Source organism: Pseudomonas sp. NPDC089406 (assembly GCF_044900265.1).
Lineage (GTDB): Bacteria > Pseudomonadota > Gammaproteobacteria > Pseudomonadales > Pseudomonadaceae > Aquipseudomonas > Aquipseudomonas fakonensis.
Genome location: NZ_JBJDNC010000004.1, coordinates 1 through 57,213, shown reverse-complemented (window position 1 = coordinate 57,213; position 57,213 = coordinate 1). Strand labels below are relative to the sequence as shown.

The 57,213-nt window shown below is 61.3% G+C and carries 48 protein-coding genes, 2 tRNA genes and 1 pseudogene (1 of these 51 only partly in view); 26 read left to right on the top strand and 25 right to left on the bottom strand.

Translation table 11 applies throughout. The features are described 5' to 3' along the window. The 7 genes from ACI2KK_RS04055 to ACI2KK_RS04025 all read right to left on the bottom strand — a co-directional run. Positions 1 to 1,471 carry the 5' portion of an ABC transporter ATP-binding protein/permease gene (locus tag ACI2KK_RS04055; protein ID WP_404667964.1) on the bottom strand. Its footprint begins 203 nt before the window's first position, so 1,471 of the gene's 1,674 nt are visible here — the first part of the coding sequence; it begins with the start codon at positions 1,469 to 1,471; its stop codon lies beyond the left edge, outside the window. Continuing rightward, positions 1,468 to 4,254, bottom strand: coding sequence for a M16 family metallopeptidase (locus ACI2KK_RS04050; RefSeq protein ID WP_404667963.1), 2,787 nt, complete (start codon positions 4,252 to 4,254; stop codon positions 1,468 to 1,470). Before ACI2KK_RS04050 ends, ACI2KK_RS04055 begins: the two co-directional genes overlap by 4 nt. Before the next feature lie 31 nt (positions 4,255 to 4,285). Further along, positions 4,286 to 7,123 (bottom strand): TonB-dependent receptor plug domain-containing protein, encoded by a 2,838-nt coding sequence (locus tag ACI2KK_RS04045; protein ID WP_404667962.1) that lies wholly within the window; start codon positions 7,121 to 7,123, stop codon positions 4,286 to 4,288. 282 nt (positions 7,124 to 7,405) lie between these two features. Next, positions 7,406 to 8,365 carry a FecR family protein gene (locus tag ACI2KK_RS04040; RefSeq protein WP_404667961.1) on the bottom strand — a complete coding sequence of 320 codons (960 nt, stop codon included), beginning with the start codon at positions 8,363 to 8,365 and terminating at the stop codon, positions 7,406 to 7,408. An 88-nt stretch (positions 8,366 to 8,453) separates the two neighbouring features. Further along, entirely contained in the window at positions 8,454 to 8,954 is a 501-nt protein-coding gene (locus ACI2KK_RS04035; protein ID WP_404668080.1) for a sigma-70 family RNA polymerase sigma factor, read from the bottom strand. A 386-nt stretch (positions 8,955 to 9,340) separates the two neighbouring features. Beyond that, positions 9,341 to 10,447: a GlxA family transcriptional regulator gene (locus ACI2KK_RS04030; RefSeq protein WP_404667960.1), complete on the bottom strand. Its 1,107-nt coding sequence runs from the start codon at positions 10,445 to 10,447 to the stop codon at positions 9,341 to 9,343. Positions 10,448 to 10,839: 392 nt separating this feature from the next. Continuing rightward, a complete protein-coding gene (locus tag ACI2KK_RS04025; protein WP_404667959.1) occupies positions 10,840 to 12,216 on the bottom strand; it encodes an L-serine ammonia-lyase in 1,377 nt (458 codons plus the stop codon). Between the two features lie 442 nt (positions 12,217 to 12,658). Between ACI2KK_RS04025 and ACI2KK_RS04020 the strand changes: the two genes are divergently transcribed. The 3 genes from ACI2KK_RS04020 (at position 12,659) to choV (ending at position 15,720) form a co-directional block, all read left to right on the top strand. Then, entirely contained in the window at positions 12,659 to 13,606 is a 948-nt protein-coding gene (locus tag ACI2KK_RS04020) for a choline ABC transporter substrate-binding protein (RefSeq protein ID WP_369989213.1), read from the top strand. Positions 13,607 to 13,696: 90 nt separating this feature from the next. Then, positions 13,697 to 14,545, top strand: coding sequence for a choline ABC transporter permease subunit (choW, locus tag ACI2KK_RS04015; protein WP_217843499.1), 849 nt, complete (start codon positions 13,697 to 13,699; stop codon positions 14,543 to 14,545). After that, a complete protein-coding gene (gene choV, locus ACI2KK_RS04010; protein WP_404667958.1) occupies positions 14,542 to 15,720 on the top strand; it encodes a choline ABC transporter ATP-binding protein in 1,179 nt (392 codons plus the stop codon). Before choW ends, choV begins: the two co-directional genes overlap by 4 nt. 139 nt (positions 15,721 to 15,859) lie before the next feature. On the opposite strand, the gene hisF is transcribed toward choV, so the two are convergent. From hisF to ACI2KK_RS03980, 6 genes are all read right to left on the bottom strand, one after another. Then, on the bottom strand, positions 15,860 to 16,630 hold the full coding sequence (gene hisF / locus ACI2KK_RS04005; RefSeq protein ID WP_008091498.1) for an imidazole glycerol phosphate synthase subunit HisF: 771 nt from the start codon (positions 16,628 to 16,630) through the stop codon (positions 15,860 to 15,862). A 9-nt stretch (positions 16,631 to 16,639) separates the two neighbouring features. Continuing rightward, positions 16,640 to 17,377, bottom strand: coding sequence for a 1-(5-phosphoribosyl)-5-[(5-phosphoribosylamino)methylideneamino]imidazole-4-carboxamide isomerase (gene hisA, locus ACI2KK_RS04000; protein WP_060494680.1), 738 nt, complete (start codon positions 17,375 to 17,377; stop codon positions 16,640 to 16,642). A 27-nt stretch (positions 17,378 to 17,404) separates the two neighbouring features. Beyond that, positions 17,405 to 17,665, bottom strand: a complete 261-nt coding sequence (locus tag ACI2KK_RS03995) for a DUF2164 domain-containing protein (protein WP_404667957.1) — start codon at positions 17,663 to 17,665, stop codon at positions 17,405 to 17,407. After that, on the bottom strand, positions 17,666 to 18,304 hold the full coding sequence (gene hisH / locus ACI2KK_RS03990; RefSeq protein ID WP_217886691.1) for an imidazole glycerol phosphate synthase subunit HisH: 639 nt from the start codon (positions 18,302 to 18,304) through the stop codon (positions 17,666 to 17,668). Further along, positions 18,305 to 18,898: an imidazoleglycerol-phosphate dehydratase HisB gene (hisB, locus tag ACI2KK_RS03985; protein ID WP_217841379.1), complete on the bottom strand. Its 594-nt coding sequence runs from the start codon at positions 18,896 to 18,898 to the stop codon at positions 18,305 to 18,307. A gap of 271 nt (positions 18,899 to 19,169) precedes the next feature. Then, positions 19,170 to 20,828, bottom strand: a complete 1,659-nt coding sequence (locus tag ACI2KK_RS03980) for an OFA family MFS transporter (RefSeq protein ID WP_404667956.1) — start codon at positions 20,826 to 20,828, stop codon at positions 19,170 to 19,172. A 740-nt stretch (positions 20,829 to 21,568) separates the two neighbouring features. Here ACI2KK_RS03980 and ACI2KK_RS03975 point away from each other — a divergent pair. The 5 genes from ACI2KK_RS03975 to ACI2KK_RS03955 all read left to right on the top strand — a co-directional run bounded on the left by ACI2KK_RS03975 (position 21,569) and on the right by ACI2KK_RS03955 (position 27,145). Beyond that, positions 21,569 to 23,821: an AsmA family protein gene (locus ACI2KK_RS03975; protein ID WP_404667955.1), complete on the top strand. Its 2,253-nt coding sequence runs from the start codon at positions 21,569 to 21,571 to the stop codon at positions 23,819 to 23,821. Then, positions 23,818 to 24,885 carry an A/G-specific adenine glycosylase gene (mutY, locus tag ACI2KK_RS03970; protein ID WP_404667954.1) on the top strand — a complete coding sequence of 356 codons (1,068 nt, stop codon included), beginning with the start codon at positions 23,818 to 23,820 and terminating at the stop codon, positions 24,883 to 24,885. Before ACI2KK_RS03975 ends, mutY begins: the two co-directional genes overlap by 4 nt. After that, positions 24,882 to 25,154 carry an oxidative damage protection protein gene (locus tag ACI2KK_RS03965; protein ID WP_217841375.1) on the top strand — a complete coding sequence of 91 codons (273 nt, stop codon included), beginning with the start codon at positions 24,882 to 24,884 and terminating at the stop codon, positions 25,152 to 25,154. Before mutY ends, ACI2KK_RS03965 begins: the two co-directional genes overlap by 4 nt. A gap of 91 nt (positions 25,155 to 25,245) precedes the next feature. Further along, a tRNA-Phe gene (locus ACI2KK_RS03960) sits at positions 25,246 to 25,321 on the top strand. 108 nt (positions 25,322 to 25,429) lie between these two features. Continuing rightward, positions 25,430 to 27,145, top strand: coding sequence for a DUF6538 domain-containing protein (locus tag ACI2KK_RS03955; protein ID WP_404667953.1), 1,716 nt, complete (start codon positions 25,430 to 25,432; stop codon positions 27,143 to 27,145). Positions 27,146 to 27,371: 226 nt separating this feature from the next. On the opposite strand, the gene ACI2KK_RS03950 is transcribed toward ACI2KK_RS03955, so the two are convergent. The 8 genes and pseudogenes from ACI2KK_RS03950 to ACI2KK_RS03915 form a co-directional block, all read right to left on the bottom strand. Further along, the gene (locus tag ACI2KK_RS03950; protein ID WP_404667952.1) at positions 27,372 to 27,881 is read right to left on the bottom strand and encodes a helix-turn-helix domain-containing protein; all 510 of its coding nucleotides are present in this window, start codon (positions 27,879 to 27,881) and stop codon (positions 27,372 to 27,374) included. Between the two features lie 350 nt (positions 27,882 to 28,231). After that, the gene (locus ACI2KK_RS03945; protein ID WP_404667951.1) at positions 28,232 to 29,155 is read right to left on the bottom strand and encodes a ParB/RepB/Spo0J family partition protein; all 924 of its coding nucleotides are present in this window, start codon (positions 29,153 to 29,155) and stop codon (positions 28,232 to 28,234) included. 83 nt (positions 29,156 to 29,238) lie between these two features. Continuing rightward, positions 29,239 to 29,484: a hypothetical protein gene (locus ACI2KK_RS03940; protein WP_404667950.1), complete on the bottom strand. Its 246-nt coding sequence runs from the start codon at positions 29,482 to 29,484 to the stop codon at positions 29,239 to 29,241. 279 nt (positions 29,485 to 29,763) lie between these two features. Continuing rightward, positions 29,764 to 30,049 (bottom strand): annotated as a pseudogene (locus ACI2KK_RS03935) (recombinase family protein); the annotation flags it as partial. Between the two features lie 67 nt (positions 30,050 to 30,116). Next, positions 30,117 to 30,326: a hypothetical protein gene (locus ACI2KK_RS03930; protein ID WP_404667949.1), complete on the bottom strand. Its 210-nt coding sequence runs from the start codon at positions 30,324 to 30,326 to the stop codon at positions 30,117 to 30,119. 99 nt (positions 30,327 to 30,425) lie between these two features. Beyond that, on the bottom strand, positions 30,426 to 30,974 hold the full coding sequence (locus tag ACI2KK_RS03925; protein WP_404667948.1) for a recombinase family protein: 549 nt from the start codon (positions 30,972 to 30,974) through the stop codon (positions 30,426 to 30,428). 1,162 nt (positions 30,975 to 32,136) lie between these two features. After that, positions 32,137 to 32,442 (bottom strand): addiction module antidote protein, encoded by a 306-nt coding sequence (locus ACI2KK_RS03920; RefSeq protein ID WP_217886694.1) that lies wholly within the window; start codon positions 32,440 to 32,442, stop codon positions 32,137 to 32,139. A 9-nt stretch (positions 32,443 to 32,451) separates the two neighbouring features. Continuing rightward, positions 32,452 to 32,742, bottom strand: a complete 291-nt coding sequence (locus ACI2KK_RS03915; protein ID WP_404667947.1) for a type II toxin-antitoxin system RelE/ParE family toxin — start codon at positions 32,740 to 32,742, stop codon at positions 32,452 to 32,454. 162 nt (positions 32,743 to 32,904) lie between these two features. Between ACI2KK_RS03915 and ppk2 the strand changes: the two genes are divergently transcribed. Together ppk2 and ACI2KK_RS03905 are read left to right on the top strand one after the other, a co-directional pair. Continuing rightward, the gene (gene ppk2, locus ACI2KK_RS03910; RefSeq protein WP_404667946.1) at positions 32,905 to 33,900 is read left to right on the top strand and encodes a polyphosphate kinase 2; all 996 of its coding nucleotides are present in this window, start codon (positions 32,905 to 32,907) and stop codon (positions 33,898 to 33,900) included. A 188-nt stretch (positions 33,901 to 34,088) separates the two neighbouring features. Then, entirely contained in the window at positions 34,089 to 34,532 is a 444-nt protein-coding gene (locus ACI2KK_RS03905) for a hypothetical protein (RefSeq protein WP_217841374.1), read from the top strand. 181 nt (positions 34,533 to 34,713) lie between these two features. Here ACI2KK_RS03905 and gabP read toward each other — a convergent pair whose 3' ends face one another. Next, positions 34,714 to 36,099 (bottom strand): GABA permease, encoded by a 1,386-nt coding sequence (gene gabP / locus ACI2KK_RS03900; RefSeq protein ID WP_404667945.1) that lies wholly within the window; start codon positions 36,097 to 36,099, stop codon positions 34,714 to 34,716. A 632-nt stretch (positions 36,100 to 36,731) separates the two neighbouring features. Here gabP and ACI2KK_RS03895 point away from each other — a divergent pair. The 5 genes from ACI2KK_RS03895 (at position 36,732) to ACI2KK_RS03875 (ending at position 41,024) form a co-directional block, all read left to right on the top strand. Further along, entirely contained in the window at positions 36,732 to 37,505 is a 774-nt protein-coding gene (locus ACI2KK_RS03895) for an ABC transporter ATP-binding protein (RefSeq protein ID WP_404667944.1), read from the top strand. Between the two features lie 11 nt (positions 37,506 to 37,516). Then, positions 37,517 to 38,269, top strand: coding sequence for an ABC transporter substrate-binding protein (locus tag ACI2KK_RS03890; protein ID WP_217886699.1), 753 nt, complete (start codon positions 37,517 to 37,519; stop codon positions 38,267 to 38,269). A gap of 55 nt (positions 38,270 to 38,324) precedes the next feature. Continuing rightward, positions 38,325 to 39,017: an ABC transporter permease gene (locus tag ACI2KK_RS03885; RefSeq protein ID WP_404667943.1), complete on the top strand. Its 693-nt coding sequence runs from the start codon at positions 38,325 to 38,327 to the stop codon at positions 39,015 to 39,017. Then, positions 39,018 to 39,707, top strand: a complete 690-nt coding sequence (locus tag ACI2KK_RS03880) for an ABC transporter permease (RefSeq protein ID WP_404667942.1) — start codon at positions 39,018 to 39,020, stop codon at positions 39,705 to 39,707. Positions 39,708 to 39,809: 102 nt separating this feature from the next. Beyond that, positions 39,810 to 41,024, top strand: a complete 1,215-nt coding sequence (locus tag ACI2KK_RS03875) for a methyltransferase (RefSeq protein WP_404667941.1) — start codon at positions 39,810 to 39,812, stop codon at positions 41,022 to 41,024. Between the two features lie 736 nt (positions 41,025 to 41,760). On the opposite strand, the gene mdtI is transcribed toward ACI2KK_RS03875, so the two are convergent. Both mdtI and ACI2KK_RS03865 read right to left on the bottom strand, forming a co-directional pair. Continuing rightward, positions 41,761 to 42,078, bottom strand: a complete 318-nt coding sequence (gene mdtI, locus ACI2KK_RS03870; protein ID WP_404667940.1) for a multidrug/spermidine efflux SMR transporter subunit MdtI — start codon at positions 42,076 to 42,078, stop codon at positions 41,761 to 41,763. Continuing rightward, positions 42,072 to 42,431: an SMR family transporter gene (locus ACI2KK_RS03865; protein ID WP_404667939.1), complete on the bottom strand. Its 360-nt coding sequence runs from the start codon at positions 42,429 to 42,431 to the stop codon at positions 42,072 to 42,074. The genes mdtI and ACI2KK_RS03865 overlap by 7 nt, the downstream gene beginning before the upstream one ends. A gap of 555 nt (positions 42,432 to 42,986) precedes the next feature. On the opposite strand from ACI2KK_RS03865, the gene ACI2KK_RS03860 reads away from it, so the two are divergent. From ACI2KK_RS03860 to ACI2KK_RS03825, 8 genes are all read left to right on the top strand, one after another. After that, positions 42,987 to 43,238: a hypothetical protein gene (locus ACI2KK_RS03860; RefSeq protein WP_404667938.1), complete on the top strand. Its 252-nt coding sequence runs from the start codon at positions 42,987 to 42,989 to the stop codon at positions 43,236 to 43,238. Positions 43,239 to 43,336: 98 nt separating this feature from the next. Next, a tRNA-Thr gene (locus ACI2KK_RS03855) sits at positions 43,337 to 43,412 on the top strand. 163 nt (positions 43,413 to 43,575) lie between these two features. Continuing rightward, a complete protein-coding gene (locus ACI2KK_RS03850; protein ID WP_404667937.1) occupies positions 43,576 to 44,895 on the top strand; it encodes a tyrosine-type recombinase/integrase in 1,320 nt (439 codons plus the stop codon). A gap of 932 nt (positions 44,896 to 45,827) precedes the next feature. Then, complete coding sequence (locus tag ACI2KK_RS03845) at positions 45,828 to 46,811, top strand: integrase domain-containing protein (protein ID WP_404667936.1); 984 nt, start codon at positions 45,828 to 45,830, stop codon at positions 46,809 to 46,811. Continuing rightward, on the top strand, positions 46,804 to 47,109 hold the full coding sequence (locus tag ACI2KK_RS03840; protein ID WP_404667935.1) for a hypothetical protein: 306 nt from the start codon (positions 46,804 to 46,806) through the stop codon (positions 47,107 to 47,109). Before ACI2KK_RS03845 ends, ACI2KK_RS03840 begins: the two co-directional genes overlap by 8 nt. A gap of 206 nt (positions 47,110 to 47,315) precedes the next feature. Continuing rightward, entirely contained in the window at positions 47,316 to 48,518 is a 1,203-nt protein-coding gene (locus tag ACI2KK_RS03835; protein ID WP_404667934.1) for an ABC-three component system protein, read from the top strand. After that, complete coding sequence (locus ACI2KK_RS03830; RefSeq protein ID WP_404667933.1) at positions 48,515 to 48,988, top strand: hypothetical protein; 474 nt, start codon at positions 48,515 to 48,517, stop codon at positions 48,986 to 48,988. The genes ACI2KK_RS03835 and ACI2KK_RS03830 overlap by 4 nt, the downstream gene beginning before the upstream one ends. 2 nt (positions 48,989 to 48,990) lie before the next feature. Next, positions 48,991 to 50,919 (top strand): AAA family ATPase, encoded by a 1,929-nt coding sequence (locus ACI2KK_RS03825; protein ID WP_404668079.1) that lies wholly within the window; start codon positions 48,991 to 48,993, stop codon positions 50,917 to 50,919. Positions 50,920 to 51,000: 81 nt separating this feature from the next. Here the strand turns inward: ACI2KK_RS03825 and ACI2KK_RS03820 are convergent, their stop codons facing one another. Next, positions 51,001 to 54,015: a reverse transcriptase domain-containing protein gene (locus ACI2KK_RS03820; protein ID WP_404667932.1), complete on the bottom strand. Its 3,015-nt coding sequence runs from the start codon at positions 54,013 to 54,015 to the stop codon at positions 51,001 to 51,003. 773 nt (positions 54,016 to 54,788) lie between these two features. On the opposite strand from ACI2KK_RS03820, the gene nirK reads away from it, so the two are divergent. The 3 genes from nirK (at position 54,789) to ACI2KK_RS03805 (ending at position 57,086) form a co-directional block, all read left to right on the top strand. After that, positions 54,789 to 55,931, top strand: a complete 1,143-nt coding sequence (gene nirK, locus ACI2KK_RS03815; protein WP_404667931.1) for a copper-containing nitrite reductase — start codon at positions 54,789 to 54,791, stop codon at positions 55,929 to 55,931. Between the two features lie 78 nt (positions 55,932 to 56,009). Then, positions 56,010 to 56,225, top strand: a complete 216-nt coding sequence (locus ACI2KK_RS03810; RefSeq protein WP_217841358.1) for a DUF3079 domain-containing protein — start codon at positions 56,010 to 56,012, stop codon at positions 56,223 to 56,225. Between the two features lie 57 nt (positions 56,226 to 56,282). After that, positions 56,283 to 57,086, top strand: a complete 804-nt coding sequence (locus ACI2KK_RS03805; protein WP_404667930.1) for a Suppressor of fused protein (SUFU) — start codon at positions 56,283 to 56,285, stop codon at positions 57,084 to 57,086. Positions 57,087 to 57,213 lie beyond the last annotated feature (127 nt).

The window sequence follows — 57,213 nt, the reverse complement described above, 5'->3', positions numbered from 1 at the left end:
CCCGCGCCAGGCTCAAGCGCTGCTGCTCGCCACCTGACAACACCCGCTCCCACTCCGCCTGCCTGTCCAGCTGGCCAATCAGCTCGCCCAGGCCCACCTGGCCCAGCACGTCGACCAATTGCACATCATCCATCGACGCGACCTGTGGATAAGCCAGCAACTCGCGCAGGCTCATGTGCGCCAGGTAAGGCTTTTGCGGCAGCAGCAGGCTGCGCCCGCCGGGCAGTTGCCAGTCGCCCAGGCAATACGGCCACAGGCCCTGCAAGGTGCGCAGCAGGGTCGACTTGCCCAGCCCGCTGCGCCCGGCCAGGCGCAACCACTGGCCAGGCTGCGCCTGCAGGTGCACATCGCCCAGCAACACGCTGCCATCGGGCCGGCACAGGGTCAGGCCCTGCGCGCACAGGCATTCGCCGCGGGGCGCCTGGCTTGCACTGCGCCGGCTGGCCGCGATGGCCTGCTCGAACTGGTCAAGCCGCTCCAGTGCCGCGCTCCAGCGCACCAGCTTGTTGTACAGCTTGATGAACCAGCTCAGCGAGTCGTGCACGGCATTGAAGGCGCTGCGGATCTGCATCAGCCCACCGAGGGTGATGGCCTTGGCCATGAACGCCGGCAGCGCGGCAAACACCGGGATGATCAGGCTCAGGCGCTGGTAGGCGACGGTGAACAACCCAAGGTCGCGCTCGCGGCCCATCAGCTGGCGCCAGTTCTGAGCAATCGCGGCGAAGCGCTGCGCCAGTTGCTGGCGCTCCACGGCCTCGCCACGGTACAGGGCGATCTGCTCGGCGTGGTCGCGCTTGCGCAGCAGGCTTGCGCGAAAATCCGCTTCGCGGTGTTCGCGCTCGTAGTTCAGGCGGTGCAGCGGCTTGCCGATCAGGTGGGTCAGCACGCTGCCAAACAGGGTGTAGGCCAGCACGATCCACACCAGGTAGCCGTGCACGGTGTAGCTGTTACCGAGCAGCTCGAAGGTCTGCACCCCGGACAGGTTCCACAGGATCACCACGAAGGCGCCGACCTGGGCCAGGTTGATCACAAGCGAGGCCACCAGCTCGATGGACAGATCGACCATGATGTCGACGTCCTGGGCAATCCGCTGGTCGGGGTTGTCCGGCTCGCCGTTGAGCCCCAGGCGGTAGAACGCCTGGTCGGCCAGCCAGGCGTCGGCCAGGCGCCCGGTCATCGCCTGGCGCCAGCGCAGCACCAGGCCTTTGCGGATGTAGTCGAGGAACACGATGATCAGCACGTAGGCCGCCAGGTACAGCGTGTACTCCCCCACCAGCCCGTACAGCGCGTGGGTATCGAACGCGGTGAGGGTGTCGTAGAAGGTCTTGCTCCAGCTGTTGATCAGCACGTTGATCTGCACCACCAGCAGGCCCAGGCCGATCACCGTAGCCAGCATCAGCCAGGCCCGCCACTGGCTGCGGTCACGCCAGAACGGCAGGCACAGGCGATAGAAGATGCGCAGCGTGTTCAACGGGCTTGCTCCAAGGCGCTGGCCGACGGCAACAGGCGCAGTTGCACCTGGTTGGCGCGGGGGAACAGTTGCCTGGCCTGCTGCTGCAGTTCGGCCAGGGTCAGCGCTTCGGGCAGTTGCGCCTGGGTGTGCAGGTAGCGCGGGTCTTGCCAGCGGCGCTCGCTGAGCACCAGGCGCTTGAACTGGGTCTGGGCGTCATCGCGGCGCTTGCCTTCCTGGCGCAGCAGCTCGCGGCGCTCGTGCTGCACCCATTGCTCATCGACGTTCAGGCTGGCCAGGGTGCGCTGGGCCATGGCCCAGAGCTCATCCACCCGGGCCGGGTCGCAGGTGAAGCTCAGGCTGCTTTCGACACGCTGGGTGTCCGGGTTCAGCTCGCTGTCAAAGCGCAGGCGGTACACCCCCGAAGCCTCGCCACGCAGCTGAGCCTTCAGGCGCTGGTTGGCCAGGTCGCGCAGCACTGCCACACGCACGGCGGCTTCCGGGCTCCAGGGCTGGTCGTGGTAGCTGCTGGCTTGCAGCACCGCGCGCGGTTCCAGGGCGATGGCCAGGTCTTCACGGCGCTGGCCGGGTTGCTGCAATGCAGCTTGGCTGGCCAGCGGCGCAGCGCGCCGCGGGATGGTCGCCAGCAGGCTGCGCACCAGGGGTTCGAGCTGTTCGGCGGGCAAATCGCCCATCAGGTAGTAGGTCACCGGCGCGCCGACCAGTTGCTGCCAGTCAGCATTCAGTTGCTCGGCGGTCAGGGCTTGCAGCGCCTCGGCGCTTGGCGCCTGCCAGTGGTCGGCGCCGAACTTGAGCTGGCGCTGCACGGCGTCCTGGCGGCTGCGCACATCGTCCGGGCGGCTGCGCAGGCGTTGCAACAGTTCGTCGCGGGACTCGGCGAACAGCGCAGGGTCGATGCTCGCCACCTGGCTGACGCGGTAGCTTTGCAGCAGGGCCTGCAACTGCTCGGGCGGCGCGCCCAGGCTCAGTTGCAGGCGCTGGGGCTGGTGCTCGAGGCTGAGGTTGGCGCGCTTGGCCTGGCGCCAGTTGGCCAGGGCCTGCGGGGCCATGCCCGGGGTGCCGCTGCGCGCAGCCAGTTGCGCGGCCATCTGCACGCGCCACACCGGCGCGCCCTCCAGGCGATAACCGGCGGACGACTCGGCTTGCAGCTGCAGCATGCCTTCGGGGCCTGGGCGCTTGAGCCAGACCAGGCGGTCGCCGTTGCTCAACTGCCAGTGCTCGACCTGCTGCTCGGGGAACGCCTTGCGCTCGACGATGAGCGCCGAGGCCGGCGCCTCGGGCATTTGCACCTTGGTGACGGGCGCTGCGGGCGGCGCCTTGCGCACCGGGGCATCGAGCTTGCGGGCCGCCAGCGCGGCCTGCTGCGCCTGCACCTCGGCCACCGTCGGCAGGGTCAGCGCCGAGGTGCCCGGGGCGCTGACTTGCAGCACCCGGTCGGGGCTGTTCAGCCACAGCTGCAGGCGGTCATTGAGGTCGTTCAACCTCACAGTACGCAGCACTGTCTGGTAACGCCGGCCGACAGCGGCGCGCTCGTTTACCGGGCGGTCCTGCACGGCGGCGTTGTTCAGTTGCTCGACCCATTGCTCGAAGGTGCGCGGCGTCTGGTTTTTAACCGTTTTGGTGGCCAGCTTGGCGATGACGGTACGTTCGCGCTTGATGTCGGCCATGGCGAAGCCATGCTGGCGCAGGCGCTCGATTTCGCTCAGCAGCCCCTGCAGGGCCTGCGGGTGAGCCTGGCCGTCGACGCCGGCGGCAATGCCCAGCACCGTGGAGTGCTCGCCGATCAGGGTCTTCTGCGCGGTCAGGCTGCGCACCCCGGCAGGTAAGGGCTGACGGCGCAGGGTGTCGAGCAGCGCGCTCAGGGTCATGCGGTCGATCAGTTTTTCGCGCAGCGCCGCGTAGGAGGTGCCACGTCTGTCCGGTTCGTGCAGGCGCAGCAACAGCGCCACCTGGTTGCTGCCCGATTGCGGGTCTTGCAGGCGGAAGATCTTCAGTTTGTCGTCCAGTGGCAGTTCGCGTTGCTCGCGGCTGGGCACTTCACCGGCCTTGGCCTGGCCGAAGGCCTGTTCGATCTGCGCCTTGAGCTGCTGCGGGTCGAAGTCGCCCACCGCCGAGATCACCATGTTGTTGGGCAGGTACCAGCGCGACTGGTAAGCCTTGAGGCTTTCCAGGCTGGCCGAGCGGATGGCCGCCTCGTTGCCGATGGTGCGGTGCCCGGGGTAGGCAGAGCCGGCCCGCTGCGAGGCGGTGCGCTGCTCGTTCATGCGCTGGGCCACGCCCAGGCCGCCGCGCCACTCTTCGATGACGATGGGGCGCTCGCGTTCGAGGTCGTCGGCGCTGTAGTCGCGGGCGAAGGCCAGGTCGGCCAACGCCTGCAAGGCTTGCGGCGCCTGGCGCACGCCGGCCGGCGGGCCGATCAGGTACTGGGTGCGCTCGTAGTTGGTCACCGCGTTGAAGTTGCGCCCCTGTACCCAGCCCAGCGCGGTCATGCGCTCGCGCAGCTTCTGCTGGCCACCGGCGCGGCTGTGGAAGGTCAGGTGCTCGACCATGTGCGCCACGCCGACCTGGTCGTCGGCTTCGTCCACGGAGCCGGCCTTGACCGTCAGGCGCAGGTCCAGGCGCCCGGGCTGCGAGGTTTCGCGCACCAGGCGGTAGGCCAGGCCGTTGGCCAACTGGCCGTGGACCACCTGGGGGTCCCAGGGCAATGCGGTGTCGGCTTCGGGGATCGAGGCGCAGGCGCCGAGCAGCAGCGGGCCGAGCAGCCCCGCAATGAGTTTTTTCATCAGGGTATCCACGGTTCTTGTAGGGGGCGGGTCAGAAGCGGTAGCCGACTTCGAGCCAGTACTGGCGGCCGACTTCGTAGCTGATCACGCTGACGGAGCTGCGGCTGGCGATCTTGTTGACCTGGTCGGTGACGTTGGTCACATCGACGTTGACGAAGAACGCCTGGTCCTTGCCGGTGGGAATGTCCCAGGCAAAGCGCATGTCCCAGGTCGGTGCACCTGGGGTGGCGACGGTTTCGTAGCGGCTGTAGGTCTTGCCGTCGACTTCGGCGTCGGGCGTAACCCGCACCACCTGGTCGTAAGGGCCGCGGTAGCGGAAGAAGTTGCTGACCTCAAGGTTCCACTGCGGGATGTCGGTGATGGTCACCAGGCGCGCTGTCCACGGCCGGTTGAAGTCGCTGGGCGGCAGCGCTTCGTAGGGCACCAGCTTGCCGTCGTAGACCACGTCTTCGTTGTCCATCTCCTCGCGGTCAACACCCGAGTCGTAGGTTTCGCCGTGGGCGCCCTTGCTCTGCGACCAGTTCAGGGCCAACTGCACACTGGTGCTGGTGCCTTTGAAGCGCAGGGGTTGCAGCGGCATCACGGTCAGGCTGAGGTTTTCGGTCTCGCTGGTACCGGCATTGAGGTAGACGTAATAGTCCTTGCTGTAACCGGCGGGGATCTGGGTCTGGTCCAGGTTGTAGTAGGGCCGGGTGCGGTAGATCTGGTCGTGGCCCTTGCGGTTGATGTACTTGAGCTGGAACTCGGCGCCGAGCATCCGCTGGTTGAGGCCGAGCATCAGCTCGTCGTCATAGGGGATATTCATGCTGGTGAACTTGCTCAGGTTCAGGTTGCTGCTGGCCAGCGCCCAGTCGTTGGCCTGGTTGGTGCGGGTGTAGCGCGAGGTGAAGGCCTGGCGGCCATCGGCCAGGCGGTACTTGAACAGGTTGCGGCCGTAGTAGCGGTTGGCGCCGAAGACCAGCACCGAGCTGCGGTCACCAAAGAAGTCGTAGTCACCGGCAAAGCGCGGCGCCAGGGATTTCTTCTCCATGTAGTCGTCGGCGTCCAGGCGCAGGCCCGGGCGCAGGGTGAGGTTGCCGTAGTTGATCTGGTCATCGACGAACAACGCGTACTTCTTCTGCTGCATGTCCACCTTGCCGGCGCCATACACCATCATCGCCGTGCCGTACTGGCGGTTCTGGCCGTTGATCAGCGTGCCGAGCGAACAGTACGGGTCGCTGCCGCAGGTGGCGCCGTTGTCGCGCCTGAAGGTAGTCACCGCCCGCGCATCGTCCTCGCGCTCCCAGGTGGCGCGCTGGTAGCCCAGTTCCAAGCCGGTGGTCACGGTGTGCAGGGTGGAGCCCAGGTTGAAGGTTTGCCACTCGGCCTTGAGCTTGTAGTCGATGCTGCGCTGGGTCTGGGCCAGGCTGCCGAACGAGCCCTCGGCACTGCGTGCGGTGGCACGGTCGGGGTTGCCCCAGTTCTTCACATCCGACCAGTACCAGTTGATCAACGTGTCGGTTTCGGCATCGCGCGAGGCATACAGGTCACTGACCGCCAGTTGCTGGGTCCAGCGTGCCTGGTCGCCTTCGTAGGTGGCCTTGAGCGAGGTCTGCCAGCCGCCGTTGGTGTTGGTGTACTCCGAGTCGCGGTAGTCCTCGCGAAAATACACGTTCTCCTGGGGGGCGTAGACGATCGAGGTGTCCAGGGTCAGGCGCTCGTTGACGTTCCAGTAGGTCTTGAGCAGAAAGTTGTCGAGGGCGCGGGTCTGCACCTGCTCGTTGTCGTTGTTCGGGCTGTTGTAGCCGTTGGCGTAGGTGCGCAGCGGCAGGTACGAGCGCTTCTGCGAGAAGTTCAGCAGCGCACCGAAGTCGTCGGTGAGGTGGCCCTCGAGGGTGCCTCGCAGGGTGGTCTTCTTGAACTCGGGCTGGTTCTTCTCGCTGGCGGAGTTCTCGAAGCTTTCCTTGTCGTCGCCGCTGATGTGGTAGCGGGTCCATTCCGAGCGGCTCATGGCGTAGGAGATCCTGCCGTGCATGTCGCGGGTCGGGCGGCGGGTGACAGCATCGACCACCCCGCCGTTGAAGCTGCCGTATTCCACCGGCACGTTGCTGTCGTAGACCTTGATCTCTTCGAGCAGGCCGGCGTCCAGGGCGATGCCGTGGGAGCGGCTGGGGGCTGAGTCGAACTGGCGGGTCTCGTTGTAGCCGTGGGCGCCTGGGTCCAGGTCGTTGTTGATCGAAATGCCGTCGATCATGAAGTTGTTCTGGTAGAACTTGGCGCCGTTGATGCTGATGTCGGCCGGGTCGATCTCACCTGGGGTGTTGGAGCTTTTTTGCTCGGTGCTGAACTGCACGTTGGGGTGCATCTGCAACAGGGTGGTGATGTCACCGTTGGCGCCAGGGAAGGCCTGGACGGCCTTGCGGTCGAACACCGTGGCGCCCATGAAGCTGTTTTCCTGGGTGTCGCCGAGAATCAGCGTGTTGTGCAACTCGACCGCGCCGCTGTCGGTTTGCAGCAGGCGAAAGGTCAGGGCGCCGTATTCGTAGTCCCAGGTAATGCCGCTGCCCAGCAGCAACTGCGCCAGTGCCGCCTCGCTGCTGAGCTGGCCGCTGACGGCGGTGGACTGCTGGCCGTCGAGCAGGTCAGGGTCGACCGTGACCTGCAGGCCGCTTTGCTGGCCGAAGGTGATCAGGGCAATGGCCAGTTTCTGGGCCGGAATGTCGAACACATGGGTTTGCGCCAGCACGGCGCGGGCGCTCTGTTCGTCGCCAAGCGCCGGCAGTACCGCGCCTGCACAGCACAGCCCGAGCAGGGCAGCACCGGCCGCATGCTTCAGTTGCCACGACAAACCCCGCGCGCTGCATGGCTTGCGGCTTATTGCTTGAGTCATCCCAGATCCCCGCCCCGGGCAATTGCCGGGCTGCAAAATTGAATACGAATCGCTATCAGTTGTTGCGCGCGGGGGAGAAGACGGGGCAGTTCAGCGATTTTTCAGAAATTTGTTAAAAAAGTTTTGTGGGTAGTTTGCGCGGGGGCTGGGCGCGGCCCTGTAGGAGCCGGCTTGCCGGCGATGAGGCCAGCAGCACCAATACAAGGCCGGTAGGTGTTTCGCCTGTACCGGCCCTATCGCCGGCAAGCCGGCTCCTACAGGTTGAAGTCGGCAATGCCGTTATCAGGGCTTGCTCAGTACCAGCAGCCACGGGCCATAGCTGCGCACTTCGCCGCCATGGGGGCGGATCACTGCGCGCAAGGCGGCCTCGGGTTTGTGCAGGTCGTAGACGCCAGTCACCCGCTTGGCGCCCAGCGCATCGTCGCGCAGCAGCACCGTGCCCGGCAGATAGCGCGCCAGCTCCTGCACAAGCTCGGCCACCGGCTGGTCGTCAGCAATCAGCTGGCCCTGGCGCCAGGCGGCGGCCTGCGAAGGCACGAACGCGCTGAGCTGGGCCTGGCCGTCGCGGTAGCGCAGGCGCTGCCCGGCAGTCAGCGCGGCGGCCAGCAGCTTGGCCGAGTCCTCGACCCGCACCGAGCCATGCTGCACGTCCACCCCTACCCTGCCCGGGCGCAGCTGCACGTTGAAGGCGGTACCGGTGACGGTCACCTGCACGCCCTCGGCGCGTACATGGAAGGGCTTGCTCTTGTCGGGCTTCACTTCGAAGAACGCCTGCCCGGTGAGCAGGCGCACATCGCGCTGGTTCCCGGCGTAGTCCACGGCAATGGCGGTGTCGCTGTCCAGTTGCACTACGCTGCCGTCGGCCAGGGTGACGTCGCGGGTCTCGCCTTGGGCAGTACGGTAGTCGGCCTGCAGGCGCAGGCTCAGCGACGGCGCCACCGCCAGCATCAGGCAGGCGGCCACGGCGGCGCCCAGCCACCAGCGGCGCGGTACCTTGCGCCGCACCGGCAGTTGCACCACCTCGGCGCTGGCCGGCCACTGCTCGCTTGTGGTCGGCGCCAGCTGCCCGCTCAGGCGCCACAGGCGCTCGGCCTTGCGGTAGGCCTCGGCATTGCCGGCATCGCTGGCCAGCCACTGCTCGAACTGCTCGCGCAGGGGCATGTCGCTGGGGGCCTGCTGCAGGCGCAGGAGCCAGTCCAGCGCCTGCTCGCGGCGGCTGGCGGTGAGGTCTGCTGACGTCATGTCCGGCAAGTCTCCTGGGGGCTCGGGGGCGCGAAGGGTCGCACAGAGTCGGCCCGTTGAGCAAAAGACGCGGCAGCCTGCGGTTTTTTCACAGCTCGTCCTCCAGCCGTGCCAGGCAGTGGGCCAGGGCATCGCGCACCAGCTGGTGCACCAGGCTCACCGACACCTCCAGGTGGTTGGCCACCTGCTGCAGGGTATGGCCGCCCAGGCGGTGCATCTCGAAGGCCGTGCGGGTGCGCAGGGGCAGCTCCTCAAGGGCGCGGCTGATGGCGGCCAGTTCGCTTTGCTGGCTGACGGCCTGCTCGGGGGAAGCGGTGCTGGCAGGCAGTTCGGCGAGCAGCTCATCGCCACCTGGCTGGGCTTTTTCAGTGGCGGTGCGGCGGGTCTGGTCGAGGGCCAGGTTGCGCACGATGCGGTACAGGTAGCTGGCGGGGTGGCGGATATCGGCCTCGTCCGCCTGCCGGCTGAAGCGCAGCCAGGCTTCCTGGACCACATCCTCGGCGCGGGCGCGGCAGCCGACGATCGGCGCGGCATAGTCCACCAGTGCCGGGCGGTGGGCCAGGTAGAGCTGCAGTTTTTCGTCCGCCACGGGGTGGTATGCCAAGGTGTTTCGGGGGCGGCGATGTTACCTGTTGTCGAGAATCATTATCAATAGTGGGCGAAGGGAATTAGAGGTTGGGGCGGGATGTTGTGGGAGCGGGCTTGCCGGAATGGCGGACCACCGCGAAGCAGGCGACGCGGTGGCTGGCACCGGCTACGCCGGTGTTCGCGGCTAAAGCCGCTCCCACAGGTACGGCGCTTGGTTCAGGCTTCGCGCGATCCTGTAGGAGCCGGCTTGCCGGCGATCACCGGCACAGCCGGTGCCAGCATTCGCCTGTGCCGGTCCTATCGCCGGCAAGCCGGCTCCTACAGGGATCGCGACAGCTTTAAGAAATTGAGCAAGACAGTTGCTCCCACACTCCGACCCCAGAGCCGTTAAAGCCTCACGCTGGCAAAGGTCGACTCGTTGCGTGCCTGGCTGAGGGCTGCCATCGGCCCGCTGTGAGGCGACAGGGCCATGGCCTGCGGGATCGGCATCATCGCCACTTGTTGCGTGGTGTTGGAGCCCACGCGCTCATCGCGCGGCGGGATGCCGAAGTACTCGCGGTAGCACTTGGAAAAATGCGGCGTGGACACGAAGCCGCACACCGAGGCCACCTCGATGATCGACATCGGCGTCTGCTTGAGCAACTGGCGGGCACGGATCAGGCGCAGCTTGAGGTAGTAGCGCGACGGCGAGCAGTGCAGGTACTTCTGGAACAATCGCTCGAGCTGGCGACGCGACACCGACACGTACACCGCCAGTTCGTCGAGGTCGATCGGCTCTTCCAGATTCGCCTCCATCAGCGCGACGATTTCCTGAAGCTTCGGCTGGTTGGTACCGAGCATGTGCTTGAGCGGCACGCGCTGGTGGTCCTGCTCGTTGCGGATGCGCTCGTAGACGAACATCTCGGAGATTGCCGCCGACAGCTCGCGGCCGTGATCGCGGCTGATCAGGTGCAGCATCATGTCCAGCGGCGCGGTGCCGCCGGAGCTGGTGAAGCGGTTGCGGTCGAGGGTGAACAGGCGGGTGCTCATGTTCACCCGCGGGTAGGCCTCCTGCATGGCGGCCAGGCATTCCCAGTGCACGCTGCAATCGAAGCCGTCGAGCAGGCCGGCGCAAGCCAGTGCCCAGCTGCCGGTGCACACTGCGCCCAGGCGGCGCGACTGGCGGGCCTGGGCCTGCAGCCAGGTGACGTGCTCGCGGGTGACGGTGCGCTGAATGCCCACGCCGCCGCAGACGATCACGGTGTCCATCGGCGGGGCGCTGTGCATGGCGGCGTCGGGGGTGATCTGCAGGCCGTCGCTGGCCCACACCTGGCCACCGTCAACGGTCAGCGTGTGCCAGCGGTACAGCTCGCGGCCGGACAGCTGGTTGGCCATGCGCAGCGGCTCGACCGCCGAGGCCAATGAAATGAGGGTGAAGTTGTCCAGCAGGAGAAAGCCGATGGACTGGGGTGCTGTGCGGTTCTGGGTTGGGGTCCCGGAGGTGTACGACGTCATCGCGATTTCTCCTCACACAAATGCAGGGTGTGCCTCAGGCGGGCACTGGTTTCTTGTTATCACCCCGGTTCGTATGCAGGGGCTTTGCCAATCTCAACGCAAACGCCGTGCCTGAAATTGAACGGCTATCCAAAAAAACCCAAAAACGACGTCATCTGGTTGCCGTGCAGGGCTTTTTTCTTGCGTTGTGGTTCATGCGCAAAGCGCCGGGCCAGCGCCTTTGCGTGTCACTGCTGAGCAGTTCGGTAGCACAAGTGGGAAGGTTGCCCAGAAGCGACAGACTTGAGTGTCACCGACAACGACCCCACTGGTAACGACAGCCGACGGCCGGTCGTGAGCGGCGGCTGCGCCATAACATGGCGCAACCGCCAGGGGCGGGCCAAAACGGCGCATCAGCACTCGATGGCGCTGACCGCAAGGCCCCCGCGCGAGGTTTCCTTGTACTTGTCGTGCATGTCGGCGCCGGTGTCACGCATGGTGCGGATCACCTGATCGAGGGAGATGAAGTGCTCGCCGTCACCACGCAGGGCCATCTGCACGGCGTTGATCGCTTTTACCGCAGCAATGGCGTTGCGTTCGATGCAGGGCACCTGCACCAGGCCACCGACCGGGTCGCAGGTCAGCCCCAGGTTGTGCTCAAGGGCAATTTCGGCGGCGTTTTCCAGTTGCGGCGGGGTGGCGCCGAGCACTTCGGCCAGGCCCGCAGCGGCCATGGCGCAAGCCGAGCCCACCTCGCCCTGGCAGCCCACTTCGGCGCCAGAGATGGAGGCGTTCTTCTTGCACAGAATGCCCACCGCAGCGGCGCCGAGGAAGAAATCCACCACGTTGCTTTCGTCCACCACATCCGAGAAGCGCATGTAGTAGTGCAGTACCGCCGGGATGATGCCCGCCGCGCCATTGGTAGGCGCGGTGACCATGCGCCCGCCGGCGGCGTTCTCTTCGTTGACCGCCAGGGCGAACAGGTTGACCCACTCCATGGCGCTCATGGTCGAGCCGATCACGTTGGGCTTGCCGATTTCCTGCAGGCTGCGGTGCAGCTTGGCGGCGCGGCGGCGCACATTGAGCCCGCCGGGCAGCGTGCCTTCGTACTTCAGGCCGTTGTTCACGCATTCCTGCATGGCGTGCCAGAGCTTGAGCAGGCCGGCGCGGATTTCGTCCTCGCTGCGCCAGACCTTCTCGTTGGCCATCATCAATTGCGACACACGCAGGTCGTTTTGCTTGCACAGGCGCAGCAGTTCGGCGGCGCTGTTGAAGTCGTACGGCAGCACGGTCTGGTCAGCGTCCAGCACACCGCTGGCGGCCTGCGCGGCGTCGACCACAAAGCCGCCACCGACGGAGTAGTAGGTGTCGCGGTGCAGCTCGCCAGAGGCGCCTTCGGCCACCAGGGTCATGGCGTTGGGGTGGTAGGGCAGGTTCTCGTCCAGCAGCAGCATGTCGCGGGCCCAGACGAATTCGATGGGCCGGCGGTTATCCAGGTGCAGCAGGTTGGTTTCGCGCAAATCGGCGATGCGCGGGGTGATCTGCGTGGGGTCGATGGAGTCGGGCCATTCGCCCATCAGGCCCATGATGGTGGCGTTGTCGGTGCCATGGCCGACGCCGGTGGCCGACAGCGAGCCGTACAGGCGCACCTCGATGCGCCTTACCTGTTCCAGTTCGCCGCGTTCGCGCAGCCCCTGGACGAACAGCGCGGCGGCGCGCATGGGGCCGACGGTGTGCGAGCTGGAAGGCCCGACACCGATCTTGAACAGGTCAAACACGCTGATGGCCATTGTCGCAACACCTCTTGATGGGCTGTCTGGGCACGCCAAACGACGCCTTGCACAACTGCTAGGCTGAAACGTCGAGCCGCCTTGGAATGCTCGCATCATCGGGCTTTTGCCCACCCCCCCGCCGTCTGCAACCGACGTACTTTTGTCCGGCAGCGCCGCCGTGATCCGGTGCCTTGTGCGCCGCTTTCCAGCGGCCGGGCGACGCAAAAACCGGGGTGTGGGGGTGGAAAAACCCGATTGCGACATCGCCCGTACTGGATGCGACCCGTCCTGTACTGGATACGACCCCACCAGTAGGCGATTGCCGAACGCTGGAGGATTATCGAAAGCGACTCGTATTGCACGGCCTCGCATCCTGCCCTCTGCAGGCCTGGCTGATCGGCGCGCTAAAAAGCACCGGCAGCCCCCGCGAACCCGAAGATAAAATCACAGGAGTCCACCTATGAAAGCTTCACCCTCGCTGTTGCTGGCCGCGATGCTCTGCGCACCGTTGCTGGCCCAGGCCGCCGAACCCGAGCAGTGCCAGACGGTACGTTTCTCGGACGTTGGCTGGACCGACATCACCGTGACCACCGCCACCACCAGCGTGGTACTCGAGGCGCTGGGCTACAAGACCCACACCACCATGATCTCGGTGCCGGTGACTTACAAATCGCTGGCCTCGGGCAAGGACCTGGATGTGTTCCTCGGCAACTGGATGCCGACCATGGAAAACGACATCAAGCAGTACCGCGATGCCGGCACCGTGGAGACCGTGCGCGCCAACCTGGAGAACGCCAAGTACACCCTGGCGGTGCCCCAGGCGCTGTACGACAAGGGCCTGAAAGACTTTGCCGACATCCCCAAGTTCAAGAAGGAACTGGACGGCAAGATCTACGGCATCGAGCCGGGTAACGACGGCAACCGCACCATCCAGAGCATGATCGACAAGAACGCCTTTGGCCTCAAGGACGCCGGTTTCAAGATCGTGCAGTCCAGCGAGGCGGGCATGCTGTCGCAGGTGGACCGGGCGCAGAAGCGCGGCGAGGCGGTGGTGTTCCTGGGCTGGGAGCCGCACCCGATGAACACCCGCTTCAAGATGCAGTACCTGACCGGGGGCGACGAGTTCTTCGGCCCCGAGTTCGGCAAGGCAACCGTATTGACCAACACCCGCAAGGGCTATGTGCAGGAATGCAGCAACGTTGGCCAACTGCTGAAGAACCTGTCGTTCGAGCTCAAGGATGAAAGCACGATGATGGGCTATGTCCTGGACGACAAGATGAAGCCTGAGGCCGCCGCGAAAAAATGGCTCAAGGACAACCCTGGCAAGCTGGACACCTGGCTGGCCGGCGTCACCACCGTGGATGGCAAACCCGGCCTTGAGGCGGCCAAGGCCAAACTCGCTCAATAACAACGAAATTCGCAGTAGCAACAAGCACTACCTCGGGGCGGGACCGTGCCGCCCCGGACTGATTTCAATCTTTGCAGGTGGAAGCTCGCTATCATGCTTATCGATCAGAAAATACCCCTGGGGCAGTACATCGCCTCATTCGTCGAATGGTTGACCCAGAATGGCGCCAATTACTTCGACGCTATCGCTCAAGGCCTGGAATTCATGATCCATGGCGTCACCAGTGCCTTGACCTGGTTCAACCCTTTCGTGCTCATCGCCCTGTTCGCCGCGCTCGCGCACCTGATTCAGCGCAAGTGGGCACTGACCGTATTCGTCGCCCTGTCGTTCCTGCTCATCCTCAACCTGGGCTACTGGCAGGAAACCATGGAAACCCTGGCGCAGGTCAGCTTCGCCACGGTGGTGTGCGTGGCCTTCGGCGTACCGCTGGGCATCCTCGCCGCACACAAGCCGATGTTCTACACCGCCATGCGCCCGGTGCTGGACCTGATGCAGACCGTGCCCACCTTCGTCTACCTGATCCCCACCCTGACCCTGTTCGGCCTGGGCGTGGTGCCGGGGCTGATCTCCACCGTGGTGTTCGCCATCGCCGCGCCGATCCGCCTTACTTACCTGGGTATCTGCGACGTGCCGCAAGAACTGATGGACGCCGGCAAGGCCTTCGGCTGCTCGCGCCGCCAGCTGCTGACGCGCATCGAACTGCCCCACGCCATGCCGAGCATCGCCGCCGGCGTGACCCAATGCATCATGCTGTCGCTGTCGATGGTGGTGATCGCCGCCCTGGTGGGCGCCGACGGCTTGGGCAAACCTGTGGTCAACGCACTGAACACCGCCGATATCTCGCTCGGCTTCGAAGCGGGCCTGGCCATCGTGTTGCTGGCAATCATGCTCGACCGTATCTGCAAGCAACCGGAGCTGCCAGCAAGGGGTGAGGCATGAGCATCATTCGTTTCGAAGACGTCGACGTAATCTTTTCGAGCAAGCCGCGCGAGGCGCTGGCGCTGCTCGACAAGGGCCACACCCGCGAGCAGATCCTCAAGCAGACCGGCCTGGTGGTGGGGGTCGAAAAGGCCAACCTGGACATCAACAAGGGCGAAATCTGCGTGCTGATGGGCTTGTCCGGCTCGGGCAAGTCGAGCCTGCTGCGCTGCATCAACGGCCTGAACACGGTCAGCCGCGGCAAGTTGTTCGTCGAGCACGAAAACAAGCACATCGACATTGCCCACTGCACCCCGGCGGAGCTCAAGATGATGCGCACCAAGCGCATCGCCATGGTGTTCCAGAAGTTCGCCCTGATGCCTTGGCTTACGGTGCGCGAGAACATCAGCTTTGGCCTGGAGATGCAGGGCCGCCCTGAAAAGGAACGGCGCAAGCTGGTGGACGAAAAACTCGAGCTGGTGGGCCTGACCCAGTGGCGCAATAAAAAGCCGGATGAGCTGTCTGGCGGCATGCAGCAGCGCGTGGGCCTGGCCCGGGCGCTGGCGATGGACGCCGACATTCTGCTGATGGACGAACCCTTCTCGGCCCTCGACCCGCTGATCCGCCAGGGCCTGCAGGACGAGCTGCTGGATTTGCAGGCCAAGCTGAGCAAGACCATCGTGTTCGTCAGCCACGACCTGGACGAGGCCCTGAAGCTGGGCAGCCGCATCGCAATCATGAAGGACGGGCGGATCATCCAGTACAGCAAGCCTGAAGAGATCGTGCTGAACCCGGCCGACGAGTACGTGCGTACCTTCGTCGCCCACACCAACCCGCTGAACGTGCTGTGCGGGCGCAGCCTGATGCGCAGCCTGGACAACTGCAAGCGGGTCAACGGCTCGGTGTGCCTGGACCCGGGCGGCGACTCGTGGCTGGACCTTGGCGAAGGCAACTCGATCAAGCGCGCACGCCAGGGGCAGAACGGCCTGGACATGCAGAACTGGGCACCGGGGCAGGCGGTGGAAGGCCTGGGGCGCAAGCCGACGCTGGTGCACGCCGACATCGGCATGCGCGAGGCGCTGCAGATTCGTTACCAGACTGGCAACAAGCTGGTGCTGCAGGATAACGACAAGGTGGTGGGGATTCTGGGGGATACCGAGCTTTACCACGCGCTGCTCGGCAAGAATCACGGGTGAGGCCTTTGGGGCCGCTTTGCGGCCCTTTCGCGACACAAGGCCGCTCCTACAGGGGAACGCGTACCATTCGGCAAACGCATATCCCTGTAGGAGCGGCCTTGTGTCGCGAAAAGGAGGGCGAAGCCCTCCCGGCGATCTGTCAGCGCACGACGATCCCGCGCGAAGCCATATAGGCCTTGGCCTCCGGCACCGTGTACTCACCGAAGTGGAAGATGCTCGCCGCCAGCACCGCGCTGGCGTGCCCTTCCAGAATGCCGTCAGCCAGGTGCTGCAGGTTGCCCACGCCACCGGAGGCAATCACCGGAATACCCAGCGCATCGCTGATGGCGCGGGTAACACCCAGGTCGAAGCCGTTCTTCATGCCGTCCTGGTCCATGCTGGTCAGCAAAATCTCGCCAGCACCCAGGCCTTCCATCTTCTTCGCCCACTCCACCGCATCCAGCCCGGTGGGCTTGCGCCCGCCGTGGGTGAAGATCTCCCAGCGCGGGGTCTCGCCCGGGCCAGACACCTTCTTGGCGTCGATGGCGACGACGATGCATTGCGAGCCGAAACGGTCCGCCGCTTCGCCGACGAATTCCGGGTTGAACACCGCGGCGGTGTTGATCGACACCTTGTCGGCACCGGCGTTGAGCAGGTTGCGGATGTCCTGCACGGTACGCACGCCACCGCCCACGGTCAGCGGGATGAACACCTGGCTGGCCATGCGCTCGACGGTATGCAGGGTGGTGTCACGGCCATCGACGCTGGCGGTGATGTCGAGGAAGGTGATTTCGTCGGCGCCCTGCTCGTTGTAGCGACGGGCGATTTCCACCGGGTCGCCGGCATCGCGGATGTTCTCGAACTTGACGCCCTTGACCACCCGGCCGTTGTCCACGTCCAGGCAAGGGATGATGCGCTTGGCCAGTGCCATGGTCGTTCCTCAGCCTTGGTAGTTGTCGCAGAAGGCCTGGGCCTCGGCGACGTCGAGGGTGCCTTCGTAGATGGCGCGGCCGGTGATGGCGCCGACAATGCCGGGGGCCTTGGCGTCCAGCAGGGCCTTGATGTCACCCAGGTTGTGGATGCCGCCCGAGGCGATCACCGGAATGCGCGTGGCTTCGGCCAGGGCCTTGGTGAAGGGCACGTTGCAGCCCTGCATCATGCCGTCCTTGGCGATGTCGGTGTAGACGATCGCCGAGACGCCATCGGCCTCGAAACGCTTGGCCAGGTCAATGACCTGCACCGAGCTGACTTCGGCCCAGCCGTCGGTGGCGACGAAGCCGTCCTTGGCATCCAGGCCAACGATGACCTTGCCCGGGAAGGCCTTGCAGGCCTCGGCGACGAACTCTGGCTGCTTGACTGCCTTGGTGCCGATGATCACGTAGCTGACGCCGGCCTTGACGTAGTGCTCGATGGTTTCCAGCGAGCGGATGCCGCCGCCGATCTGGATCGGCAGGGTCGGATAGCGCTTGGCGATGGCGGTGACCACTTCACCGTTGACCGGCTGGCCTTCGAAGGCGCCGTTGAGGTCGACCAGGTGCAGGCGGCGGCAGCCACCCTCGACCCACTTGGCGGCCATGCTCACCGGGTCGTCGGAGAATACCGTGGAGTCTTCCATGCGGCCTTGGCGCAGACGCACGCAGGCACCGTCTTTCAGATCGATAGCGGGGATAATCAGCATGTTGGGGACCTGTCCAATTCGTTGAGTTCAGGGCTTCTCGAGCGCCCACAGGTCGCTTTCGATGCTCTCGAACCGCTCCTTGAGGTGCAGCTGAACATCGGCAATCGCCCTGTTGTAGTAATGGGGTGCAATTTCCTTGCTGAACAGCTCGAGGACCTCGGCCACCTCGAACGACCCCAGCTGCAGCTCGAAGCGGTCTTCCAGAAAGCGCTTCAAGGTGTCGAGCGCCTCGCGCTCCTGCTCCGGGGCCAGGGTGATGACGGGGGCCTTGGTCTTCGCTTTGCTCATTTACCAGCGCCCGTCCCAGGCGACGAAGTTCTGCAGCAGCTGCAGGCCGTGGGTGTGGCTCTTCTCCGGGTGGAACTGCACGGCAAAGCGCGAGCCGTCGGCCAGCGCTGCGGCGAAATCGTTGCCGTAGTGGCCGCGGCCGACTACCTGCCCAGGCTTGCCGGCATTGATGTAGTAGCTGTGCACGAAGTAGAAGCGTGCGCGGTCGGGGATGTCGTGCCACAGCGGGTGGTCGATGGTCTGGCTCACTTCGTTCCAGCCCATGTGCGGCACCTTCAGGTGCTCGCCGTCTTCTTGCAGGCCTTTGCCGAAGAAGCGCACCTGGCCCGGGAACAGGCCGATGCAGTCGACACCGTCGTTTTCTTCGCTATGGTCGAGCAGCGCCTGCATACCCACGCAGATGCCGAGGAACGGGCGGTCCTGGCTGACTTCGCGCACCAGGCTGTCGAAGCCCAGGCGGCGGATTTCGGCCATGCAGTCGCGGATCGCGCCAACGCCCGGGAACACCACGCGGTCGGCTTCACGAATGACCGCGGCGTCGCTGGTGACCACGACCTTGCCGGCACCCACGTGCTCGAGGGCCTTGGCCACCGAGTGCAGGTTGCCCATGCCATAGTCGATTACGGCTACGGTCTGCATTTACAGGCACCCTTTGGTGGACGGCATCTGCCCGGCCATGCGCGCGTCCTGCTCGACCGCCATGCGCAGGGCACGGCCGAAGGCCTTGAACACGGTCTCGATCTGGTGGTGGGTGTTGTGGCCACGCAGGTTGTCGATGTGCAGGGTCACCAGGGCGTGGTTGACGAAGCCCTGGAAGAACTCCTGGAACAGGTCGACATCGAAGCCGCCAACGCTGGCGCGGGTGTAGGGCACGTGCATCTGCAGGCCCGGGCGGCCGGAGAAGTCGATGACCACGCGCGACAGGGCTTCATCCAGCGGCACGTAGGAGTGGCCGTAGCGGAAGATGCCTTTCTTGTCGCCGACAGCCTTGGCGAAGGCCTGGCCGAGGGTGATGCCGACGTCTTCGACAGTATGGTGATCGTCGATATGCAGGTCGCCCTTGCACTCGATATCCAGGTCGATCAGCCCATGGCGAGCGATCTGGTCCAGCATGTGTTCGAGGAAAGGTACGCCGATATCGAATCGGGCCTTGCCACTGCCATCGAGGTTGATCGAGCACTTGACCTGGGTTTCCAGGGTATTGCGCTCGACGGAAGCCTTACGTTCGACCATCACCAGCTCCGCTAAATCATTGGGCGAAAAGGGCGTCATTATAGGCCCAGAACGCGCCGGCTTGAAACGCGGATGACATATGGCAGGGGGAGCAATTGCGGGGGGCGCAGAGGCCTACAGGTCTATACAAGTGTTGGTCGGGGCTGCTTTGCAGCCCATCGCGACACAAGGCCGCTCCTACAGGGGCCGCGCAACCTTTGAGTTAGCACGGCCCCTGTAGGAGCGGCCTTGTGTCGCGAATGGGGCGCAAAGCGCCCCCAATGCAGCTACATCAATGGAACAACACTGCAGTCTTTTGCAGGGTGATCCACACACCCCAGGCCAGCGGAATCACCACCACGGCCCAGGCCAGCAGCACCAGCGGCAGGCTGCCCGACGAAGCTTTCCACTCCAGCGAGCGCGCGCTGTCGGCGCCCTTGTCGTGGCTCAGGGCGCGCTCTGCGGCAAGCTCGGCGTCGGTCATGAAGTACTTGTCGGCCACCGGGCGCACCAGCAGGTTGCAGATGAAGCCCAGCACCAGCAGGCCAGCCAGGATGTACAGGGTCATGTCGTAGGCCGCAGCCCGCTCCACGCCTGCGGCCAGCTGCGCTTCACGCAGGTAGGTGATCAGCACCGGGCCGAGCACGCCGGCAGCGGCCCAGGCGGTCAGCAGGCGACCGTGGATGGCGCCGACCATCTGCGTGCCGAACAGGTCGGCCAGGTACGCAGGCACGGTGGAGAAACCGCCGCCGTACATCGACAGGATGATGCAGAACGCCGCCACGAACAGCGCCACGTTGCCCAGGTGGCCCATGTTCGGCACCAGGCTGTAGAGGCCAACGCCCAGGGCGAAGAAGGCGAAGTAGGTATTCTTGCGGCCGATGTAGTCGGAGAACGACGCCCAGAAGAAGCGCCCACCGATGTTGAACAGGCTCAACAGGCCGGTGAAGCCGGCGGCAATGGCGGCGATCTGCGCCAGTTGCGCAGGGTTCAGTTCGCTGAAGGTCAGCTCGTTGCCCAGCAGCTTGCCGGCGAACACTTCCTGCAGCAGCGGCGAGGCCATGCCGAGGATGCCGATACCGGCCGACACGTTCAGGCACAGCACCAGCCACACCAGGGCGAACTGCGGGGTCTTCCAGGCCACGCTGACGTGCACGTGGCGGTCGGTGACCATGGCGTTGGCTTTTTTCGCCGGCGGCGTCCAGCCTTCAGGCTTCCAGCCGGTTGGCGGCACGCGGTAAGCCAGGGCGCCGGCGGTCATGAACACGAAGTAGATCGCGGCCATGGCGACAAAGCTCTGCCACACGCCCACCTCGGTGCTGCTGCCGAAATGGCCCATCAGTGCAGTGGCCAGAGGAGCGCCCACCATGGCACCTCCACCGAAGCCCATGATTGCCATGCCGGTCGCCATGCCGCGCTTGTCCGGGAACCACTTGATCAGGGTCGACACCGGCGAGATGTAGCCCAGGCCCAGGCCGATACCACCGATCACACCCGACCCCAGCCACATCAGCCACAGCTGGTGGGTTTTCACGCCGATCGCCGAGATCAGCAGGCCGCCGCACCAGCACAGCGCCGATACCAGGCCAGCCTTGCGCGGGCCGGCGTGCTCCAGCCAGCCGCCGAGTACCGCGGCCGAGCAGCCGAGGAACACGAAGAACAGGGTGTAGATCCAGCTGAGCATGGAGATTGGCCAGTCGCACTCGGCACTGAACAGGCGGGCGACGAAGCCCATGTCGGCGGCGCAGGCGACCGGGGCGGTGACGCCCAGGGCCTGGGACAGCGGCAACCAGAACACCGAGAAGCCGTAGGCCATGCCGATGCACAGGTGAATGGCCAGGGCTGCCGGCGGTACCAGCCAGCGGTTGAAGCCCGGGCGGGCGATGATGCGCTCCTTCGACAGGAAACCGGGCGCGCTCTGCGCCGCCCCTGTCGTGATACTGCTGTTCATGGGTTTTCCTCTTGTAGGTGGGCTTTGCTCGCAGTTTCAATGCCCGGCTCTGTGTGGCTGCACGCAAGGCGGCCCGGCCGTTATCGGCACCAGACCGCGACAATGGGTCGCGGTTGGCTGCAAAAGCGGCGCAAGATTAACAGCTGCAGATGACATGAAGGCAATCTGATATCCCTATTTTTTCGACAACTGAGTCAAAAATTCTTGTACCCAGGTGTTGTGGTGCGGGGTTTTGCGCTTGGGAGCAAAGGCCGTGTGCGGCCTGCACCGGCCCTATCGCCGGCAAGCCAGCTCCTATGGAACAAATCACAACTCGTTGATTTAACAAAGATCCTGTGGGAGCGGCTTCAGCCGCGAACACCGGCGAAGCCGGTGCCATCTAGCGCGGCGCCTGCTTCGCGGCTAAAGCCGCTCCCACAGGGATTGCATAAGCTTCAGGCCAGTGCCGTACCTGTAGGAGCCGGCTTGCCGGCGATGAGGCCGGCTCAGGCAGCACAAGACAGTTGCTCCCACAGGTACAGCGCCAGATTCAGGCTCTGTGCAATCCGGTGGGAAGCGGTGCATCTGCGAGACTAGTTCTCTGCGCGACAGCGCAGCCCGGAGGGTTGGGTGATCTCCCGCAGGGGGGGAATAAATGAACTGCCCCCACACAAACTGTCGAAACGTCGGATACGCAGAGCCATACCGCACGGCGCTATACTCGCCGCTGAATTTCAAAATCGGACTACAAGGACTCGCCCATGAAAGCGTTCGGCAAAATCCTGGGGCTGGGGCTTCTCGGGTTGTTGCTGATCATCGTGGCGCTGGGCTTCGCCCTGACGCACCTCTTCGATCCCAACGACTACAAAGACGAAATCCGCCAGCTGGCCCGCGACAAGGCCCATGTGGAACTGACCCTCAACGGCGACATCGGCTGGAGCCTGTTCCCGTGGCTGGGCCTGGAGCTGCACGAGGCGAGCATCGCCACGCTGAACAACCCCAAGGTGCCGTTCGCCGACCTGCAGATGCTTGGCCTGTCGGTGCGCGTGCTGCCGCTGCTGCGCCGCGAAGTGCAGATGAGCGACGTGCGGGTCGAGGGCCTGAACCTCACCCTCACCCGTGACGCCAACGGCCACGGCAACTGGGAAGACATCGGCAAGCCGCTGCCCGACACCAACGTGGCCAGCGCCCCGGCCGGCGGCGCCAGCGCGCCCGCCGATGCACCGGCCAGCAAGCCCGAAGGCAGCAGCGAACGCGCGGTCAAACTCGATATCGACAGCCTGACCGTGAACAACGCGCGAATCCTGTACACCGACGAAAAGGCCGGGCAGACCTACAGCGCCGAGAGCATCCAGCTGAGCACCGGCGCCGTGCACGAAGGCGTGAACATTCCGCTCAAGGCCAGCGCCTTCCTGGCGGCCAGCCAGCCGAACATCAAGGCCCGCACCGAGCTTGCCGGCGAATTGCGCTTTGACCGCAAGCTCAAGCGCTACAACCTTGAAGACCTGCGCCTGTCGGGTGAAACCTCGGGCGAGCCGCTGGCCGGCAAGACCCTGACCTTCGCCGCCCAGGGCCAGTTGCTGGTCGACCTGGCCGCCAACGTGGCGTCGTGGAGCGGGCTGAAAGTCTCGGCCAACCAGCTGCGCGCCCTCGGCGAGCTGAACCTGCGCGACCTGGACAAAGCCCCGCAGCTCAGCGGCGCGCTGTCCATCGCCCAGTTCGACCTGCGCACCTTCCTCGACGGCATCGGCCAGCCGCTGCCGGCCACCGCCGACCCGGCCGCGTTCAACAAGCTCGAGCTGGTCACCCGCCTGGAAGGCACGCAAAACAGCCTGGCCCTGGAAGACCTGGCGGTGAAGCTGGACGACAGCACCTTCAGTGGCCGTGTCGCGGTGGAAGACTTCGCCAAGCAAGCCCTGCGCGTGCGCCTCAAAGGCGACACCTTCAACGCCGACCGCTACCTGCCGGCCAAAAGCGAAGAAGCCAAGGGCGCCACCGCGGCGCGCCAGGCCGAGGTCAAGCAGCAGGAGTCTGCCGCCGTGGCTGGCGCCGGTACCACGCCGCTGCCCAACGCCCCGACGCAACAGGCCTGGAGCAACGACAAGCTGCTGCCGATGGACCGCTTGCGCGCCCTCGACCTGCAGGCTGAGCTTACCTTCGGTGCGCTGACCCTGGACAAGCTGCCGATCAGCGACGCCCAGCTCAACGCCACCGGCCAAGCTGGCCTGCTCACCCTGCAAACCCTGCGCGGCGGCCTGTACAACGGCACTTTCGAGGCCAAGGGCACGGTCGATGTGCGCCCGGCCGTGCCGCAGATCGGCGTCAGCACCAAGATCAACCGCGTGCCGGTCGAGCACTTCATCAAGCGCGAAAGCCCAGACCAGGCGCCGCCGGTGAAGGGCCTGCTGACCCTTAACAGCAACCTGACCGCCACCGGCAACAGCCAGAAGGCGCTGGTCGACACCCTTAACGGCACCGCCAGCTTTGCCATCAACGACGGCGTGCTGGTCAACGCCAACCTTGAGCAGCAGCTGTGCCAGGCCATCGCCACCCTCAACCGCAAGCAGCTCAGCGGCGAGCCACGCGGCAAGGACACGCCGTTCCAGGAGCTGCGCGGCAGCCTGGTGATCCGCAACGGCGTTGCCAGCAACCCCGACCTCAAGGCACGCATCCCGGGCCTGACGGTGAACGGCAATGGCGACCTCGACCTGCGCGTGCTGGGCATGGACTACAACGTCGGCGTGGTGGTCGAAGGCGACCAGCGCGCCATGCCCGACCCGGCCTGCCAGGTGAACGAGCGCTACGTGGGCGTTGAAGTGCCGCTGCGCTGCCGCGGCCCGCTGGAGCTGGGCGCCAAGGCCTGCCGCCTGGACCAGGACGGCCTGGGCAAGGTGGCAGCCAAGCTTGCCGGCAACCGCCTGAAAGACAAGATCGATGAAAAGCTCGAAGAGAAACTCGGAGGCAAAGTGAGCCCGGAACTCAAAGACGCGCTCAAGGGGCTGTTCAAACGATGAGCCCCCAGCAGTTCTCCAGCGCGGTGCTGGAGTGGTACGACCAGCACGGCCGCCATGACCTGCCCTGGCAACAGGGCATCACCCCGTACCGGGTGTGGGTGTCTGAAATCATGCTGCAGCAGACCCAGGTGAGCACCGTGCTCAATTACTTCGACCGCTTCATGCAGGCGCTGCCCACCGTGCAGGCCCTGGCCGAGGCGCCGGAAGACGAAGTGCTGCACCTGTGGACGGGCCTGGGCTATTACACCCGCGCACGCAATTTGCAAAAGGCCGCGAAGATCGTCGTCGAGCGGCATGGCGGCGAATTTCCGCGCAGCGTCGAGCAGCTCACCGAGCTGCCCGGCATCGGCCGCTCCACAGCGGGGGCCATCGCCAGCATCAGCATGGGTATCCGCGCGCCGATTCTGGACGGCAACGTCAAGCGCGTGCTGGCCCGCTACACCGCCCAGGCCGGCTACCCCGGCGAGCCCAAGGTGGCCAACCAGCTGTGGGCAACCGCCGAGCGCTTCACCCCCATGGCCCGGGCCAACCACTACACCCAGGCGATGATGGACATGGGCGCCACGCTGTGCACCCGCAGCAAGCCCAGTTGCCTGATCTGCCCGTTGCAACGTGGCTGCGAAGCGCACCTGCACGGCGAAGAGACCCGCTACCCCGAACCCAAGCCGCGCAAGGCACTGCCCCAGCGCAAGACGCTGATGCCGCTGCTGACCAACCACGAAGGCGCCATCCTGCTGTACCGCCGCCCCTCCAGCGGGCTGTGGGGCGGGCTGTGGAGCCTGCCCGAGCTGGACAACCTCGAACAACTCGACGACCTCGCTTACCAGCACGGCCTGCGCCTGGCCGGCAGCCAGGCTTTGCAGGGCCTTACCCACACCTTCAGCCACTTCCAGCTGGCGATCGAGCCGTGGCTGGTGCGTGTCGAGCCCGCCGGGGCGCACGTGGCCGAGGCCGACTGGCTCTGGTATAACCTCGCCACCCCGCCGCGCCTGGGCCTTGCTGCCCCGGTCAAGAAGCTGCTGCAACGCGCAGCCGACGAACTGATTGCAGGAGAAACCCCATGACCCGCACCGTGAAGTGCCGCAAGTACAACGAAGAACTGCCAGGCCTGGAGCGCCCGCCCTACCCCGGCGCCAAGGGCCAGGACATCTTCGAGCACATCTCGCAGAAAGCCTGGAAAGAGTGGCAGGACCACCAGACCATGCTGATCAACGAGAAGCGCCTGAACATGATGAATGCCGAGGACCGCAAATTCATCCAGGCCGAGATGGACAAGTTCTTCGCCGGCGAGGATTACGCCCAGGCCGAAGGCTACGTTCCACCCTCGGAATGAGCCCGGGGATCGTAAGCGACGGAATTAATTTAAAATTTTTTAAAAAAAGTCGTTGACGCCCCGTCAGAAAATCTATTTAATTCACCCCGTCGCCCAGATAGCTCAGTCGGTAGAGCAGAGGATTGAAAATCCTCGTGTCGGCGGTTCGACTCCGTCTCTGGGCACCACCATACCGAAACCCCTGATTCCTAACGGTCTCAGGGGTTTTTTGTTTCTGGAGACCTGTAATCCCGCCTCCCACTGGTACACAAGGCGGGTACACAAGCGTGGCGTTCATGGCACAACCCTGGAAGCACCCTAGCGGCATCTACTACATCCGTCGCCGCATTCCTGATGACCTCAAGCCTATCCTGGGCAAAGGCGACTTTTACAAAGTCAGCCTCCAGACCCGCGTCCCGATAGAAGCCAAAACACGGCACGCCGCCGAATGGGTCAAGTCTGACCAGCTTTTCGAGCGAGCACGCGCCCAGCTGGCCCAAGGTCCTCAGCTACCCGCAAACGACGCAGTGCAAATGGCCGCGCGGTGGGCGAGGCATGAGCTGGCCGAGATGGAGAAGTCCGGCAACTTCACGTACTGGCTAGCACAGCACGGCACCGATGTTGAAACGCTCGGGTCATTTTATGGGGCCGGGCTTTCAGTCAACACCTTCCTCGCCGAGCCTGCCGTCACGCGCCGTATCCAAGCAGACATTGCAGATGAACTGGCCCGGTACAACCATCCACCCGTACCACAGGACTCAGCAACTTACCGCCACCTTCAAGAGGCGTTCGCGGCCCAGCTCCTGCGCCTATCGGAGACTGCCCTCAGCAGGTACGAACACGACCACGTAGCACCGCTACAGGCCCCGGCATTCGCGCCCCTTAGCTTTGAGGAGCGCCCCACCAGCGCTCCGTTGCTGTCGCGGCTATTCGAGGACTGGAAGGCCTACCACTTGAAATTGGGGAACGGTGGCCGGGACGTCGTTAAGCGCGCCCGTGAGTACAGCGGCACCATGAAGGTGTTTATCGAGCTGTACGGTGACCTGCCCGCCTCATCCATTACCCGCGCCACAGTGAACTCGTTCGTTACCGACCTGCTAAAAATGCCAGCAGGCGGCATCGGGCGAAAGGCGCTTACGGCTCCACAGCTCATTGCGAAGGCCGAGGCCCAGGACTTACCCACCCTCAGTCACCTGACCGTAAAGAACCGGCTCATGGCGCTGTCGTCCGTGCTCACGTATGCCGTTCGACTTGGGATCTTGACCGAGAATGCCGTGACAGCCTCAGGAGTGACCAGCGAGCTAACCAAAGCAGCTAAAAAGTCGGGCCGAGCGTTAGCCCGTAAGCACTTCACCCGGCAGGAGTTGGTGCAGGTTTTCAAAAGCCCAGTATTCACGCGCACATGGACACCGCCCCGAGCATCCTTTGGTGAGGCCTGGTATTGGCTTCCGCTACTGCTGTGCTATACCGGCGCGCGCCGAGAAGAGGTGGCGCAGATGAAAGCCGCCGAAGTGCAGCAAAGTGATGATGGAGTTTGGTTCCTAGACTTACTCTCGACACTTGATGAGGCATCCGAGGCGGACGAACGCACAGTCAAAACCGCTGGCAGTCGCCGAAAGGTCCCTCTCCACCCCGACCTCATTGCCCTTGGATTCCTGAGCTACGTCTCCGGTCTCCCAGCGCAGGGACAGTTGTTCCCACTTCTGAAACAGGACACAGCACGCTACTACGGGGCCAACTTCGGAAGGCGCTGGTCGGATTACCTGAAGAAGGTAGCGCACCTAGATATCAGGGTAAGCCCGCTCCACGGCTTCCGACACTCCTTCATCACCTTTTGCAGGGAGCAAGCTGTACCAGAGGAGCTACGCGACGCCTTGACCGGCCATGACAATGGAGCCGTCAGCCGCAAGTACGGCGAGCGGGCACTGCTGCCCCAGCTTCTGGAGCAACTGAAGAAACTCCCGAGCATCGCCAGAGAAGCTGGGTTATTGCCCCCGGAAGGCACTTCCTGACGACCAGCGCCTGACCAAGGGACACGCCGCATAACAGCAATGGGAACAGGAACGGACAAACCGCTTTTCTCGCTAGCTCCCCCTAAATAGCTGGAGACCAGGCAGAACTCCAGCCATCACTGCTCATACAGAGCTTAACAGCCAGGGCAGCCGCATGAGCAGCAGCCCCTTCCGCCTGCCCCGCCCCCTCCTTTCGGTGCCCGCGCCGGTAGAGGTCGGGATGTGACTACTGAATTTTTGGAAGGTTTTGGTAGAAGCTTCTTTGGCTCTCACGCCACTGAACATCAAGAGCCCAGCGGAAGACGTTCAGCGGCACGTAGAGCCCCACATACGGCCAAGGCGTCTGCAGCACTTGGTACATGCCCATGTTGGGAGCCTGCGCGGTGGCCGATGCGCTTGCCGCGTAGTAGTCCTCAGCGATAGCGCCCAACTGGTCATCTTCCTTACTCAACGGGCTGCCATATGCTGCAACGAACCAGCCATGCTGCGTGAGCAAGGCCATGTAGTTCTGCGCTGTCATGAAGAAGTTCGCTGGCCAGACCTGGCATGCAGTACAGACAGTCAGCAGGTGTTCGAGCGTAAGCGGTGTCTCGCCATTTTCGACTTTGCTCCAAGAGCTTGTAGATGCCTTTCCGAGAAGCTGGCTGATATGCGCCTGAGTGACGCCTTTCTCGACACGCAGCTCCCTAAGAAGCAGCCGGCAGATAGTGTGAAACGAAGTGCTTTTTTCAGTCATCGGTGAATCTCCAACTCAAGCCAAAAAGGAATTGTGTTTCTCTACAGGGAACATCATCTACTCTAGAGAAACACGATACCCAAATCAAGAAGAACTTAATGCTTCGGAGAGCACCATAGAACATGCAGCATCGACGGTTGTGACTGACTCAACCCGCAGTTCTTGCCGCGCCTTCCCCCTTCCCACAAGCCTCGTCTCCAGGTCTCGGCCTCATGAAAACGCCAGGGGGGCGGACACGTAGCTGTCCTGCAATCCCCCCATGCGAATGATAGGATTGAAAACGCCGAGCCAGGAACGGCAGGGCCTCCAGCCAATTGAGGGCTCTGAGAGCCCCTCATGTGGAGCCCTCGTTAGAAGTCGCCAGGGTGTCTGGAGGCCTCTTCCTCCGCACGCATACGAGCTACCTCCAGGCCTAGCTGGCTATGGTCAACGGCATCGTCCATGGCTTCGTAGTCGTCCGTGGTCGTTGGTTGGTACACCTTCGGTTTGTACTTCCTCTCCAGGTAGGCAATGCCGTCCGGCCGCCCCGCCTCCCGGGCTAGCTCCTCCAGCGCTTCGACAAAGTCCTTCGGTTCAAATTTGCCGTCCTCACCAAGCCCAACCTGAACAATGGCCATCTTGATGATGTGCTTCCGGGCAGCCCCGCTGGTGCGGTTGCTCGGTTCCTGCCGCTGCTTCCTGACCTGGGTCCAGGTGATGACGCTAAAGGGCTTCCAGGTGGTCTTTCGCTGCCAGTAAGCCTGGAGTTGCTCTTCGACCTTGTCCCGTGGGGCGTCGGCGTCAACCCTCCCAGCTTTGACTCCGTCCTGTCGGACTAAGTCGCGGAAGCGCTTGATGGTGTTTTCGGAGACCATCAGTAGGGCGGCAGCTTCTTTGACCGGCATCTTGCGGTAGGTGTCGCGCTCCAGATTGAAAGCCGCCCAGGCATTTTCTGTGCGCTCCAGCGGAGATAGCGATTGGATGATTTGCTGGTTCGCCAGCCGTGCGGCGACCTGGGCATCGGCAAGGCCGAGTCCCGGCAGGACCTCGACCAGTGCTTCCGCTATACCGGCCTTCTTCAATGCCTCCAGGCGGTGGTGTCCGTCCACCAGCCAAAATCGGGTAGCGACATGGTGGGGGCGGTCGGCGTCCGAGGCCAGCTCATAGGAGCCGCCCTCCTGTGCCGCGACGACCTTCATGGCCACCTGCTGCCCCCCGGCCTTGATGCTCCGGGTTAGCTGGTTGATGTGGTCCTTGTACCGCTTCGCGTCGCTGTGTTCCTTGTACTTCTGCATTCCGATATTCCGGTTCTGCAGTGTGGGGTCGGTCTGGATAGCGTCCAGGGGAATAGATCGAAGTCTTTCCGTCATGGCCTACCTCAACGCTTGCGCACGATGGGACCGAGGGCGACCCACTGGGGCTCCTCCCGGTCGGTCTTGGTGAGGTCCAGGAGGTCGTCATCCGCCCAGGACAGCCCGGCGGTTAGGGCCAGCTCCATGGCCTCAGCAAGGCGTGTATCGCGGCACTTCCGCCTGCTTAGGGCACAAGCCAGGGTAGTGAGTCGGTCGAGGTGTTCAGGGCGCAGGTGCAGGTTTAGCCGCACCAGGTTGGTGGTGGTGGTCATTGGGATTGAGGTCCGTGGTGATAGCGAGCGCAAACGCCCTGCTAGGAAGTCCGAGCAGGGAATGGGTCGCTTTGGAGATAGGGGGAGAGAGGGGCCGGCGCCGCAGGCAAACATGCAAGCGCTGGAAGGCCATGCTAGGAATGGCCCCATTGAGCTGCGCTCAGCGTGGTGGGCATTACCATGGGCTTTCCAGCCTTCGCTTGACCGGCGGTTGGTCGGGGTTTGGATAGGTTATCCCTTAGACTGGCTGCAAATATGTCGCTTGCCGCTTCCAGAGGCTCAGGCGCCCGCGTGGCTCCCACCTCCAGCGGTCTTGCAGGCCCGCTTCACTGTGGCCAAGGACACCTTCCAGTGGTCGGCGGTGGTGGCGATGCTGGAGCCGGTCTCCTTCCTCCAAGCTGCAATGGAGTCGTCGTGCCGCTTGGGGGCACCCAGCTTGCGCCCGCCCGCCTTGGCCTTGTTAATCCCTGCCATGCCGTGCCCTGATGTTCTCCCGCTCCCGCTCCGCTACGCCGGCCAGCAAGGTGAGCATCAGCTTCCCGGTGGGGTTGGACAGGTCGAAGCCATGTGAGCCGAAGATGTAAGGTGCCCATGGTGTCTATGAGTTACTGCGTATTGCCTTGGGTGCCTTACTAGTGGAGGGGGCCGGACGGGCTGTGAAAAGCCATTTGCATCAAGTCGTTGACCTCCTGGAATAGTCCCTCAGCGGCCGCCTTCAGCCTCTCCACATCTGGCTCCGGCCGCCCCTCGGCCTTAGCTTCGTGATAGCAGCGGAGGGCGTCCAAGGCTTGCTCCATCAGCGGGTCGCACGCCTCCACCCAATCCTGCAATGTGCCTTTCATCAGCGCCATCCTGTCCTCAGGTCGTGAGAGTTTAGGTCGGCTGAGCTGCAAGGTCGAAAAAGTTCTCAGCTCTTTCCCAACGCCTTCGACGTTTCTTCCCTACAGGGCTAGATACTTGTACAGGGTGGATTGCCCGATGCGGAGCTGCGCAGCCACATCCGCCTTACTCATGCCCTGGGCAATCAGCCCCTTGGCGTGGGCAATGACCTTCGGGTCCAGGGCCTTGCGGCCGGTGTACTTACCTTCCTGCTTGGCCTTCTCGATGCCGATCCGCTGCCGCTCCAGCATCAGCTCGCGCTCCATCTTCGCCATTCCCGCCATGATGGTGAAGACCATTTCCCCCATGGGAGTGGTGATATCCATGCCCAGGTTGTCGATGGTCAGCTGGATGTTCCGGTTCTTAAGGTCCTGTGCCAGGGCCAGCACCTCCAGGCTGTTCCGCCCCAGTCTGGATACCTCGCGGACGATGAGCTGGTCGCCCGCCTTCAGGTCGGCCAACAGCCTGCCGAACTTCGGGCGGTCAGTGGTCGTTCCTGTGAAGCGTTCCTCCACAATGAGGCCGTCGGGGTACTTGGCAGCGAGGAACGCAGCCTGGGCTTCGGGGTCCTGGTCGTCGGTGGATACCCTTGCGTAGAGGTAGGTGGCCACAGCGGAATCTCCATATGGGGTCTAAGACCACTGGAGAATTCAGGATTCTACGTTAAAAAGAAACCCCAAATAGAGACTTTTCTACGTTCTCCCTGAGGGGTGCCCCAGATAGAGACTGTAGGGTGAGGGCCATGCCTAACGCAGTAGCCCCGCCCCTGTAGGGCAAGACTAGTTGGCATGCAAGGGTAGGCCAGCAGGCCCCCAAGGGGGGGGGAACACAAGGAACGCCTTACATTAAAAGGCCAGACAGATTTTTTGCCCCAAAGTAGCTGCACTTGGCCGGCGCTGGGCAATTGCAAGCGCTTGCCCACGCTTCACAGTTGCTGGGGCGCACCTTCTCGATGGATTGGTTAGGCCTCACGGTGCGGTACAGGGGCCGAGGGGGTGAAATATATGACCCGACCACTCCGACCAGCCACGACCTTAAAGCGGAGCTCATCGCCGCGCCCCTCCCAGACCTCAAAGCTAAACGCGCACTCTCGCTCTTGTAAGTCTTTGATGAGCCTACCCACAAGATCTGCGTTGACGCCCTTGGCTCGACCTGATTTTCTCACACCGATCTTGGTTGCCGTAATAAGCGTTACAGAACAGGGTTCCTTGAGTTGGCCTACACCTGCGATTAGGCCCTCAATAATGCAGCGGTTCGCGGTCGTATCGTGCAGTTGTTGGTGTAGGTATTTGGTCTTGCCGTTGTATTCAAGCAGCGACTCCGCCGTGCCGAGACGTGTGGTGGCGTCGCAGCTGCCTACAGAGTAGATGGATACGGTCTTCATTAGCCCTAGCACCGGAAACAGTGGGGTCTCCGAGGTTACGAAGTCGTTGGCAGCGTGTCTATGGCTGAATGGGTTAGAGAGTGTCCGCTTCTCGCCATTTGGTGAGCCCAGCATAAGCGCCCGCTTGGGTCACAGCCTCAGCGCCCCTAACCTGGTGGCTGGTACACAGGACTGGTACACTTTGTTCCTACGGCGAGCCTGAAAGGCCCGTAATATATGGGGTTACAGGTTAGCGTCCAGTGTCGGCGGTTCGACTCCGTCTCTGGGCACCACCTTCAAGCTTCTGGTGGTTGCAAAGTTACCCGAAGCGACACAAAAAACCCGCCTAGTGCGGGTTTTTTGTTGTCTGCAATTCAGAGCCAGGCGCAGCAAAGTACTGCACCCTCCCCCTACCCTGCTGCCCGAGGCGGCACAACCTCGGCATGCAAGCGCACCCCGAGCGCCGCCATCACCTTCATGATGGTCGCCAGGCTAGGGTTACCGTCAGCGGACAACGCCTTGTACAGCCCTTCGCGGGTAAGGCCGGTATCGCGCGCCAGTTGTGCCATCCCACGGGCGCGGGCGATGTCGCCCAAGGCGGCAGCCAGCAGGGCCGGGTCGTTTTCTTCAAGGCAGGCTTCCAGATAGAGAGCCATGTCCTGTTCAGTTTTCAGATGGTCTGCTGCATCCCATCTGCTCAGTTTGACGTCTGTCATCGCCACCTCCTAAACATTGCGCGCCAGGTCGAGAGCTGACTTGATATCCCTGGCCTGGCTGGATTTATCACCGCCGGCCAACAAGATAATCACTTCATGCCCCCTCTGAACGCAGTACACCCTGTAACCGGGACCGTAGTCGATCCGTAGTTCGAACACCCCTTCCCCCACCGGCTTGCAGTCTCCCAACGTCCCGAGTTCGACACGACGCAGCCGCACATTGATGCGCGCTTGCGCTCGAGCATCCCTCAGGGCCGCAAACCACCTCATGTACCTGTCAGTCTGAATTAGTGTGTGCATGGATAAAATGTAAACTGCAGTTCACACTACAGCAATTCACATCTGTTTCAAACCATGAGTCACTTTAGTGAAGCCCGCCCCCATTTGATCGACATCAAAAAGCCACCACCCCCTTCCCCCTAGGATGACCGGTGGACACCCGATTCGATCAAAAGGACCGCCATGAGCGACGACGCCACCTTGCTGCTTCCCTCACCCGCCGAAGCCACACCGGCCAGCGCCCAGCCCGCCACCCGCACCCGCCGCCCGCGCAAGCCTGCTGCCAAACCGCAAACCATCACCCAGGTCAGCCAGCAGCCGGCCGCCCTGCAGGTAGCCACCGCGCGCAAGGGCTCAAGCGAGGACAGCACCTCGGCACGCCTGCCGGCCAGCTACCCCTACCGCACCCGCATGCGCCGCCAGGACTACGAAAAAGCCAAGCACGCCCTGCAGATCGAGCTGTTGAAAGTACAGAACTGGGTGAAGGAAACCGGCCAGCGCATCGTCATCCTGTTCGAGGGCCGCGATGCGGCCGGCAAGGGTGGCACCATCAAGCGCTTCATGGAGCACCTGAACCCGCGCGGCGCACGTATCGTCGCCCTGGAGAAGCCCTCCGAACAGGAAAAGGGCCAGTGGTACTTCCAGCGCTACGTGCAGCACCTGCCCACCGCCGGTGAAATGGTGTTCTTCGACCGCTCCTGGTACAACCGCGCCGGCGTCGAGCGGGTGATGGACTTCTGCACGCCACACCAGTACCTGGAGTTCATGCGCCAGGCCCCGGAGCTGGAACGCATGCTGTGCAACAGCGGCATCCTGCTGTTCAAGTTCTGGTTCTCGGTGAACCGCGAAGAACAGTTGCGCCGGTTCATCTCGCGCCGCGACGACCCGCTCAAGCACTGGAAGCTGTCGCCCATCGACATCAAGTCGCTGGACAAGTGGGACGACTACACCGGGGCCAAGGAAGCCATGTTCTTCCACACCGACACCGCCGATGCGCCGTGGACGGTGATCAAGTCCGACGACAAAAAGCGTGCGCGGATCAACTGCATCCGGCACTTTTTGCATTCGCTGGACTACCCGGGCAAGGACCACAGCGTGGCCCATGCGCCGGATGCGCTGTTGGTGGGGAGGGCTTCGCGGGGGTTTGAGGAGGATGAAGGGACAGCGCTGGTCAGTTAAAGCCCTGGGGCCGCTGCGCAGCCCTTTCGCGACACAAGGCCGCTCCTACAGGAGATCGCATTCCCCTGTAGGAGCGGCCTTGTGTCGCGAAAGGGGCGCAAAGCGCCCCCGCCCCTAATACTCTTGGGTTTCTTGGGCAACTGCGCTTCAATACGCGCCTTTAGCATTCACACCAAGGACCGCGCCCCATGGCCACCAACAACAAGCAACAGAAACGCGCCAAGCGCGCCGCCGCCAAGGCCAAGCAAAACCGCATGGTGCGCAGCGGCCAGGCGGTCAAGGCCAGCGCTGGCGACAGCGCCAGTGTCGAGCAGGTGTTCAGCAAGGCCATGGAGTCCGACAGCTACAAGGAGCTGTTCGACAAGATGAAAGCCGCGCAGCAAACCAGCCTGGTGGCGATGATTTCGGTGTTCCTGGTCGACCCGCTGCTGGCCCTGGTACTCAAAGGCCACAAGGAAGAGCACGCCACCGACTACATCGTGCTGGTGTTCAACGCCTACCGCACCTGGCTGGACGGCGCCGACGAAGACACCACCATGGCCTGGCTGGAAAGCGACGAGTTCCAGGACGCCTATATCGCCGCGTCGGAGCTGGTGGCCAAGCAGCAGCAACAGCAGAAGCAGTTTGGTTGATCGAACGCGCCAAACAGGCCTGGCCTCTTCGCGGGTAAACCCGCTCCCACAGGACCGCGCCCTCTCGGGCCTGTATTGAACCCTGTGGGAGCGGGTTTACCCGCGAAGAGGCCGGCACAGGCTACAAAAAAGGCCGCCCCCTGCAGAGGGCGCGGCCTTTGTTCATTGCAGCCAGCGCAAATCAGCTATCCAGCGCCACGCGCCCGGCAGCCGCACGCTTGCGGTGTACCAGCAGGCCCGTGGCAACCACGCCAATGCTGAGGATCGCCGTGGCGATGATCTCGGCACGGTGGTCTTCACGCAGGGCCATCACCACCAGCACCGCAACGATGAAGGCGATGGTGGCCCAGGTCAGGCCCGGGAACATCCACATCTTGAACGAGATCTTCTCGCCACTGGCTTCACGCTGGGCGCGCATGCGCAGCTGCGACACGGCGATCACCAGATACACCAGCAGGGCGATGGCGCCGGAGCTGGCCAGCAGGAACTCGAACACCTCGGCCGGGGCCAGGAAGTTGGCGAACACGCACAGGAAAGCCGCGGCAGTGGACAGCAGCACCGCCCAGTGCGGGGTGCCGGCCTTGGTGGTGCGCTGGGCAATGGCCGGGGCGTCGCCACGCTTGCTCAGCGAGAACAGCATGCGCGAGGAGGTGTACAGCGCCGAGTTCAGGCAGCTGGTCACGGCAATCAGCACGACGATGTCGACGATCAGCTTGGCATTCGGCACGCCGATCAGGCTGAGCACGGTCTGGTACGAGCCCTTCTCGGCCAGGGTCGGGTCGTTCCACGGCACCATGGCCACCACCAGGAAGATCGACACCAGGTAGAACAGGCAGATACGCCAGATCACCGAGTTGGTGGCGCGGCTGATCTGCTTGCCCGGGTCTTTCGATTCGGCGGCGGCGATGGTGACGATCTCGGTACCCATGAACGAGAACATGGTGGTCAGCATGGCCGCCAGCACCGCGCCCAGGCCATTGGGCATGAAGCCTTGGGTGTCGAACAGGTGGCTGACACCGCTGACCTGGCTGCCCGGCACCATGCCGAACATGGCCGCGCAACCGACGACGATGAAGCCGATGATCGCCAGCACCTTGAGCAGGGCGAACCAGAACTCGAACTCACCGTAGTTTTTAACGCTGAACAGGTTGGTGATGGTCAGTGCCAGGGTGATGATCAGCGAGAACGCCCACAGGTCCACGGACGGGAACCAGGCATGCAGAATGGCCGCGGCGGCGTTGGCCTCCAGCGGGATCACCAGCACCCAGAACCACCAGTACAGCCAGCCGATGGTAAAACCAGCCCAGCGCCCGATGGCGCGGTCGGCGTAGGTGGAGAACGAACCGGTGTCCGGCGAGGCGACTGCCATTTCACCGAGCATGCGCATCACCAGCACCACCAGCGTACCGGCGGCGGCATAGGCCAGCAGCACGGCAGGGCCGGCAGCCGCGATGGCGTGGCCGGAGCCGACGAACAAGCCGGCGCCGATCACGCCTGCGATGGACAGCATGGTCACATGCCGTTGCTTGAGCCCCTGAGCGAGGTCATTGGAATTGTTACCGCTCATAAAACTACCTTTGTAAGGAGTGGACCACTCCGACTGCTATACGAAGCGCGCCTGGGGTTTATTTAGGCGTCGCTGCAATCGGCGCTTTCCTGCTGGCAATAAGCGCGCCACCTGCTGAATGCATTCGTCAGATGTTTCTGAAAACTCAATAACGACGCGCCCTGCAGGGCTTTCGGCCAGGTCTTGACCGAAAGGCCGCCAAATCCCCATGCCAAGTCCGGATTACTGAAATACCCACTTACAAACGCACCAAAGGTGCCCCTCGGTAACACCTTTGCACCAGTGCAAAGCAAAAAAGCGCAACCAGCAGGTGCAACCCGTTTGATCTTCTTCTGTAGGAGCCGGCTTGCCGACGATGAGGCCCGCACAGGGAGGAAATGGTCTAAAGCGCTTCCAACAACGGGCCAAAGCTGGCACCATCGCGCCTTTTTTCATCAAGGCTCCGGTGCCGGGCAAAGTGCTATTGCGGACATCCTCGCGACAGTCCACTGCAACGATGCGACAAACTGCCCCACCAACAACCGAAGCCCCTTGCGACCCCGTTGGCCCACGTTGCGCCGCTATGCTAGCGTGGCGCTCGCCAGGAAGGCCGCCAACAGCTGGGAACGCACCCGAACACATGAGGACCGCACATGGCCCAGGCCACGCCCGCGCTGGAAATCCGCAACCTGCACAAACGCTACGGCAAGCAGGAAATTCTCAAGGGCATTTCGCTGACCGCGCGCGACGGTGACGTGATCTCCATCCTTGGCTCGTCCGGCTCGGGCAAGTCCACCCTGCTGCGCTGCATCAACCTGCTCGAGAACCCGCACCAGGGCGAAATCCTGGTGGCCGGTGAAGCCCTCAAGCTCAAAGCACAGAAAAACGGCGACCTGATTGCCGCCGACAGCCGCCAGATCAACCGCCTGCGCAGCGAAATCGGCTTCGTCTTCCAGAATTTCAACCTGTGGCCGCACATGTCGGTGCTCGACAACATCATCGAGGCACCGCGCCGCGTGCTCGGCCAAAGCAAGGCCGAGGCCATCGAAGCCGCCGAAGCGCTGCTGAACAAGGTCGGCATCTATGAGCGCCGCCACGCCTACCCCGCCCAGCTTTCCGGTGGCCAGCAGCAACGCGCCGCCATCGCCCGCACCCTGGCCATGCAGCCCAAGGTGATCCTGTTCGACGAGCCAACTTCGGCCCTCGACCCGGAAATGGTCCAGGAAGTGCTTAACGTCATCCGCGCGCTGGCCGAAGAAGGCCGTACCATGCTGCTGGTGACGCACGAGATGAACTTTGCCCGCCAGGTGTCCAGTGAAGTGGTGTTCCTGCACCAGGGCCTGGTCGAAGAGCAGGGATCGCCGCAGCAGGTCTTCGAAAACCCGAACTCGGCGCGTTGCAAGCAATTCATGTCCAGCCACCGCTAACGGAGCAATACATGCACACTTACAAGAAGTTCCTCCTGGCAGCCGCTGCCACCCTGGTGATGTCGGCCAACGCCATGGCCGCAGAAAAACTGCGCATGGGCATCGAAGCCGCCTACCCACCGTTCAACAACAAGGATGCCAGCGGTAACGTCGTCGGCTTCGACAAGGACATCGGCGACGCCCTGTGCGCCAAGATGAAGGTCGAGTGCTCGGTGGTGACCTCCGACTGGGACGGCATCATCCCGGCCCTGAACGCCAAGAAGTTCGACTTCCTGGTGTCGTCGCTGTCGATCACCGACGAGCGCAAGCAGGCGGTCGATTTCACCGACCCCTACTACTCCAACAAGCTGCAGTTCATCGCGCCGAAGAACGTCGACTTCAAAACCGACAAAGCCTCGCTCAAGGGCAAGACCATCGGCACCCAGCGCGCCACCCTGGCCGGCACCTACCTTGAAGACAACTACAGCGGCGTCGACATCAAGCTGTACGACACCCAGGAAAACGCCTACCTCGACCTGCTGTCCGGGCGCATCGACGGCATCCTGGCCGACAAGTACGTGCAGTACGAGTGGCTCAAGAGCAAGGACGGCATGAACTACGAGTTCAAGGGTGAGCCGGTGCTGGACAGCGACAAGATCGGCATCGCCGTGCGCAAGGGTGACACCAAGCTGCGCGACGACCTGAACAAGGCCCTGGCCGAAATCAAGGCCGACGGCACGTACAAGAAGATCAACGACAAGTACTTCCCGTTCAGCATCGAATGATTCACCTCGACCGGTACCGCCTTGCGCGGTGCCGGTCCCTTGAACGCAGCGACCCATGAATATCGACCTGCACGGATTCGGTCCGGCCATGATGGCCGGCACCCTGATGACCGTAAAACTGGCGCTTTGCGCCCTGCTGCTGGGGCTGGTCCTGGGGCTGCTCGGCGCCCTGGCCAAGACCTCCTCGATCAAACCATTGCAATGGCTTGGCGGCGCCTATTCCACGCTGGTGCGCGGCGTACCTGAACTGCTGTGGGTACTGCTGATCTATTTCGGCACCGTCGGGCTGATGAACAGCCTCGGCGAAGCCCTGAACATGCCGGGCCTCGAGCTCAGCGCCTTCGCCGCCGGGGTGATCGCCCTGGGGCTGTGCTTCGGTGCCTACGCCACCGAAGTGTTCCGCGGCGCCATTCTGGCCATCCCCAAGGGCCACCGCGAAGCGGGCCTGGCCCTGGGCCTGTCGGGCGGGCGCATTCTGGCGCGGATCATCCTGCCGCAGATGTGGCGCATGGCCCTGCCGGGCCTGGGCAACCTGTTCATGATTTTGATGAAGGACACCGCACTGGTGTCGGTGATCGGCCTTGAAGAAATCATGCGCCACGCGCAAATCGGCGTGACCGTGACCAAGGAGCCGTTCACCTTCTACGCGGTGGCCGCCTGCATTTACCTGGGCCTGACCATCATTGCCATGACCGGCATGCACTTCCTGGAAAAGCGCGCCGCTCGCGGCTTCATGAGGGCCGAATAAATGAACTGGGAAGTCATCATCAAGTGGCTGCCACGCCTGGCCCAGGGCGCCACCCTGACCCTGGAGCTGGTAGCCATCGCCGTGGTTGCCGGGCTGATCCTGGCCATCCCGCTGGGTATCGCCCGCTCCTCGCGCCACTGGTACGTGCGCGCCGTGCCCTTCAGCTACATCTTCTTCTTCCGCGGCACGCCGCTGCTGGTGCAGCTGTTTCTGGTGTACTACGGCCTGGCGCAGTTCGACGCGGTGCGCTCGAGCGCGCTGTGGCCGTACCTGCGCGACCCGTTCTGGTGCACCGTACTGACCATGACCCTGCACACCGCCGCCTATATCGCCGAGATTCTGCGTGGCGCGTTGCAGGCGATCCCCAAGGGCGAGATCGAAGCCGCCCGGGCGCTGGGCATGTCCCGCGGCAAGACGCTGTTCTACATCATGCTGCCGCGCGCCGCGCGCATCGGCCTGCCGGCCTACAGCAACGAAGTGATCCTGATGCTCAAGGCCAGCGCCCTGGCCAGTACCGTGACGCTGCTGGAACTGACCGGCATGGCGCGAACCATCATCGCCCGCACCTACCTGCCGGTGGAGATCTTCTTCGCCGCCGGGGTGTTCTACCTGCTGATCTCGTTCGTGCTGGTGCAAGGCTTCAAGCTGCTGGAGCGCTGGCTGCGCGTGGACGCCAGCCAAGGCCGCTGAGCCTTAACCCCACTACCCCGATCACCTACAACCCTGTAGGAGCCGGCTTGCCGGCGATCGGGGCGCACAGCGCCCCCTTCCAGAACGCGCCCCGGTTCCTGCATGAACACAACCACCTACCTGCACACCCCCCACCTGCTCGAGCGCTTCCAGGCCCTCGACCAGTTCATCACCCAGCACCAGCACCTGTGGCGCCCGCGCCCCTTCACCCTGCTGCACCTGGGCTGGGAAACCGAACACCCCGAGCTGTCCACCTGGCTGCGCCAACGCACCCTGGAGCAGGCCGAAGCCGCACACCACCCCGAGCAGTTGCCAGCCCCGGCGCCCTTCCCGCAGTTGGCCGCCCAATCCCAGCAGCTGTCGGCCGCAGGCGATTTGCCCGACGCCGGCCTGCCCCCCGCCGGCCACCGCCTGGACGTCGCCGTACCAGGGCGCAAATGGCAACAGATCGAAGCCTTCACCCGCCGCTTGGCCTTCTCGCAACCGCCGCGCCACTGGCTGGACTGGTGCTCGGGCAAGGGCCACCTGGGCCGCCGCCTGCTGCAGCCCGGCCAGCAACTGACTTGCCTGGAATACGACGCCGAGCTGGTGCAGGCCGGCCAGGCCCTGAGCGAGCACCACCACCTGCCCGCCACCCACGTGCAGCAGGATGTGATGGCCAGCGACAGCGCCCGGCACCTGGCCCGCGACACCAGCGCGGTCGCCCTGCACGCCTGCGGCGACCTGCACATGCGCCTGCTGCAGCTGGCCAGCCAGCACGGCTGCCGCCAGTTGGCCGTGGCCCCGTGCTGCTACAACCGTACCCAGGCCGAGACCTACCAGCCGTTATCCACTGCCGCCAAGGGTTCGTTACTGCAACTGTCCCGGGATGACCTGGGCTTGCCCCTGAGCGAGGCCGTTACTTCCAGCGCCCGGGTACGGCGCCAGCGCGACACCTCCATGGCCCGCCGCCTGGGTTTCGATTTGCTGCAGCGCGAACAACGCGGCATCGACGAATACCTGCCGACCCCCTCCCTGGCCGTTGACTGGCTGGCCAAACCCTTCGAGCAATACTGCCGCGACCTGGCCGAGCTGCGGCAGGTCGAGCTAACCGGCAGCCCCGACTGGCAGGCCCTGGAAGCCGCCGGCTGGCAACGCCTGGCCGAGGTACGCAACCTCGAGCTGGTGCGCAAGCTGTTCCGCCGGCCGCTGGAGATGTGGCTGGTACTCGACCGCGCGCTGTTTTTGGCCGAGCAAGGCTACGAGGTAAAAGTCGGCGTGTTCTGCGACTACCCGCTCACCCCGCGCAACCTGCTGGTGTTGGCTGAACGCAGTTGACAGCCTGTGGATAACTCTGTGAACAAGCTTTTGATGAAAATCGCGATTTAGTGGATCCAATCGCTATTTAGACCGCTTCGCTTATTCCAGGCAGCTTATGAAAACCAGTAAAAACAGGCCTTTGCGCAAAGACCGGTGGTAACGCCCTTCGGCATGCCTTTCGCGCAAGCAGCCAATGCCGCTTGTGCATAAGCCTTCGAGTGTGCTTGCGATCAAGCCCTCTGCGGTGGCCGATTTGCCGGCGATATGGCAGCCCTGCAGCAGACGTGCAGGAGCAACTGCCTTGCTCAATTTCCAAAAGCCGGCGCGATCCCTGTAGGAGATCACACAGCCCTCTAGGGCTGCGCTGTCGCGCAGAGAACTGGGCACGAGCCCACCGCGGCCCCTGTGGGAGCGGGCTTGCCGGAGTGCCGGACCACCGCGAAGCAGGCGACGCGGTGTCTGGCACCGGCTTCGCCGGTGTTCGCGGGCAAGCCCGCTCCCACAGGCCCCTGCTAAATCAATGAGTTGTGTGCAGTTCTATGAGAGCCGGCATGCCGGCGATAGGGCCGGCACAGGCGAATGCTGGCACCGGCTGTGCCGGTGATCGCCGGCAAGCCGGCTCCTACAGAGTCGCGCGAAGCCCGAACCAAGCGCCGTACCAGTGGGAGCGGCCTTGCGCCGCGAATGGGCTGCAACGCAGCCCCAACAGACTCACGCCAAACGCAAAACCCCCACACCTCGCAAAACGTGCCCCTCAAGCCAACTTCAACAACCCCATCCCCACCAGCAGCAACAGCAACCCCAACCACCCGCGCCCCACCAGACGCTGCCCAAACAGCGCCCAGCCCATGGCCACGGTAGCCAGAATCCCGAAGCCCCCCCAAATGGCGTAGGCCAAGGACAACTCGATGTCCTGCACCGCCTGCGCCAGCGCGGTAAAGGCCGCCAGCACGCAGGCAATCGAGGCCAAACCCAGCCCCTTGCGACGGAAACCGTCGGAATACTTGAGCAACAGGTTCGCCAGCACTTCAAGGGCAATGGCCAAACCCAGCCACAGGAACGCAATCAGCATGGCAGCGCCTCCCCTTCAGCTTTGGCAGGTGTGCTGCGGGTACCGGCCTTGACCAGCAAGATGCCGGCAATCATCACCGCCAGGCCCAGGGCCTTGGCCCAGCCCAGGCTTTCACCGAGCCACAACACGCTGACCAGGGTAATCAGCACGATGCCGATGCCCTCCCACAGCGCATAAGCAACGCCCACCGGCACCCGCTTGACCGCCAGGGCCAGGAAGAAATACGACAGGCAGATCATCACGTACATGACGGCATGCCCGATTAATGGGGACGAAGTGGCGGCGAGTTTCATCGACGCCGTGCCGATCACCTCGGCGGTGATGGCAACGATCAGATAGATCCAGGAACGCATGGTGCCCTCCCATGGGCGACAGCAGCCGAGCGCGCAGGCATCGGCGCGAGACAGAGACGTTAAGGCTGTGAAGGGAGGGAGGCGCTAGAGGTCGCCGGTCCAGTGACGTTCACGGGAGACCAGGCGGGAGGTAGAGAGGAGCTTGAAAGCTTTACTGTTCAACATAATGAACACAAGGTTAGCCGAGGCCACCTGCAAAGTCAAAATACGCCGCCTGCGGCCAAACACCGCGGCGCAATCGTAAAATATATTAAGCATTCGATTTTAGCGGCATCGATTGATATCATATAGCCACCAATCATGGATGAAGCCCTGCAGGGCCAAACGGTGTATCATCGCCGGCTGCCCGCGATGCATCCGCTGGGCGTCCCGGCCTTACGGCCTGCGACGCTAACTGCACGGGCAAAGCGGAAGCGCGTCACAGCCACCGCTTCTGAAGCTACCTGTTGCACAGCAGCAGCCGCTAAAATTGCCGCCCACAGCCACACCACTGGCCTTCGGCAACACCACCATCCAGCGTTTTTGACTACAGACCTTGGAACGGATTCGAACATCGTGAAACACGCCAAGCCCTTTGCCCTGCTGACCGTCGCCCTGGTCATGACTGGCTGCGCCAGCCCCGCCCCGACCGCCAAGCCCACCACGCTGGACTGGAACACCCCAGGCATGCAACTCGGCGGCGACCGCGGCCTGCCCCTGCACGCCACCGAAAGCCCGTGCCGCAAGCGCGGCTGCGACAACGACAAGCTGTTCTTCAACCCTGGCAAAACCGAGCCAGGCGTGAACACCATCCACCGCGGCTGGTAAGAAATTTCTCCTTTTGCCTCGGTGACTTAGGGTATCGCAGGCAGATTGCGAGGAAGTGGTTTACAGGCTCGATTCCATCGCTATAATGACGCCCCTGTGCCGGTATAGCTCAGATGGTAGAGCAACTGACTTGTAATCAGTAGGTCCCGGGTTCGATTCCTGGTGCCGGCACCATTCAAGGTTCCATAGAAAGCTTTCAAAATCTCTGGAACCCCCGAAAAACCCGCCTTCTGGCGGGTTTTTTCGTTTTGGCGTTCCGTCGGATTCCGCGGGTAGCCAGCGCTAATAAGGGTAGTTTTAAGGATAGAGGTCCGTTTCGATATCGGAGACTACCCTTATGGCCCGCACCACTGCCCCGCTTACAGACACCGCCTGTCGCACGGCAAAGCCCAGAGAGCGCGAGTACAAGCTCTTCGACGGCGACGGTCTTTACCTGCTTGTGCAACCCAACGGCCGCAAAGGCTGGCGGCTCAGGTACGTGAAACCCGATGGCCGCGAAGGCCTGACCGCCCTCGGCAGCTACCCGGTGGTCGGGCTGGGCGACGCACGCCGCAAGCGCTTCGAGATCAAGCAGCAGCTCGCCAACGGCATAGACCCCATCCAGTACAAGCAACAAACCAAGACCCAAGCCGTGATCAACGGCCGCACCTTCGAAAGCGTTGCGCTCGACTGGTATGCGAGCATGGTGCCGAAGTGGGCGCCCGGCCACGCCAAGACTGTGCTCAGCCGGTTGAATACTCACGTATTCCCTTTGCTTGGAGCCAGGGCAATCGTTGAGTTGGACACCCACGACCTCATGCAGCCACTGGAAGCCGTGACGAAGCGCGGCACCATCGACGTGGCCCTCAGGATCAAGAACTACCTGCAAAGCATCATGCGTGAAGCCAAACGGCTGCGACTGATCACGGCGAACCCGGCTCACGACCTCGATGGCTCGATCAAGACACCACGGGTCACTCACCGACCCGCATTACCCCTATCGCGACTCCCAGAGCTATTGGCATGCATCGAGGACTACAGAGGTCGCCCGCTCACGCGCCTCACGGTGATGCTGTCGTTGCATGTATTCGTACGCTCCAGCGAACTGCGCTTCGCCCGTTGGAACGAGTTCGACCTCAAGCGCGGCATCTGGGAGATCCCCGACACCCGCCCGGCGCTGGACGGTGTGCCCTTTTCCACAAGGGGTACAAAGATGGCCGGGGATATCCACGTTGTACCCTTATCGCCGCAAGCAGTGGCCTTGCTTGAGCAGATCCACGCGATCACCGGCAAGTTCGACCTGGTGTTCGCGGGAGATGCCAAACCGTGGAAACCCATGTCCGAGAACACGGTGAATGCCGCGCTCAGGACGATGGGCTACGACACCAAGGTGGATATTTGCGGCCACGGGTTCCGAGCCATGGCATGCAGTGCGTTGGTCGAGTCCGGGCTGTGGTCAGAGACGGCCATCGAACGGCAGATGAGCCACAAGGAACGCAACAACGTGCGGGCCGCTTATACCCACAAGGCCGAGTTCCTCGAAGAACGCCGGATGATCATGACCTGGTGGAGCCGGTTTCTGGAGGCGAACCGCGAGGACCATGTGACGCCGCATGAGTTTGCCAAGCAGACGGGCGAGAACGTCACGCGCCTTCGCAGTGCCAAGAGGACCGAGTAACCCGCCGCACCACCACCTCAACTCGCTGTGAAGTTACCCACAGCACCGCATGAAGCTCCTCCGCGCGGGTCCTTTCAAACGGGGCTGCAAAGCCGCCCCGTTTGAAAGGACCATACCTAAGAAAAAAACTGCTGGCACAGCTTACGTCTGTGGAAAACCACTGATGTCCACCGGAGGATAGTTTTATCCACAGGCGCTAAATCCCTGATATCGCGGTGCTTGACGAATATTGTCCACAAGCGTAGACCGGGAGTCGCAAGAGCTGTCGATGACAGCACCCCAGGTGACCCGAACCTTAAAGGTCACGCCGCTCCCGCGGTGGTTCACCCGCAAGTACGATTCGCGTCCGGCAGCTCGTACGGTCACTACCCATGTGATGGATGCCAACTCAATATCGTTGCCCCTGCGGCAACCACCCTACCCATCTGCTCAGCAGCAACCTATCCGCTTGGCCATTTCGCGTGCGCCAACCTGCGCCCGTCTCTTTCTCCTGGAAAGAGACGGGCGCGTCTAACACTGCTGCAGCCCTCATCGCATTTGGCTTTGCGGCAACTTCACTCGTGACAATCGGCGTGACAAACGCCGATGTCATCAGCAACAGCGCTGCAGATGATGGTGCCGCAGACCAGGGAATGGACTGCACCTGACTGACAGTCAGGCATGCCCCGGTCATCGCACCGCTGCGTTCACCCGGCTCAGGATCTCCAGGCACTGGTCTCGTCAGCCAATGCAGCCTCCACCCGCCCACCGGTAACGGTGCTCAAGAGGCCAGATCATGAGATGCCCTTGCTCCCGGTCGTAAGGAGCCGCCAGTCCCGCGTTAGAGGACATCCCCACAGGTCGCAGGGGCCTTGATCCCTGATAACACTCAGCATTCTTGGCGGGATGACGTGGGGAAAGTTTCAAAGCTTGGCTTCGAGCGGAGATCGCCCATGGCACTGGTAGGCAGACGGGAAGGACGGAATTTTGGCTATGGCCGGCAATTGAGCTATGCCGGGCCGCAGGCGTTGCAGGCCATGTTTGGCGGCGGGCATTACGGCACGGTCAAGGCACATGCAGATCGGTGGCAGGCATTCGTACGCTGGTGCCGGTCGGACGATGGGCCGGGGTTTAACGATGCACGGCAGATCGACCGACAGGCCTTGCTGGACTACGCCGGACACCTGCGTCAGCAAGTTGAGCAAGGCGAGCTCGCCATCGCCACCGCGCAAAACCGGTTGTCCAGCGTGAACCGAACCATGGCGGCGCTTCGCGGTGATCAACATGTGAAAGTGCAGAGCCCGAGCAAGGCGTTGGGAATGCAGCGCACCGGCATTCGTCACTCAGCGCCGCAAGGCCAAGATCGCGAACAGGTTAAGCAAATAGTCGACGTACTCTGCGAGCGACAGATGCCACGCGCCGCTGCCATCGTTCAATTAGCGCGTGCCACTGGCATGCGCCTGCGTGAGGCCATCCTCGCTGACCTGCCACGGCTATGCCGGGAGGCCAAAAACCTCGGCAAGATCAATATTCAAGATGGCACCAAAGGTGGCCGTTCTGGTGCTTCAGCGCCGCGCTGGATTGCAGTGGATCAGCACGTTCGTGATGCACTTGGATTTGCAGCGCAGGTTTCGCCAACTGGTAGCCGAAATCTAATTGCGCCCGATGAAAGCTACATGAGCGTGCTGCAACACGTAGTACGCACTGCGCGGGATGTTCTGCACACACATGACCTCAAAGGCTTTCATGAACTGCGAGCGGCTTTCGCCTGTGAGCGCTATGAGCAGATCACCCAGCACCGCGCACCTATCAATGGAGGCCGGTGTTACAAAATCGACAGCGGCCTTGATCGTGATGCCCGAACGCAAATCAGCTATGAGCTGGGGCACAGCCGCATCGATGTGGTCGCAGCCTATATCGGCGGCCGCCATGGGTAAGCCATTCGATATGGAGCTGTTCCTTGCTGGCGTACTGACCGGCTCACACGCGACCCGACAACGCCATCTGCGCCAGGCGAAAATCATCCAGGCTGAAATCGCAGAACGCTGGCAGCGAGAAACACCTTGGGCTTGGCAGAGAAAGCATCTGGCTTGGTTTCTTGAACAACACCTGAGCCAACGGAGTAAGGAGACGCGGTATTACTACCTGCTCACTGTCAGGCTGATCGCTCAGCGTCTACAAACGTCATGGGTTTTCAGTATCAGAAGGGAACCTAACCATAACGAAAATCTATAGCAGCACAAAGGGCACAGTCGGCCCCGCAAATAAATTTGCTCTCCTTTATCACTCACGGTGGGGATTTCCAGAGCGTGGTCGCGACGTCGATTCAGGCAACCGATCGGAACACAACCCATAAAGGGTGCAACAAGTAGAGCCATATGGCATATTGACAGCAATGAAAACACTGATTTGGTTTATGTCAAATATGAGGACATCCAGGGATGATTGAGCCAGACGCAAAAAAAATCGGGGTGGTATTTATTCACGGCTTTACGGGTAACGCCGTTACTTGGATGAACTCAGCCGGCGAGCGTTTTTGCGATATGTTGTCGTCGGAAACACAAATATGCGAAGAATATGAATTCTTCGAATTTCATTATTACACCCAGCTTGTAGATATATTTAAATCTGTAGCAGTTCAGAATTTAAAAAAGATTTTAAATAAAATCCCGTTCGTAAACTTTGATACGAAAATACAAAAAAATAAGCCAATACGCTATCTGAGCAATCAACTTAACAGTTACCTTCGCACCGAGCTTGAAGACTTTGATGAGGTCGTGCTTGTCGCTCACAGCATGGGAGGATTGATAGCGAAGGATCATATTCTAAACTACGTTCCAGGAGAAGGTCCTCGCCCAATCGGGTACGTATCCATGGCAGTGCCACATAAAGGGTCCATAGGAGCAATATTGCTGTCGCCTACAGGAAACGTTAACGCTAAGGAGATGCAGCCACTTTCAGAATATTCCGACGCGCTAAACACTGAATGGTATGAACGGAAAGACGAGTTACCGAAGTGCGTATATTTGATCGCAACCCATGACGAGTGCGTTCCAGAAGTAAGTTCACTGCCCTACAAGGTAAAGACAGCAGATAAGTTTACCTTGAATCATGATCACACCTCGATTTGTAAGCCTGACAATAAAAAAGACTTGTCATATAAGAGAGTTAAAAAGTTCCTTGAGGAAATTTCCTATCACAAGAGCATGACGAGCATTGCCTCTGTTGAGTACGTAGGGGATGACGATAGCTTCAACAAAGAGGCATTTGTTATCAAGCTAATACTTTCAGAAGTCGGCGAAATGGGGGTGGAGGACGCAAAAGCATCTTTCTTTCATGCTGAAATAATTTCGAAAGCGGCTAGAAAAGACGACAAAGAGCATCTTATAGACTTGCAAGCTAAAGTTCTGAGCATTTATCGCCAAACATTCAACGGCAATCGCACTAAAACAGCCGATGAAATCTTTCTCGCAGTACATAAAGAACTCAGAGACCAAGACGACAAGCTACTTGCCTGCGGTGTAAAATATATAAACTTCTTACATAAAGGTGGTTTACTTCATCAGTTAGCGAATAAAGTTGATCGCACAGTGATTTGGGATAAAAACGTCACTGATAACGATGTCCGCGAGCAGATGCTATGAGCGCAGTGACTAATTTAACTGACTTCCGAGAAGAAATGTATGTATCTCTATTCCGGCGCTGGCTTGTGATTGAACAGTTGGGACGCAACACGAAAGGCGACCTGACACTGACCATGCATAAAGGTGCGTTATTCGACTATCTGTTGAAAAACCCCAAGGATATGCATTCATTTCTTGTTGCGTTCAATCGGCTGAACGAAAACAGTCCATATGACGATGTTCTTTATAGTAATGACGCAGAGTTCGGATCTTATCAAGATGTGACCGAATTTCTTGAGGGAGCGCTCATTCTTGAAGCCGGAGGTTACGTTGAAATTAAAGTTATCGGTTCGGAATGTTATATTGCGTCTAACTCTAAGCCTGTCGACATTGATTCGCCTTTGGTCGACAACTGGAAGTTAAGCCTATCGCTACTCAAACCACTCGTCGGCAAGTCATTAAATGTTCTCCAAAAGAATAGCTTGAGGTGAAAATGGAATTTAGTCCTTACCTGTTAGTTCGAAAACTCATTGTGAAAGGGATTGACTCTAGCTACGAGGCTGTATTTAAAGAAGGTCTGAACGTAATCTGGGGGGATATGGATTGCGGGAAGTCAAGCATTCTCAATCTTATCGATTATTGCCTAGGGGGGAGTAACTCCAATCTTTTGTACGAAGAAATGTCCGCAAGAGGGCGTTCAGTACAATTGGAAGTTGATTTGAGCGGGACTATATGTACATTTCAGCGCTCCATATCTCACGCCGAGAGCGCCATCATGGTTTATATGTGTGGCCTAGACGAAATCGAAAATGCTTTCCCCATGTTGATGTCTGGATCCTCCACCCAAGAAATGCCTGACGGTTGGGTGTCTGATTTTATTCTAGATTCTTTGGGAATCGCGAAAGTAAGTATCAAAGAGTCTCGATACAGAGACGACGCGAACTCGGACAGACTGAGTTTTCGTGACTTGATGAAATTACTATACTTAAAACAGACTAAGGTGGGTGCTGACAGCCTACTAAACCACGGAAACAATGCCCTTTTCAATAAAAATATTGAAGTCCAAAAGTTTGTTTACAACATCCATGACAACAAAATTTCCGGGTTGGAAAAGGAGTTGGCGGGTGAAGCCAGTGAATTGAACAAACTCAAAGCTACTCAGGCTGCTGTTTACAAATTCTTAGCTGATGTAAAGGTATCTATGCAAGCGGCCTCCGAAGAGGATATCCAGCTCGTAGAGGAAGACCTGCAAACGTTAGAAGAAAATGGAGAGGGGTTGAAACGTGACTACCAGTTTGCCACTGATCTAGCGCTGTCTATGGCAGAGGATATCGCCGGACTGAAGAGCGAATTGTCGAAAAAAAGGATTACAATTGATGACAACTTACGAAAATACAAATCTTTTACCAGCTTAAAGTCTACGTATCAAAATGATCTAGAATGCTTGAAGGTCTCTAAAATAACAAGAGATAGTATTTCTATCGACAAGCTAAAAGAGCATGAACTTTCGTGCCCTCTATGTCGGAGCAGAATTCCAATATCATCAGATTATCTTGAAGCAGATGTGATTGACTCAGAAATCACATCGATTAGGAATAGGGCGTCTGGCGTGCAATTAATGCTGGACAGAATCTGGAATGAAAACAAACAACTATCAGAGGACGCTGATAACATCTCTGCCTCACTGAGCAAAGTATCAGTAGACTTCGACACTCTGAATATTGAAAACATATCGGCCTTGCTAGCATCCATTGAGAAGGTCGAGAGGCAAAAAGTAGAGTTGCGCGTAAAAATGGCCCAATACAAACGCGACCTCTCGATCAACAACAAGTATGACGATCTATCCAAGAAAATAGAAAGCAAAGAGACTGTTGTTTCCCGATTAAAAGCAAACATTAAAATTGCCCAGGACGCACTAATAGGGCTGGATTCAGTTATAGCGGCTCTTTCCGGCATATTTAGATACTATGTTAGGAATAGCGGTTTACAAAACGTCCACCACGTATATTTTGACAAGAGATTCATTCCGCACTTTAGAGATATCTCTTATTACAATCACTCGTCCGGCGGCGTGCGAACTATAACGTCTATTTTGAGCTTTGCAGCTCGACTGAAGTTCTTACTGAAGTCACCAGGAAATCTTCCAACATTTTTAATGGTGGACACTCCCGGACAGAACATTGGCAGAAACGTCCGCGATGATGAGGATTCTGAGTTCTCTGATCCAGTCGTTTACGATAAAATCTTCAAACGCTTCGTCTCAATTTGCGCCTACGCAAAACGTGAAAAACGCATCTGTCAAATAATTGTGGTAGATAATGATTTGCCAAAATTTTTAGTGGAGGGAAAAAACTTCCACCTAGTGAAGCGATTTAGTAAGCATGGTTCAGTTTTTGAAAAGGGGCTGATTAACGATTATTGATCTGCTCACGCATAAATAGGGGACAGGCCACGACCTAAAATAGTCAATCGTGATCTGTCCCTTGTTACTTTCGAGTCAGCCCTAAGCCCCTTTGGGTAATACTTTCCGGTCCGATACCAGGTCTTCGTTAAAACCATCTGGCACTGGTTTGAAACCTGAGGCCGGCGAGCGGTGACTGGACTGAAACTGACGCAGACTCAACACATCGATTTCACCTGTAATGCAATAGTCGTGATTACCACCCTTGACGCGCAATATGTCGCGCTTCCAGCGATCACTATAGGGCGCGCGGATACGGCTATCACCAAAGAGGCGATTATTGCACTGGATGATATAGGCATGAATATCCAAGGCTGCAGACTCCACCAGTGCATTGAATGTGTCGGTATCGCGGTTCCACTCTGGAACAAACAGTGCATCGACTTGGCCGCGTAAGTCAGCGCGGTAACGGATATTGGTCAGTTCGCTGCAGATCATGATGGCGAAGCGGAAGTCCCCATGCTGGATGACCGGGGGCTTTTGCCACTGTTGCTCTTGAGTTGGCTGCATCTGTAGACCTGCTAGGCGAAAGAGCTCTTGCTCTTCGTGGAATGCTGGGCGTTGTTTATCCTGGCGGTAGAGCATCAGCGAAGAAAACCCAAGGCCATCGTGAATCAGCGAAGCCCAAACCTGATGGCGGACATACTTTCTCGGTGCGTGGAAGTACTCCATACCTGCGATCAAAGATATGCCACGGCCCTTAAGCTTGTCGGCAATACGCATAAACCACTGGGCGGGCAGAGACACTTCCGGAAGAATCAAGTAACCAGCGCCGTCAGGTCGAGAGATCAGTTCGTTGATTAGGCGGTTGATGCGTTGATAACGGTGAAGACCGTCTGGGTCGGGTAATCCCATGATAGCAGCGGTAAAGCTTTCATCTTTGGTTTCCAAGCTGGCTACAGCGATGGTTTTTTTGGCTTTGGACTCTCCGTCCGGGATATGTAAAACCTGATTTTTATCGAGGCGCGGCATCTTGTGCTCGGTCAGCTCAAAGCCTCGTAGTGCTCGCACCACCAGCCCCATGGTCTGGCGGCTGGAGGCAGCAAAAGGATTGGGCGCTATGAGGTAGAGCTCATTAAGGCTGAACGGGCGAGTGGCGAAGGTTAGACCTGGCGGGGTACCGCGTTTAAATTTGAGCCAATTGGCAAGCGTGGAGATGCCGTCGGTCATCTTGTCAGGCAGTAGCTCTTCTGCGTTGACCGTCGCGAAGTTTTTACGGAGTGGTATCCCACGCTGGCTGACCATTTCTTGAGGGAGGCCTGCAAAGCGCAAGGGAATATGGGCGAGGTCAAAGCTGAACATACGAGCTTGAAGCTTCTGAATGTGTTGGCTGGTGATGTTCTGTGGCCTGTCCAATAAGTTACTCCAGATGATAGAAGCAAGGCCTTCTATATGGCTTGTCATCTGGTTCTTCCAAGCGGTAGCCCCCGACTTGCTGAGGCGGGAGGGAAACGCTGAGACGATGCTCTGCGCTATAACTTCCCCTATGGACCGTTTCCACGATTCTTGGGCTTCGGCTGGCACGTCGGTCACAGCCAGGCTTTTGATCTCTAGAGCGCAGTCTTTTTCGACTTTATTGATTAGGCAGGCGAGTGCGCTAATGATCTTGCCTAGATACTCAAAATCTTCACAGGCTGTAGCCATGCGGATGATACGTGGCAGGTATTGAGCCAGTTCGAAGAACTTCACCGGAGTCAGCAGATGCTCGATGACTGCTGCGAAAAAGGCATGACGGTGTGCTTGCCAATCCTCTGGGGAGAGATCGCGCTCGAAAGCTTCGTAGTTGCGAAGGCTGAGAGCAAAGCCAGCACGGTGCAGCGTCAGGGCATCTGTTTTGCGTAGGTTGTCTGCTTGCTCACCGGCAAAGTTGGTGGCTTTGACTAGGTCAGTAGCTACTGTGCTGGGGGAGTTCGGCAGATCAGGTAAGGCGCGCCATTCACTTGCACGCTGGTTGATCTGTTCGGAAATGGCATTGACCAGAGCGGTACCTGGCGAACCGGCAAGGATGAACAGCTTATTTTTGCTGTTTGCAAAAGCAATGCGGTCGTCTTTCAGATAGTCCGGCTTGAATAGGATACTGGCGTTTTCCTTTCTGAGCAGATCCTTGCCTCCGTCGCGGCTGAAGATCCACTCCCAAAACTGCTCAGTGGTTTTGATGTCACTGGCGTTTTCCATGACCAGCAGAATGTCGTCCACATAGCGGCCGTAATACAGCGGCACTACCTCTTGCTCGATGAACCGGTCTAGCCCGATTAGCGCCGCATTGGCAACCACTGCAGACGCCGGTAAACCTACTGGTAACCCTTTTCCTAGTGGCGTTTTTTGTGCCCAGGCCAACAAGGCGGAAATGAACAGACGGTTCAGTTTTGACTGCGATCCACTCAGTTCAATTTTGGCTAATTTGAGGAATCTATCGTCAAGCATAAAGCCGGGGCTTAGCTCATGATAGAAACTGCTCACATCAGCAGTTAGTGCCAATACTTTTTTCTTCTCGCTTAGGGCTGTGCGCATCGCCTTGATGCCGCCGTCGCGCCATTCGCGGAAGGGTCTGAGATAAGGCTTGAATGATCCAAGGGCCCATGTATTGATCTCATCGTGCCGGTTACGGCGCAGGCGGCCTCCAAATACATTGCTGCTGAGCTGTTTGTCGATGAGGTCGCCGACCTCCATCATCCATAGTGATGACAGCACGTGAAAATCGATGCTGCAGCGGGCCATAAGGCGGAATACGGCTGTGGGAGGGTTGCCGGCTTCAATCGCGCTTAGCCACTCGGCCTCCGGTGAGGCGAAGATCAGGCTTTGATCCTTCTCTACCTTTGCGACCTTAATTTCTTTAGGGGCCAGCGTCCAAGTGCCGAGAAATGCGGGGGACTTCACCCAGTCCTCGCTCGCTGCCTCGATCTGATCCTTCAGGTGAGCGAGGTTTTGGCTCAGATTGTCTTCATAGCTAGCGATATCAAACAGCAAAGGATTGGTTGAGTAGTAGAGATCAACCTTGGCCTTGCGGTAGGCAAGGCCAAGATCATGCAGCGATACCGATATCTGAGTGACGTCCATTTCTTATCCTTCGACAACCCTGAAATATCCTAGATCTTACCGAAAGCAGGCATGAGTGGGCTAAGGCATCACAAAGCCCGTATCTCTATTCACTGGTTTTTATAAGCAGCTCAACCTGAAAACTTGGAGAGCAATCCAAATACGGTAAACCATGGCTGAAAATCAGGTGCTCGGAACCTAATCGACCAACGGCGGGAGAAAGGATACTTTTAGGGATAAATCGGTCAAATAAATCAGACAAAACTCATAAAAATCATATACATAAAAATCAGTTCGACTCTTGGTGCCCATACGCAATATCAAAAATGGCTCACCGCAAGGCGGGCCTTTTTTTCAGCTGACACCAAAGCACCCGCCTATCGCCACTAACACAAACATCGCTCACCCCTGCATCAAAACCTTCTGCAACCGCCGAATCTCCCCTCCCCCCACCTCCAACGCCACATTCCGCCCTTCCTTCCCCAACCCACTCACCAAAACCACCCCACCCTTAACAAAATTCCGCTCCTGCGCCAGCGGATACAGCGCAATAATGTGGTCCACACTCACCACATACTGCCGATGGTTAACCCCTTCAAAACAAACAAACCGGCTCACGCCCTGCGCTCCCCTGAAGCCGCTGCACGCTGGCAACCCACCCCTGTGAGCGTAGCCTGCACCAGCAACGCCATCACCCCGCCACTACCCCACTTGTTGTTTTCGCTCAATAAACCGCACACAAAATACGGTTATCCATTAGCGCGACGGCTTTCGTCGACTTACGGAGAAGTCCCATGAGCGAGCAAGAAGGAGTAGCCCTGACCCGGCGTGGCGTCCTTGCCGGCGGCGTGTTGCTGGGCGTTGGTGCCAGCCTGTTGGTCAGTAACCAGGCGCGGGCAGCAACGCCAGCACAGCAAAAACCGGCAACGGCCCTGGCGAAGATGGAACGGGTCAAGGTCGAGCTGGTGGCCCCACCCCAGGTGCACGCCCACAACCAACAAGCACCGGGCCAGCCACGTATCGTCGAATTCCGCATGGTCATCGAGGAAAAGGAGCTGGCGGTCGACAACCAGGGCGCCTTCATCCACGCCATGACCTTCAACGGCTCGGTGCCGGGCCCGCTGATGGTGGTGCACGAGGGCGACCAGGTCGAGCTCACCCTGGTCAACCCGGCCAGCAACAGCATGATGCACAACATCGACTTCCACGCTTCCACCGGCGCCCTGGGCGGCGGCGAGCTGACCCACGTGCAGCCGGGCCAGCAGGTGAAGCTGCGCTTCAAGGCCGACCGCGCCGGGGTGTTCGTGTACCACTGCGCACCGGGCGGGGTGATGATCCCCTGGCATGTGGTGTGCGGCATGAACGGCGCGATCATGGTGCTGCCGCGCGATGGCCTGAAAGACCCCGAGGGCCGGCCGCTGCACTACGACAAGGTGTGGTACATCGGCGAACAGGACTACTACATCCCCCGCGACAGCAGCGGCAAGTTCAAGCGCTACCCCACCCCCATCGCCAGCTTCGGCGACATGCAGCAACTGATGAAGGGGCTGGTGCCGTCGCACATCGTGTTCAACGGCAGCGTAGGTGCGCTGACCGGCGAACACGCCCTCAGTGCCAAGGTGGGCGAGACGGTGCTGATCGTCCATTCCCAGGCCAACCGCGATACCCGCCCGCACCTGATCGGCGGCCATGGCGACTACGTGTGGGCCTCGGGCAAGTTCGCCAACCCGCCGCAGCGCAACCTGGAAACCTGGTTCATCCCGGGCGGCGCGGCGGGTGCGGCGCTGTACACCTTCCGCCAGCCCGGCCTGTACACCTACCTCAACCACAACCTGATCGAGGCGGTGATGCTGGGGGCTGCGGCCCATGTACAGGTGCAAGGGCAATGGGACGACGAACTGATGAGCCAGCTGGAGGCGCCCGGGCCGATCCGCTGAGGCGTTGACCCAAATCACGCCGATTGGCCATGGGCGGCATAGCCTGTGGTTCAGGTACCCACTTCATGGAGGGAGACCATGGCCAAGAAATTCCCCGCCAACCCCAGCCACCCCGAGCGCATCTGCTGGGGTTGCGACCTGTACTGCGCGGCCAGTGCGCTGGCCTGCGGCAACGGCGCCAGCCGCACCATGCACCCGGCCGAGCTGTTCGGTGAGGACTGGGACAGCTTCGACAACGGCCTGGAAACGCCGCTGGACGCCAAGCCGGTCACGCTGCAGCCAGGCAGCGGTTGAGCACCTGGGCGGCGCACGGCACCATGGCGGTCGCCCAATTACCCGCAAGGACCGCCCATGGACTTCTTCAAGAAACTGTTCGGCCTGCAGCGCCCGAAACAAGCTGAACAGCCGACCGCGCCAGCGCCAGAACCCGCCATGACCGCCGCCGAAGCTGCCAACCAGGCCGCCCGCGAAGCCGGCTGCGCACGCCTGGACCTTCACTGGCAAAGCGTCGGCGAAGTCGAGCAGGACGTGCTCGGCTACATGATCAGCCCCAGCCTGATGGGCGGCCCGCACTGGCCGTCCACCCGCCAGGCCTACCGCGTGGTGCGCCGGGCCAACAGCATTGTGCTGGCCACCGACGGGCTGAGCGACCCGTTCGACGATGTCGAAGGCGGCGGCAACGGCTTTGAGCTTGAGCTGTTCATCGAGTCGCCCGACTTCCCTGAAGCAGCACGCACCCCGGGCGATGTCAGCCCGTTCATGCGCACCTGGGCCTTCGATGTAGTGCGTACCGTGGCCTCCACGGTGGCCGACGCTGGTGGCATCAACCATCAGCTGGAGCGCTATGGGGTGCTGTCGTTGGAGCTGCCCGGGGTAAGCCAGTCGCCTTGCATGGGCGATGAAATCCCGGCGCACTTCATCAGCGAGGACGACTGCCTGGGCGTGCTGGTAGGCGGGCCGGCGCCGGACTTTGCCACGCACCTGGCGGACATGCCGCTGTCGCCGGTAACCCTGGTGCCGGTGGTGCTGATCACCGCAGCCGAGCTCGATTACGTGCGCGCAGGCGGCGGGCAGGCACGTAATGACCTGGTGCAGCGCTTGCAGGCGGCGGGGCATGGGCATGTGAGCAAGCTCAGCCGGGAGAGCGTGGTCTGACGCGCCTCGCTGAAGTACGTGGGAGCAACTGACTTGTTCAATTTCTAAAATCTAGCGCGCCCCCTGTAGGAGCCGGCTTGCCGGCGATAGGGCCGGCACAGGCGAATGCTGGCACCGGCTGTGCCGG

Excerpts from the sequence above, each read along its gene's own strand:
- ACI2KK_RS04050 (WP_404667963.1), bottom strand. The coding sequence starts at position 4,254 with ATGAAAAAACTCATTGCGGGGCTGCTCGGCCCGCTGCTGCTCGGCGCC.
- ACI2KK_RS04045 (WP_404667962.1), bottom strand. The coding sequence starts at position 7,123 with ATGACTCAAGCAATAAGCCGCAAGCCATGCAGCGCGCGGGGTTTGTCG.
- ACI2KK_RS04040 (WP_404667961.1), bottom strand. The coding sequence starts at position 8,365 with ATGACGTCAGCAGACCTCACCGCCAGCCGCCGCGAGCAGGCGCTGGAC.
- ACI2KK_RS04030 (WP_404667960.1), bottom strand. The coding sequence starts at position 10,447 with ATGACGTCGTACACCTCCGGGACCCCAACCCAGAACCGCACAGCACCC.
- ACI2KK_RS04025 (WP_404667959.1), bottom strand. The coding sequence starts at position 12,216 with ATGGCCATCAGCGTGTTTGACCTGTTCAAGATCGGTGTCGGGCCTTCC.
- ACI2KK_RS04020 (WP_369989213.1), top strand. The coding sequence starts at position 12,659 with ATGAAAGCTTCACCCTCGCTGTTGCTGGCCGCGATGCTCTGCGCACCG.
- choV (WP_404667958.1), top strand. The coding sequence starts at position 14,542 with ATGAGCATCATTCGTTTCGAAGACGTCGACGTAATCTTTTCGAGCAAG.
- hisF (WP_008091498.1), bottom strand. The coding sequence starts at position 16,630 with ATGGCACTGGCCAAGCGCATCATCCCTTGCCTGGACGTGGACAACGGC.
- hisA (WP_060494680.1), bottom strand. The coding sequence starts at position 17,377 with ATGCTGATTATCCCCGCTATCGATCTGAAAGACGGTGCCTGCGTGCGT.
- ACI2KK_RS03995 (WP_404667957.1), bottom strand. The coding sequence starts at position 17,665 with ATGAGCAAAGCGAAGACCAAGGCCCCCGTCATCACCCTGGCCCCGGAG.
- hisH (WP_217886691.1), bottom strand. The coding sequence starts at position 18,304 with ATGCAGACCGTAGCCGTAATCGACTATGGCATGGGCAACCTGCACTCG.
- hisB (WP_217841379.1), bottom strand. The coding sequence starts at position 18,898 with ATGGTCGAACGTAAGGCTTCCGTCGAGCGCAATACCCTGGAAACCCAG.
- ACI2KK_RS03980 (WP_404667956.1), bottom strand. The coding sequence starts at position 20,828 with ATGAACAGCAGTATCACGACAGGGGCGGCGCAGAGCGCGCCCGGTTTC.
- ACI2KK_RS03975 (WP_404667955.1), top strand. The coding sequence starts at position 21,569 with ATGAAAGCGTTCGGCAAAATCCTGGGGCTGGGGCTTCTCGGGTTGTTG.
- mutY (WP_404667954.1), top strand. The coding sequence starts at position 23,818 with ATGAGCCCCCAGCAGTTCTCCAGCGCGGTGCTGGAGTGGTACGACCAG.
- ACI2KK_RS03965 (WP_217841375.1), top strand. The coding sequence starts at position 24,882 with ATGACCCGCACCGTGAAGTGCCGCAAGTACAACGAAGAACTGCCAGGC.
- ACI2KK_RS03955 (WP_404667953.1), top strand. The coding sequence starts at position 25,430 with ATGGCACAACCCTGGAAGCACCCTAGCGGCATCTACTACATCCGTCGC.
- ACI2KK_RS03950 (WP_404667952.1), bottom strand. The coding sequence starts at position 27,881 with ATGACTGAAAAAAGCACTTCGTTTCACACTATCTGCCGGCTGCTTCTT.
- ACI2KK_RS03945 (WP_404667951.1), bottom strand. The coding sequence starts at position 29,155 with ATGCAGAAGTACAAGGAACACAGCGACGCGAAGCGGTACAAGGACCAC.
- ACI2KK_RS03940 (WP_404667950.1), bottom strand. The coding sequence starts at position 29,484 with ATGACCACCACCACCAACCTGGTGCGGCTAAACCTGCACCTGCGCCCT.
- ACI2KK_RS03930 (WP_404667949.1), bottom strand. The coding sequence starts at position 30,326 with ATGAAAGGCACATTGCAGGATTGGGTGGAGGCGTGCGACCCGCTGATG.
- ACI2KK_RS03920 (WP_217886694.1), bottom strand. The coding sequence starts at position 32,442 with ATGACAGACGTCAAACTGAGCAGATGGGATGCAGCAGACCATCTGAAA.
- ACI2KK_RS03915 (WP_404667947.1), bottom strand. The coding sequence starts at position 32,742 with ATGCACACACTAATTCAGACTGACAGGTACATGAGGTGGTTTGCGGCC.
- ppk2 (WP_404667946.1), top strand. The coding sequence starts at position 32,905 with ATGAGCGACGACGCCACCTTGCTGCTTCCCTCACCCGCCGAAGCCACA.
- ACI2KK_RS03905 (WP_217841374.1), top strand. The coding sequence starts at position 34,089 with ATGGCCACCAACAACAAGCAACAGAAACGCGCCAAGCGCGCCGCCGCC.
- gabP (WP_404667945.1), bottom strand. The coding sequence starts at position 36,099 with ATGAGCGGTAACAATTCCAATGACCTCGCTCAGGGGCTCAAGCAACGG.
- ACI2KK_RS03895 (WP_404667944.1), top strand. The coding sequence starts at position 36,732 with ATGGCCCAGGCCACGCCCGCGCTGGAAATCCGCAACCTGCACAAACGC.
- ACI2KK_RS03890 (WP_217886699.1), top strand. The coding sequence starts at position 37,517 with ATGCACACTTACAAGAAGTTCCTCCTGGCAGCCGCTGCCACCCTGGTG.
- ACI2KK_RS03885 (WP_404667943.1), top strand. The coding sequence starts at position 38,325 with ATGAATATCGACCTGCACGGATTCGGTCCGGCCATGATGGCCGGCACC.
- ACI2KK_RS03880 (WP_404667942.1), top strand. The coding sequence starts at position 39,018 with ATGAACTGGGAAGTCATCATCAAGTGGCTGCCACGCCTGGCCCAGGGC.
- ACI2KK_RS03875 (WP_404667941.1), top strand. The coding sequence starts at position 39,810 with ATGAACACAACCACCTACCTGCACACCCCCCACCTGCTCGAGCGCTTC.
- mdtI (WP_404667940.1), bottom strand. The coding sequence starts at position 42,078 with ATGCTGATTGCGTTCCTGTGGCTGGGTTTGGCCATTGCCCTTGAAGTG.
- ACI2KK_RS03865 (WP_404667939.1), bottom strand. The coding sequence starts at position 42,431 with ATGCGTTCCTGGATCTATCTGATCGTTGCCATCACCGCCGAGGTGATC.
- ACI2KK_RS03850 (WP_404667937.1), top strand. The coding sequence starts at position 43,576 with ATGGCCCGCACCACTGCCCCGCTTACAGACACCGCCTGTCGCACGGCA.
- ACI2KK_RS03845 (WP_404667936.1), top strand. The coding sequence starts at position 45,828 with ATGGCACTGGTAGGCAGACGGGAAGGACGGAATTTTGGCTATGGCCGG.
- ACI2KK_RS03840 (WP_404667935.1), top strand. The coding sequence starts at position 46,804 with ATGGGTAAGCCATTCGATATGGAGCTGTTCCTTGCTGGCGTACTGACC.
- ACI2KK_RS03835 (WP_404667934.1), top strand. The coding sequence starts at position 47,316 with ATGATTGAGCCAGACGCAAAAAAAATCGGGGTGGTATTTATTCACGGC.
- ACI2KK_RS03830 (WP_404667933.1), top strand. The coding sequence starts at position 48,515 with ATGAGCGCAGTGACTAATTTAACTGACTTCCGAGAAGAAATGTATGTA.
- ACI2KK_RS03825 (WP_404668079.1), top strand. The coding sequence starts at position 48,991 with ATGGAATTTAGTCCTTACCTGTTAGTTCGAAAACTCATTGTGAAAGGG.
- ACI2KK_RS03820 (WP_404667932.1), bottom strand. The coding sequence starts at position 54,015 with ATGGACGTCACTCAGATATCGGTATCGCTGCATGATCTTGGCCTTGCC.
- nirK (WP_404667931.1), top strand. The coding sequence starts at position 54,789 with ATGAGCGAGCAAGAAGGAGTAGCCCTGACCCGGCGTGGCGTCCTTGCC.
- ACI2KK_RS03810 (WP_217841358.1), top strand. The coding sequence starts at position 56,010 with ATGGCCAAGAAATTCCCCGCCAACCCCAGCCACCCCGAGCGCATCTGC.
- ACI2KK_RS03805 (WP_404667930.1), top strand. The coding sequence starts at position 56,283 with ATGGACTTCTTCAAGAAACTGTTCGGCCTGCAGCGCCCGAAACAAGCT.